A 57408-nucleotide genomic window follows, 5' to 3' on the forward strand; every position below is an offset into this window, starting at 1 on the left:
GTCTTCAACCCCGGCGTCAACGCGTCCACAGGCATCAGCCGGGCCGAAACCAGCCTGCGGGACGTCAACGGCGACGGCCTGGCCGACCACGTCAGGCCCTCCGTCCGCCGGGGACGGAGGGCCGGCTCGTCTCCTTCACACCACGGGACTACGGACGGAGCCCGTGCTCGCGCGTGGCGTCCTCGTCGACCGGCCGGTCGAGGCGGGCGTCGTAGCGGGCCAGCGGCTTGGCGGCGTCGACGGCGGGCGCGTCGACCCCGGCCCAGGCGAGCACCCGGGCGGTCGCGTTGGCCTTCTCGTCGGCCACGAGGCCGTCGATGTTGGCCCCGTGGTTCATGCCCGGCGCGACGTACACGTAGCTGTCACGCGCGCTCTTGCCCGGGCGGAACTTCTCCGAGCCCCACGGGTCGTTGCCGCCGTAGACGAAGAGCATCTGGTGGGCGTTCTTGCGCACCCAGTCGTCGACGTCCCGCATGACCTGGGGCTTGAACTTCATGGGGATCTCCTTCGGCACGAAGGAGCTCGCGGGCTGGTAGCCGTAGCGGCTCAGCCCGGCCAGGTGCGGCTGCTTGATGCTGGGAGAGCCCAGCTCGGTGGCCGCCTGGTAGTAGTACGGGGTGTAGTACTCCAGGTCCTGGTCGGTGTACGCGGACCAGCCCGAGTAGGCGTCGATCGTGTTGTACACGTCGTCGTCGCTCGCGGTGGCGGCGACCGGGATCTGGTCGCAGACGTCCTGGCCGTAGTACTGCCAGAAGCCCCACACGAAGTCGAGGACGACGGCCTCGTACGCCTTGTCGAGCGAGCCGAGCGTGTTGAAGGTGGCGCCCTGCTCCTTCGCCCAGGCCGCGTACTTCTTCTCCAGCGGCTTACGGCGCAGCAGCGCCTCGCGCTGCATGTTGTTCAGCCGGTCGCGGCAGTCCTTCGTGCCGACGGTCTCGAAGAACCGGTCGTACGCCGAATCCTCCTTATCTACCACGTCGTTGGGCGCCACGTACGCGACGACGCCGTCCATGTCCTTCGGGTAGAAGCGCTCGTAGTAGGTGGCCGTCATGCCGCCCTTGGAGGCGCCGGTGGACAGCCACTTCTTCCCGTAGACCGACTTCAGCGCGGTGAAGATGCGGTGCTGGTCGCTGGCGGCCTGCCAGATGTCCAGCTTCGACCAGTCGGCCGGCTCGGGGCGGGACGGCGAGAAGAACCGGTACTCCATGGAGATCTGGTTGCCGTCGATGATGCGGGTGGGCTCGGTGCGGCTCGGCGTGGTGCTCAGCCCGTAGCCGCTGGTACGGAAGACGGTGGGGCGGTCGGTGTCCTTGTGGAGGACCGAGATCCGCTGCTGGAAGGTGCCCGCCCACGGGCGCTTGTGGTCGATCGGCTGCTCGTAGTTGAGGACGAAGTAGCGGTACCCCGCGTACGGCTTCTCCTCGATCAGGCTCATCCCCGGAATCGCCAGGAGGCGGTCCTTGATGTCCGTGCCGACGGCGGCCGCACTCTGCTCCGTGCCCGCGGCCTCCGCGTCGGCGGCGGTCGCGACCGTGGCCGTCGGGCCGACGGTGCCTATGACCACCGACAACGACACGAGCCATCTCAGCGACTTGCGCATTCACCCTCCCCTGGGTTCACAACGGTGTCGTGAACCTAGCGGGCGCGGTGTCCGAACCGCCAGACCTGATCATCACTTACCTGTGCTTCAGCAGAGGATCCAGCCCGTGGCGGTGGACCGGCCGTCGAGGGAGGCGGTGGCGCGCACGCAGCGGTGGAGGGCGTGCACGGTGACCGGTCCGGCCTGCCGGGTGAAGCGGCCCGCGTCGACGACGGCCCGCCCGCCGCGCGGCTGCAGGGACACCGACATGGGGCGCGCGGCGCCGGCGCGCTTGGCCACGGCGAGGACGCAGGCGTACGAGCGGGTGCGGTAGAGCCGCAGCGAGCCGGTGGCGAAGCCGATGGTGCGGGTGGGGCGGCCCTGACAGACGGAGGCGGCGTCGGCGGCCCCGGCGCCCGGGCCGGCGAGGACGAGGGACCCAGCGGCGAGCAGCAGAGCGAGCGGATACGCGGCGAGCCGCCGCCCGTTCCGCCGTACGACCCCGGTCCCGGCCCCTGTCTCGGTCTCGGACGCGGGTCCGGACGCGGTCGTGGACGCGGGTCCGGACGCGGTCGTGGACGCGGCCCCGGTCTCGGCCCTGGACTTGGCACCTGCCCCGGCACCTGCGCGCACGTGCCTGCCCCTCTCCCTTGTGACCCTGCGACCCTGCGACCCCGTGACCCGGTGAGTCCCCTGCGCATCCCCTGTGTGGCTCGTACACCCATACGACGCCGAAGGGCGGCGTTCGGTTGCCCTCGCTCCGAACGCCGCCCCGGCCGGTCCCTTGCTCTCCGCGGGCCTCAGCGGGCCTCGGTCGCCATGACCTCGTCCTTCTCGTGCCCGTCACCGTGCCCGTCCTCGCCGATGAAGGTGCGCCACAGCGTCGCGTACCGGCCGTCCAAGGCCAGGAGTTCGTCGTGCGTGCCGTCCTCGGCGACCCGGCCGTGGTCCATGACGACCACCCGGTCGGCGCGGGCGGCCGTGGTGAGCCGGTGGGCGACGATGAGGGTGGTGCGGGGTCCGGTGCCGGGCGTCTCGCCGTCGGCCGTGCGGCGTCCGGCGAGCCGGTCGGTCGCGGCGTTGACCTGCGCCTCGGTGGCCAGGTCGAGCGCGGCCGTCGCCTCGTCGAGGAGCAGCACGTCGGGGTCGACCAGTTCGGCGCGGGCCAGGGCGATCAGCTGGCGCTGGCCCGCGGACAGGTTCCGGCCGCGCTCGGCGACCTCGTGGAGGTAGCCGCCGTCGAGCCCGGCGATCATGTCGTGGGCGCCGACCGCGCGGGCCGCGGCCTCCACCTCGGCGTCGCTCGCGTCGGGACGTCCGTACGCGATGGCGTCGCGGACCGTCCCGGGGAACAGGTACGACTCCTGCGGCACCACGCCGAGCCGGTGGCGGTACTGGGTCATGTCGAGCTCGCGCAGGTCGGTGCCGTCGGCGGTGACCCGGCCGGAGGTCGGGTCGTAGAACCGGGCGACCAGCTTGACCAGCGTCGACTTGCCGGCGCCGGTCTCGCCGACGAAGGCGACGGTCTGCCCGGCCGGTATCCGCAGGTCGATCCCGGTGAGCGCCGACTCGTCCTTCGTGCCGCCGGCGTCGCCCCCGTACGAGAAGGACACGTCCTCGAAGGCGAGGTCGCCGCGCAGCGCCCGCACCTCGCGGGGCCGGTCCGCGGCCGCGGTGGAGGTGGGCTCCTGGAGGAGTTCCTGGATCCGCTTGAGGGAGACGGCGGCCTGCTGGTAGCCGTCGAAGACCTGCGAGAGCTGCTGCACGGGCGCGAAGAACAGGTCGATGTAGAGCAGGTAGGCGACCAGCGCGCCGGTGGTGAGGGTGCCCGCCTCGATGCGGTGCGCGCCGACGATGAGGACGGCGGCGGTGGCCACGGAGGACAGCAGGGTGACGAACGGGAAGTAGACCGAGATCAGCCACTGGCCGCGGATCCGGGCCGCCCGGTACTCGACGCTGCGCGCCGTGAACCGCTCGGCGCCCCTGCGCTCGCGCCGGAACGCCTGCACGATCCGCAGGCCCGACACCGACTCCTGGAGGTCGGCGTTGACGGAGCTGATCCGCTCACGGGCCAGCTCGTACGCCTTCACGCTGGCGCGGCGGAAGAAGTACGTGGCGACGGCGAGGACCGGCAGGGTCACGAAGACGACGAGGGCGAGCTGGAGGTCGAGCACGAGCAGCGCGACCATGATGCCGAAGAAGGTGATGACGGAGACGAAGGCCGTGACCAGACCGGTCTGGAGGAAGGTCGACAGGGCGTCGACGTCCGTGGTCATCCGGGTCATGATCCGGCCGGTGAGCTCGCGCTCGTAGTAGTCCAGGCCGAGCCGCTGGAGCTGGGCGAAGATCTTCAGCCGCAGGGTGTAGAGGATCCGCTCGCCGGTGCGGCCGGTCACCCGGGTCTCGGTGGTCTGCACGACCCACTGGACGAGCACGGTGAGCAGCGCGAGCAGCGAGGCGGTCCAGACGGCGCCGATCATCATCTTGTCGACGCCCTGGTCGATGCCGTGCCGGATCAGGATCGGCAGGAGCAGGGACGCGCCGGCGTCGACGGCGACCAGGCCGAGGCTGAGGAGCAGCGGCCGGCCGTAGCCGCGCAGCAGGCGGCGCAGTCCGTACGACTCCTCGGGGGCGACGGCCCGGGCCTCGTCGACGTCCGGGGTGTCGGTGGCGGGCGGCAGGGCGGCGACGGCGGCGAGGAGTTCCGGGGTGGCGCCGGGGGTCTTCGCCTCGGCGTCGGCGGCCTCGTCGCGGACCCACAGGGTGGGGGTGATGCCGCGTTCGGCGTCGAACTCGGCGTCCAGTTCGGCGCGCAGCGCGCGGTCCTCCGGCGTACCGGCGCCCGCCTCGTCGCCGTCGTCCGCTGCGGTGGGCGGGAGGGTGTGGCCGGGCGAGACGCCGCCGAGCTCGTCGGGGTCGGTGAGCAGCCGGCGGTAGAGCGCGGAGCGCTCCTCCAGCTCCTCGTGGGTGCCGATATCGGCGAGCCGGCCGCCGTCGAGGACGGCGATGCGGTCGGCGAGGCCGAGGGTGGAGCGGCGGTGGGCGATGAGCAGGGTCGTACGGCCCTCCATCACCGACTTCAGGGCCTCGTGGATCTCGTGCTCCACGCGCGCGTCCACGGCGGACGTGGCGTCGTCGAGGACGAGCAGCCGCGGGTCGGTGAGGATGGCGCGGGCGAGCGCGACGCGCTGCCGCTGGCCGCCGGAGAGGGTGAGCCCGTGCTCGCCGACCGTGGTGTCGTACCCGTCGGGCAGTTCGGCGATGAAACGGTCCGCCTGGGCGGCGCGGGCGGCGGCCTCGATCTGCTCCCGGGTGGCGTCGGGGACGCCGTACGCGATGTTGGCGCCGACCGTGTCGGAGAACAGGAAGCTGTCCTCCGGGACCATGCCGACGGCGGCGCGCAGCGAGTCGAGGGTGAGGTCGCGGACGTCGTGCCCGCCGACCCGGACGGTGCCGCGCGTCACGTCGTAGAAGCGCGGCAGGAGGAGGGAGACGGTGGACTTGCCGGAGCCGGAGGCGCCGACGACGGCGACGGTCTCGCCGGGGCGTATCTCCAGCGAGAAGCGGTCCAGGACGGGGACGCCCTTGCCCTCCTGGCCCTCCTTCTCGTACGCGAAGGACACGTCGTCGAACTCGACGGTCGCGGGCGCGTCCGCCGGCAGCTCCGTGGTGCCGTCGGTCATGGTCGGCTCGGTGTCGATCAGCTCCAGGACCCGCTCGACGCCGGCCCGGGCCTGCTGGCCGACGGTGAGGACCATGGCTAGCATGCGGACCGGGCCGACGAGGGACGCCAGATAGGAGGAGAAGGCGACGAAGGTGCCGAGGGTGATCTGGCCGCGGTACGCGAGCCAGCCGCCGAGCGCGAGGACGCCGACCTGGCCGAGGGCGGGCACGGCCTGGAGGGCGGGGGTGTAGCGGGAGTTCAGCCGTATCGTGCGCAGCCGGCCCGCGAACAGCTTCCGGCCGGCCTCGCGGATCTTGCCGGTCTCCTGCTCCTCCTGCCCGAAGCCCTTCACCACGCGGACGCCGGTCACGGCGCCGTCGACGACGGTCGCGACCGACGCCGCCTGCGCCTGCGCGTACCAGGTCGCGGGGTGCAGCCGGGAGCGGCTGCGGCGGGCGATCCACCACAGGGCGGGCGCCACGGCGAGGGCGATGAGGGTGAGCGGGAGGGACAGCGCGGCCATCACGCCGAGCGAGATGAGGAAGAGCAGGATGTTCCCGATGGTCATCGGGAGCATGAACAGCAGGCCCTGGATCAGCTGGAGGTCGCTGGTGGCGCGCCCGATGACCTGCCCGGTGGACAGCTCGTCCTGGCGGCGCCCGTCGAGCCGCGTGATCGTCGCGTACATCTCGGTCCGCAGGTCGTGCTGGACGTCGAGGGCGAGACGGCCACCGTAGTAGCGGCGGATGTAGGTGAGGACGTAGACGACGACGGCGGAGACGACGAGGAGGCCGGTCCACAGGGCGAGGGAGCCGGTCTTGGCGCCGATCACGTCGTCGATGATCACCTTGGTGACGAGCGGGACGAGCGCGAGCACGGCCATACCGGCCAGCGACGACCCGAGCGCGAGCACCACGTCGGTCTTGTACCGCCAGGCGTACCCCCACAGCCTGCGCGCCCAGCCCTGTTGCCGGGGACGGTCCCCCGCCCGCTCCTGTGTCCGTTCCTGCCCCACGACGGCCACGCGGCGCCTCCCATCCTTGCTGGTCTACCGCAAGGCCAACACGTCCCGGTCTGCTTTTCATCCCATCGCAACAATTCACGGTGGAAGACCGGTCGAAGGTCCTAGGCCGGTGGCGGGTGCACGCTGTCTCTGTCACCGCCGCCCCAGTCTCCTGCCACGGCCGGAGAGACCCGATCGGGGCGGGGAGGGCTGCCCGGCCGTGGGTAGGACCCCGGTGCGGTCGCCGGCCGGCGGTCGTACGGCGGGACGGGAGAGGGAGCCGATGGCGCGGATCGAGGACGGGAAGGCGTACGGGTACGGAAAGCTGCACGCGGCGTTCCGGATGATGGAGGCGCTGGCCGTGGGGAAGGGCGAGCTCGCGGAGCCCTCACCACGCAAGGCGACCATCAACCAGCCGCGACGCGAGGTGGTCGCACTTCTGCGCGACACGAGCGAGTACATCCTTCTCGCCCGGGAGAAGGGCGGCGACCGCGCCAAGGCCGCCGCGCAGCTGTACGCCGAGATCGCCGAGCTGATCGCCCCGGAGCCCATGTACGCCAAGAATCCGACCGCCGACGAGAAGGCCGCGTTCGAGCAGGGGTACGAGGATCAGATGGCCCGCTATCGCGACCGCTGGGGCGGCCTCGCCTCCGTGTGATCCGCACGGTGAGGCTCAGCGGGGCCGGGGCTCCTTCCTCAGCGACGAGAAGCGCGCCCATCGGGCTTCTCTGGGAAGCCGGGGCTGGGGCGGGGGCAAGGTTTGGTCAGCGATCGGGGAGACGGGCCTGTCATATGCATGGCCGGGACGCCGCCGCCCTCCCCTGCGGGGCGGCGGCTCCCGAAATCCGGCGCCCGTCAGGCGCGGGCGTCGCGGGCGGCCGCGATCTGGCGGGACATGATCGTGGTCAGTTCGTACGCGGTGTGCGAGGCGGCCACGGCCGTGATCTCGGCGTGGTCGTACGCCGGGGCGACCTCCACCACGTCCGCGGAGACCAGGTTGCAGGAGGACAGGCCGCGCAGGATCTCCAGGAGCTCGCGCGAGGTCATGCCGCCCGCCTCCGGGGTGCCGGTGCCGGGGGCGTGGGCCGGGTCGAGGCAGTCGATGTCGATGGAGATGTAGAGCGGGCGGTCGCCGATGCGCTGCCGCAGCTGGTCGGCGACCTCGTCGGCGCCGCGCCGGTAGACGTCGGCGGAGGTGACGATGCCGAAGCCCATCTTCTCGTCGTCCGTGAGGTCCTGCTTGCCGTACAGCGGGCCACGGGTGCCGACGTGCGAGAGCGCCGAGGTGTCGAGGATGCCCTCCTCGACGGCCCGCCGGAACGGGGTGCCGTGCGTGTACTCGGCGCCGAAGTAGGTGTCCCAGGTGTCGAGGTGCGCGTCGAAGTGGAGCAGGGCGACCGGGCCGTGCTTCTTGGCGACGGAGCGCAGCAGCGGCAGGGCGATGGTGTGGTCGCCGCCCAGGGTCATCATGCGGGCGCCGGTGCCGAGCAGGTCGTCGGCGGCGGCCTCGATGGTCTCCACGGCCTCGTGGATGTCGAACGGGTTCGCCGCGATGTCGCCGGCGTCGGCGACCTGCGCGAGGGCGAACGGGGAGGCGTCCTGCGCCGGGTTGTACGGGCGGAGCAGGCGGGACGCCTCGCGGATCGCGTTGCCGCCAAAGCGGGCGCCGGGGCGGTAGGAGACGCCGGTGTCGAAGGGGACGCCGACCACGGCGACGTCGGCGCGGCCGACCTCGTCGAGCCGCGGCAGCCGGGCGAACGTCGCGGGACCGGCGTACCGCGGGACGCGGGACGAGTCGATCGGGCCGCGCGGGGCGTTCTGGTCGCTGCTGCTCATATCCGGTCCTCCTGAGGCCTGGGCACGTCGCGGGATGGCATGACAGTAAGGCGCCGGAGAGCGGCACAGAAGTGTACGTTTCCTCCATTCCCCCACTCTCGGATGTACGAAGGATCCACCTCCGCCATGCGCACCGCTCCGGACGTCCCACCGCTCCCACCGGTCCCGCCGGTCCCACCGCTCCCGCCCACCCCGCCGGTCCCGCTGTCGGCGCTGCTCGGCCGCGCGGAACTGGGGCTGCGGCTGCTCGCGGGGCCGCCGGACGCGGCGGACGCGCCGCTGCACTGGGTGCACGCCTCCGAGATGGCCGACCCGTACCCGTATCTGCTGGGCGGCGAGCTGCTGCTGACGGCCGGCGTGCTGTTCCCCACCGACCCTGAGCACTACGTGGCGCGGGTGCGGGAGGCCGGGGCGGCGGCGCTCGGGTTCGGGGTGACGCCGGTGTACGACACGGTGCCGGCGGAGCTCGTCGAGGCGTGCGGGCGGCTCGGGCTGCCGCTGATCGAGGTGCCGCCGCGGACGCCGTTCACCGCGGTGGCGCGGGCGCTGTGGCGACTGATGGCCGAGGCGCGGCTGCGCGAGCTGCGGCGGGTGAGCGAGGCCCAGCGGTCCCTGGCGGCGGCGGCCGCCCGGCCGGCCCCGGTGCCGGCGGTGCTCGGCGCGCTGGCGGCGCGGCTCGGCGGGCGGGCGGTGCTGTTCGGGGCGGACGGTACGGAGTCGGCGGCGGCCGGCCGCGCGGTCCCGCCGGGGGCGGCGCGGGCGCTCGCGGAGCTGGCGGGCGTGGTGGGGACCCGGCCGGGCGCACCCGCGTCGGCGAGCGACGACACGGGTGGCGAAGACGCCGGGGCCGGGCTGCGGCTCGCCGCGTACGCGCTGGGCGGCGGCGAGGGGCTGACCCTCGGGGTGGCGACGGAGGGCGGGGCGCCGGGGGACCGGACCCTCGCGGGCCTCGCCGTCGTCCTGCTCTCCCTGCTGACCGCCCCGCACCGGGCCGCCGACGCCGCCGCCCGGGACACGGCCCTGGTCCGTCTCCTCCTCGGCGCCACCCCGGCCGACGCGGCCCGCGCCCTCGGCCCGGGCCCCTGGAACGTCGTCCACGCGCGCGGGGGCGACGGCACCCCGTTCGCGGCGGCGACCCTGGCGGCGGCGCTCGGCACCCCGCTGGCCGACCCGGCCGGCCCCGACGCCGTACGCCTCCTGCTCCCCGCCTCCTCGCCGGTCACCGTCCAGCCCGGCTGGACCCTCGGCGTCAGCGCCCCCGCCGAGGCGGACGGCCTGGCCGCCGCCGACGCGCAGGCGGCCCGGGCGCTGCGGCGCGCGCTGGCCCGGCGGGCGCCGCTGGACCGGCACCGCGCGGGCGGGCTCGCCGCGCTCGTGGACCGGGACGAGGCGGCGGCGTACGCGCGCGACCTCCTCGCCCCGCTCTCCCCCGCCCTCACCGAGACCCTGCGCGTCTGGCTCTCCCTGCACGGCAACTGGGACCGGACGGCGACGGCCCTGGGCATCCACCGCAACACGGTCCGCCAGCGCGTCACCCGTATCGCCGCCCTGCTCGACGGGCGCGACCTGGACGACCCGGATGTCCGGATGGAGCTGTGGTTCGCCCTGGGCACGGACGCCTGACGGGGTCCGCCGCCCCGGGTACCCCCAACGGGGCCGGAGTGCTCGGTATCACTCTGGACAGGTTCGACAACCCATCGGTAACTTGGGGTGAGCAAGCGCTTAGGCACGTTGTGCTGCCTGGCGCCCGGTGACCAGGACAGGACCACAAGGAGGCGGCTCGTGCGCCGTACCGTATTCAACGAGGACCACGAGGCGTTCCGGGAGACCCTGCGCGCCTTCATCGAGGCCGAGGTCGTCCCCGTCTACGACGAGTGGTTCGCCGCCGGCCAGGCGCCCCGCGACTTCTACTACAAGCTCGGTGAGCTGGGCCTCTTCGGCATCAACGTGCCCGAGGAGTTCGGCGGCGCGGGCATGGACACGCACAAGTTCGAGGCCGTCCTCTACGAGGAGACCTCGCGCGCGGGCGTCCAGTTCGGCGGCTCCGGCGTGCACGTGCTGCTCGCCCTCCCGTACCTCAAGATGCTCGCCACCGACGAGCAGAAGAAGCGTTTCCTTCCGAAGTTCGTCACCGGCGAGGAGATGTGGGCCCTCGCGATGACCGAGCCGGGCACCGGCTCCGACGTCGCGGGCATGAAGACCACCGCCAAGCTCTCCGAGGACGGCACCCACTACGTCCTCAACGGCTCCAAGACCTTCATCACCGGCGGCGTGCACGCCGACCGCGTGATCGTCTGCGCCCGTACCTCGGCCCCGTCCGCCGACGACCGCCGCTTCGGCATCTCGCTCTTCGCCGTCGACACCAAGGCCGAGGGCTACTCGATCGGCCGCAAGCTCGACAAGCTGGGCCTGCGCACCTCCGACACCGCCGAGCTGGCGTTCGTCGACGTCAAGGTCCCGGTCGAGGACCTGCTGGGCGAGGAGGGCAAGGGCTTCTACTACCTCGGCCACAACCTGGCCTCCGAGCGCTGGGGCATCGCCTTCGGCGCGTACGCGCAGGCCAAGGCCGCCGTCCGGTTCGCGCAGCAGTACGTGACCGACCGCACCGTCTTCGGCAAGGCCGTCGCGACCTTCCAGAACACCAAGTTCGAGCTGGCCGCCTGCCAGGCCGAGGTCGACGCCGCCGAGGCCGTCGCCGACCGCGCCCTGGAGGCCCTGGACGCGGGCGAGCTGACCCCGGCCGAGGCCGCGAGCGCCAAGCTGTTCTGCACCGAGGTCGCGCACCGCGTCATCGACCGCTGCCTCCAGCTGCACGGCGGCTACGGCTACATGAACGAGTACCCGATCGCGCGCCTGTACGCGGACAACCGCGTCAACCGCATCTACGGCGGCACCAGCGAGATCATGAAGTCGATCATCGCCAAGTCGATGGGCCTGTAGGCAGTCCACGTGCCCCACACGCATCAGGCACCCGGCACCCCGGACGCCTTGGACGACCTGCTCGATCTGCTCGACCTGGAGCGGATCGAGCGGGACATCTTCCGCGGCGAGTCCCGGTCCGCGCTCGTCCCCCGCGTCTTCGGCGGCCAGGTGGCCGCCCAGGCGCTGGTGGCGGCGGGCCGGACCGTGCCCGCGGACCGGCTCGCGCACTCCCTGCACGCGTACTTCCTGCGTCCCGGGGACGCCAGCGCGCCGATCGTCTACAACGTCGACCGGATCCGCGACGGCCGCTCCTTCACCACCCGCCGGGTGGTCGCGGTCCAGCACGGCCAGCCGATCTTCCATCTCTCCGCGTCGTTCCAGACGTACGAGGAAGGGCTGGACCACCAGGCGGACATGCCGGCCGCGCCCGACCCGGAGTCGCTGCCGACGGCCGCCGAGATGCTGCCCCGGCACCTGCCGCGGGAGGTCGCCGACCGGCTGGTCGAGGCCCGCGCGGCGGTGGACCTGCGCTACGCCGACGTCCCCCCGTGGGGGTCGGTCGGTCAGCCGCGCGAGCCGCGGTCGCAGGTGTGGTTCCGTACTCACGGCAAGCTCGCCGACGACCCCCTGCTGCACGTCGTCCTCGCCACCTACGTGTCCGACATGACGCTGCTCGACTCGGTGCTGCTCGCGCACGGCCGGGGCGGCTGGGCCGTCGGGGACGTCGTCGGGGCGTCGCTGGACCACGCCATGTGGTTCCACCGGCCGTTCCGGGCGGACGAGTGGCTGCTGTACGACCAGGAGTCGCCGACCGCCGCCGGCGGCCGCGGCCTCGGGCAGGCCCGGATCTACACCCAGGACGGGCGGCTCGCGATCTCCGTCATCCAGGAGGGTGTCGTTCGCGTCCCGCGCTGACGACCGCCCGTACCGTCCGCTGTCATGACGGACGGTACGCACAGTCCTGAGAGCGGCGGCGAGAGCACCTTCACGGTCCTCGTGGCCGCGGCGGCGAATCTGGGGATCGCCGCCGCCAAGGCCGTCGCGGGCATCACCGGCGGATCGAGCGCCATGCTCTCGGAGGCGGCCCACTCGGTCGCCGACACCGTCACCGAGGGCATGCTGCTCGCCGCGCTGCGCCGCAGTGACAAACCGGCCGACGAGGACCATCCGGTCGGCTACGCGGGCGAGCGCTACGTCTGGGCGCTGCTCGCCGCCGTCGCCACCTTCGTCGGCGGCGCGGTGTTCTCCCTCTACGACGGGATCCACACCCTCACCCACGGCGAGGAACCGGGCGATCCGCTCGTCTCGTACCTCGTGCTCGCCGTCGCCTTCGCCCTGGAGGGCTACTCGCTGCGCACCGGCGTCCGCCACGTCCGCGCCGAGGCGGGCCGCACGGGCACGCCCTTCGCCCGCTATCTGCGCTTCATGCCGGACACCACCGTCAAGGCCGTCGTCATGGAGGACTCGGCCGCCCTCGTCGGCCTGCTGCTCGCGGCCGGCGGCCTGCTCGGCGGGCAGCTCACCGGTTCCGGCGTGTGGGACGGGACCGCCTCGATCCTCATCGGCCTGCTGCTCGTGTACGTGGCGTGGGTCCTCGGCCGCTCCAACGCCCGCCTGCTGGTCGGCCGCCCGCTGCCGCGCGCGCTGCGCGCGGCGGTACGCGAGGAACTGCTGTCCGTCCCCCACGTGGTCGCGGTCCTGGACCTGACGACGCTGATCCAGGGGCCGCGGGAGTTCATGGTCGCGGCGAAGATCGACTTCCGGGACCTGGCGTCGGCGGCCGAGGTCGAGTGGGCCTGCGAACAGTCGGAGGCCCGGCTGCGCGCCCGGATCCCGGAGATCCGCCGGGTCTACCTGGACCCGACCCCGGGCGTCAGCGCATGAGCCCGGCCGCGTCCAGCAGGTAGGCCGTCATCGGCTCGTACGAACGCGGGTCGAGGACGTGGTCGTCGAGCGGCACCGTGACCTGCATGGTCCCCTCGGCCTCGGCCAGGAACAGCGCCGGGTCGTTGCAGTCCGCGTAACCGACCGCGTCCACCCCCCGCTGCGCCGCGCGCCCCGCCCAGCCGTGGTCGGCGACCACCAGATCGGGCACGGGCTCGCCCAGCGACTCCAGGCCGTCGAGGATCGCGTTCATCGGCTCCGGCGAATGGGTGTGCCACAGGCTGGCGCCCCGCTCGAAGACGGCGACGTCGGCGAACTGCACCACGTACCCCTCGTCGGCGGTCAGCCCGCCCGGGATCCGCACGATCTCGCACCCCCGCGCCCGCAACGCGCCCGCGACCCGGCTGTGCGCGTCGAGCAGCGCCCCGGGATGCCCGGTCGCGAACAGCACCCGCTCCCGCCCGGCGGCGGCCTTCGCGAGCCGCGCCGCCATCCGGTCGAGCGCGGCGACGGTCAGCTCGGGATCGATGGTGTCCCGCCCGGCCCGGTGCGCCGGATCGTCGACGACCCCGCACCGCTCGGCCATCACCGCGAGCACGTCCTGCTCGTCACTCCACCGGCCCTCGAACTCCAGGCCGAACCAGTAGTGCCGGTCGCCGTTGGCGAGCGCGCGGTAGTGGCCGAGGTTGTTGTCACGGGGCGTGGCGACATCGCCGGCGATACGGGTGCGGACAAGGTGCTCGACGAGGGCGGCGCGGCTGAGTATCGGCATGCCCCCCATTCTGCCGCGCCTCCACCCCAACCCCCTACGGGTACGCCCCTGGTGAGCCCCGCTTCCGCCACTCGAACAGCCCAACGTCCACCCGAACCCGCGCCCCCCTACCCCAGCGCCGACAACGCCCCGTGCGCCAGCCCGCTCAGCAGCGCCTCCATCTCCGCCCTCCCCAGCGGCCCCCCGAGCCGCGGCGTCGAGTTCAGCAGCCCGAACACCGCGTGCACCGCCGCCCGCGCCTCCGACTCCCCCGCCGCCGGATACAGCTCGCGCACGACCGCCACCCACAGCTCGACGTACTGCCGCTGGAGCTGCCGTACCCGCTTGCGGTCCTCGTGCTTCAGCCGGTCGAGTTCGCGGTCGTGGAGGGTGATGAGGGGCCGGTCGTCGAGGGCGAAGTCGATGTGGCCGTCGATGAGGGAGCCGAGCAGGGCGTGCGGGTCGCCGGCGCAGGCGGCGGCGCGGAGCCGGCCGCCGTCGAGGAGGCGTTCGCTGATGCCGACGAGCAGTTCGGCGAGCATCGCGTCCTTGCCGGGGAAGTGGCGGTAGAGCCCGGGGCCGCTGATGCCGACCGCGGCTCCTATCTCGTCGACGCCCACGCCGTGGAAGCCGCGCTCGGCGAAGAGACGGGCGGCTTCGCGGAGGATCTGCTCGCGCCGCGTCGGCGCGTCGGTCCGCGTGGGGGTCGTGGACGGAGCGGTCGCGGAGGGCGCGGTCGCGGACGGCGGAGGCGAGGACTGCGAGGCCGGGGGCTGCGCGGGCGGGGGCGGCGGGGTCATGAAATCGATTCTAGACAACCCGGTTAGCGGTCGTTAACCTGGCGGGTAGATGACGTTAACGCTCATTAACCGAGCAGAGGAGCTCGTGGAATGCAGCAGGCACCTGTGCTGACGAGCGCGGCCGACCCCGCGTCCGCGGCCTGGCAGGCCAACGAGGCGGCGCACCAGGAATTGGTCGCCACCCTCCGCGCCAAACTGGCCGCGGCCGCGCTCGGCGGCGGCGAGAAGTCCCGCGCCCGGCACACCGCGCGGGGCAAGCTGCTGCCGCGCGACCGCGTGGACACGCTCCTCGACCCGGGCTCGCCCTTCCTGGAGCTGGCCCCGCTCGCGGCGAACGGCATGTACGGCGACCAGGCCCCGGCGGCCGGGGTGATCGCCGGCATCGGCCGGGTCAGCGGGCGCGAGTGCGTGATCGTCGCCAACGACGCGACGGTCAAGGGCGGCACGTACTACCCGATGACGGTGAAGAAGCACCTGCGGGCGCAGGAAGTGGCGCTGGAGAACCGTCTCCCCTGCCTCTACCTGGTCGACTCGGGCGGCGCCTTCCTGCCGATGCAGGACGAGGTCTTCCCGGACCGCGAGCACTTCGGCCGGATCTTCTTCAACCAGGCCCGGATGTCCAGCGCCGGCATCCCGCAGATCGCGGCCGTGATGGGCTCGTGCACGGCGGGCGGCGCGTACGTCCCGGCGATGAGCGACGAAGCCGTGATCGTCCGCGACCAGGGCACGATCTTCCTCGGCGGACCGCCGCTGGTGAAGGCCGCGACCGGCGAGGTCGTGACGGCCGAGGAGCTGGGCGGCGGCGAGGTCCACTCGCGGATCTCCGGCGTCACCGACCACCTGGCCGAGGACGACGCCCACGCGCTGCGCATCGTCCGCAACATCGTCGCCACGCTCCCCGAGCGCGGCCCGCTGCCGTGGAAGGTCGAGCCGGCCGAGGAGCCGAAGGCCGACCCCTACGGGCTGTACGGGGCGGTGCCGGTCGACTCGCGTACGCCGTACGACGTGCGCGAGGTGATCGCCCGGGTCGTGGACGGCTCGCGTTTCCAGGAGTTCAAGTCCGAGTACGGGCAGACGCTGGTCACGGGCTTCGCCCGGATCCACGGCCACCCGGTCGGCATCGTCGCCAACAACGGCATCCTGTTCGCCGAGTCCGCCCAGAAGGGCGCGCACTTCATCGAGCTGTGCGACCAGCGCGGCATCCCGCTGGTGTTCCTGCAGAACATCACCGGCTTCATGGTCGGCAAGGCGTACGAGCACGGCGGCATCGCGAAGCACGGCGCGAAGATGGTGACGGCCGTCGCCACCACGCGCGTGCCGAAGCTGACGGTGGTCGTCGGCGGTTCGTACGGCGCGGGCAACTACTCGATGTGCGGCCGGGCGTACTCGCCGCGCTTCCTGTGGATGTGGCCGAACGCCAAGATCTCGGTGATGGGCGGCGAGCAGGCCGCGTCCGTCCTCGCGACGGTCAAGCGCGACCAGCTCGGGGACGCGTGGAGCGCCGAGGAGGAAGAGGCGTTCAAGGCGCCGATCCGCGAGCAGTACGAGACGCAGGGCAACGCCTACTACGCGTCGGCCCGGCTGTGGGACGACGGGGTCATCGACCCCCTGGAGACCCGGCAGGTGCTGGGTCTGGCCCTGACCGCGTGCGCCAACGCGCCACTGGGCGACCCCCAGTTCGGCGTCTTCCGGATGTAAGGGGCACCGACACCATGCAGAAGACGACGCAAGCGCAGGCCCCAGGGCACGCGACGCAAGCGACCACACGGGAGAAGACGCCGGCCATGTTCGACACCGTCCTCGTCGCCAACCGGGGCGAGATCGCCGTCCGCGTCATCCGTACGCTGCGCGCGATGGGCGTGCGGTCGGTGGCCGTGTACAGCGACGCGGACGCCGACGCCCGGCACGTACGGGAGGCGGACACGGCGGTACGGATCGGTCCGGCCCCGGCCTCGGAGTCGTACCTCTCCGTCCCCGCCCTGCTCGACGCGGCCCGCCGCACCGGCGCGCAGGCCGTCCACCCGGGCTACGGCTTCCTCGCCGAGAACGCCGGTTTCGCGCGGGCGTGCGCGGAGGCGGGCCTGGTCTTCATCGGGCCGTCGGCCGACGCGATCGCGCTGATGGGCGACAAGATCCGGGCGAAGGACACGGTGAAGACGGCCGGTGTGCCGGTCGTCCCCGGCGCCGCCGACCCGGAGATCGTCGAGGCCGCCCGCGAACTGGGCGCCCCGGTCCTGCTGAAGCCCAGCGCGGGCGGCGGCGGCAAGGGCATGCGCCTGGTGCGCGACCTGGCCGTCCTGGAGGAGGAGATCGCGGCGGCGCGGCGCGAGGCGCGGTCCTCGTTCGGCGACGACACGCTGCTCGTGGAGCGGTGGATCGACCGGCCCCGGCACATCGAGATCCAGGTCCTCGCGGACGCGCACGGCAACGTGGTGCACCTGGGCGAGCGCGAGTGCTCGCTGCAGCGCCGCCACCAGAAGATCATCGAGGAGGCGCCGAGCGTCCTGCTGACCCCGGAGATCCGGGCGGCGATGGGCGCGGCGGCGGTGGAGGCCGCGCGGTCCTGCGGCTATGTGGGCGCGGGCACGGTCGAGTTCATCGTGCCGGGCGTCGACCCCGCCTCGTACTACTTCATGGAGATGAACACCCGTCTCCAGGTCGAGCACCCGGTCACGGAGCTCATCACCGGCCTGGACCTGGTGGAGTGGCAGCTGCGGGTGGCGGCCGGCGAGCCGCTGGGCTTCGGGCAGGACGACGTACGCCTGGACGGCTGGGCGATCGAGGCGCGCATCTGCGCCGAGGACCCGTCGCGCGGTTTCCTGCCGTCCGGCGGTACGGTCCTCGCGCTCGACGAGCCGCACGGCGAGGGCGTCCGGACGGACTCCGGTCTCGCCGAGGGCACCGAGGTCTCGTCGCTGTACGACCCGATGCTGTCGAAGGTCATCGTGCACGGTCCGGACCGGGCGACGGCGCTGCGCAAGCTGCGTGCCGCGCTCGCCGGGACGGTCACCCTCGGCGTCCCGACGAACGCCGGCTTCCTGCGGCGGCTGCTCGCCCACCCGGACGTGGTCGCGGGCGATCTGGACACGGGTCTGGTCGAGCGCGAGGCGGAGGGGCTGGTTCCGGACGGCGTTCCGGAGGAGGTGTACGCGGCGGCCGCCGCCGTACGGGTCGCGGAGCTGGCACCGGCGCCCGCCGCCGACGGCTGGACGGACCCGTTCGCGGTGCCGAGCGGCTGGCGGCTCGGCGGCACCCCGAAGCCGCTCGCGCTGCCGCTGCGGGTGCCGGGCGCGGAGCCCGTCACCGTCGAGGCGCCGCGCACGGCCTCCCGGGTGACGGACCGCTCGGTCACCGTCACCGTGGACGGGATCGCCCACCGCTTCCGCCGGGCCGGCGACTGGCTCGGCCGCGACGGCGACTCCTGGCACGTCATGGACCATGACCCGGTCGCCGCCGCGCTGTCCGGCGCCCGGCACGGCGGCGCCGACACGCTGGCCGCGCCGATGCCCGGCACCGTGACCGTGGTCAAGGTCGCGGTCGGCGACGAGGTGGCCGCCGGTCAGAGCCTGCTGGTGGTGGAGGCGATGAAGATGGAGCACGTCATCTCCGCGCCGCACGCCGGCACCGTCACCGAGCTGGACGTCTCGCCCGGCACGACCGTCGCCATGGACCAGATCCTGGCCGTGGTGACCCCGCTGGAGCAGAAGGAGGACGCCTCATGACCACCGAAGGCCCCGCCGGGCTTCCGATGACCGTCCCCGCGACCGATCTGCCGGAACGGGTCCGGATCCACGAGGTCGGTCCGCGCGACGGTCTGCAGAACGAGAAGACGACCGTCCCGACCGAGGTGAAGGCCGAGTTCATCCGGCGGCTCGCCGCCGCCGGCCTGGGCACGGTCGAGGCGACCAGCTTCGTGCACCCCAAGTGGGTGCCCCAACTCGCCGACGCCGAGCAGCTGTTCCCGCAGGTGAAGGACCTGTCGGCCAAGGCCGTACGCCTGCCCGTGCTGGTCCCGAACGAGCGCGGCCTGGACCGCGCGCTCGCCCTCGGCGCCCACGAGGTCGCCGTCTTCGCGTCCGCCACCGAGTCCTTCGCCAAGGCCAACCTCAACCGGACCGTCGACGAGTCGCTCGCGATGTTCGCGCCGGTCGTGGCCCGCGCCAAGGAGGCCGGGCTGCGGGTCCGCGGGTACGTCTCGATGTGCTTCGGCGACCCCTGGGAAGGCGCCGTGCCGCTGCACCAGGTGGCACGGGTGTGCACCGCGCTGCGCGCGATGGGCTGCGACGAGCTGAGCCTCGGCGACACCATCGGCGTGGCCACCCCCGGCCACGTCCTCGAACTGCTCTCCCTGCTCAACGAGGAGGGCGTCCCGACGCCCGCCCTCGCCGTGCACTTCCACGACACCTACGGACAGGCGCTGGCCAACGCGTACGCGGCCCTGGAGCACGGTGTCACCGTCTTCGACGCGTCCGCCGGCGGCCTCGGCGGCTGCCCGTACGCCAAGTCCGCGACCGGGAACCTCGCCACCGAGGACCTGGTGTGGATGCTCCGCGGTCTCGGCATCGAGACCGGGGTCGACCTGGCCGCCCTCACCGCCACGAGCGTGTGGATGGCCGACCACCTGGGCCGCCCGAGCCCGTCCCGTACCGTTCGCGCGCTCTCCCGCAAGGAGTCCTGAGCATGTCCCTCGACCACCGGCTCTCCGAAGAGCACGAGGAACTCCGCCGTACCGTGGAGGAGTTCGCCCACGACGTCGTCGCCCCGAAGATCGGCGACTACTACGAGCGGCACGAGTTCCCGTACGAGATCGTCGCCGAGATGGGCCGCATGGGCCTGTTCGGCCTGCCGTTCCCCGAGGAGTACGGCGGCATGGGCGGCGACTACCTGGCGCTCGGCATCGCCCTGGAGGAGCTGGCGCGGGTCGACTCGTCCGTCGCCATCACCCTGGAGGCGGGCGTCTCGCTGGGCGCCATGCCCGTGTACCGCTTCGGCACCGAGGAGCAGAAGCGCGCGTGGCTGCCGAAGCTGTGCGCCGGCGAGATGCTGGGCGCGTTCGGCCTGACCGAGCCGGGCGCCGGCTCGGACGCGGGCGGCTCCCGGACGACCGCCGTCCGCGACGGCGACGAGTGGGTCATCAACGGCTCGAAGTGCTTCATCACCAACTCCGGTACGGACATCACCGGCCTGGTGACGGTCACGGCGGTCACCGGCCGCAAGCCCGACGGCCGGCCGCGGATCTCCTCGATCATCGTCCCGTCCGGCACCCCCGGCTTCACGGTCGCCGCCCCGTACTCGAAGGTCGGCTGGAACGCCTCCGACACCCGTGAGCTGTCCTTCTCCGACGTGCGCGTGCCGGTGGAGAACCTGCTGGGCGAGGAGGGCCGCGGCTACGCGCAGTTCCTGCGCATCCTGGACGAGGGCCGGATCGCGATCGCGGCGCTCGCCACGGGTCTCGCGCAGGGCTGTGTCGACGAGTCGGTGAAGTACGCGAAGGAACGGCACTCCTTCGGCCGGCCGATCGCCGAGTACCAGGCCATCCAGTTCAAGATCGCCGACATGGAGATGCGCGCCCATATGGCCCGCGTCGGCTGGCGCGACGCGGCCTCACGGCTGGTCAACGGCGAGCCGTTCAAGAAGGAGGCGGCGATGGCGAAGCTGTACTCGTCGACGATCGCCGTCGACAACGCCCGCGAGGCCACCCAGGTCCACGGCGGCTACGGCTTCATGAACGAGTACCCGGTGGCCCGCATGTGGCGCGACTCCAAGATCCTGGAGATCGGCGAGGGCACGAGCGAGGTGCAGCGGATGCTGATCGCCCGGGAGCTGGGCCTCGGGGCCTGATCCCTCTCACATCCGTACGGGGGCGGGGCGCGCGGCCGAGGCCGGGCGCCCCGCCCCTTTTCACGCGGTCACACCGGGGTCACGGGGAGAGCGGCACGAGCGTCAGGTACGGCACCAGGGGCGCCACGGCGCAGAGCGTCCAGTAGGGCGCGGGCCTGGCCGGCCATCCGGCGGCGGTCATCCTGCGCGACATCCAGGTGTTCAGCAGTCCCCAGACCAGGCCGAAGAGCGTGAGCACCGGGACGAGGATGACGAGCCAGAGCCACATGCCGTCGTTCTCGGTCGGTTCACGCTGGGTCCAACCCAGTTCCGCCAGCGGCCCGTTGGCCATCACGTACCAGACGAGAAAACACGGCACGACACCCGGCACCCCGAGCAGCAGGTTCACTCCCCCGGCCACCGCCAGCCTCTTCATCGTTTCCCCTCCGCCACGCCACGACCCCGGCCGCCGCCTCCCGGCACGGGAGTCCGCAGGCTACTGGGTGGACGTGCCGCCGGCCTCGCTCGCCCCGGGGATGCGGACACCCTGACCCAAGGTCAACCCCAAGGGTGATCCGGCGCACTTCCCCCTTCGCCGCCGCACGGGGTCCGGGAACCCGGATCTTCCCGCCTGGGTAAGGTTAGGCTAACCTCATCCGGACTTACCCAGGCCGTTCCCCGGCACGCACGAAAGCGACTTCGCCATGCCCCGATCCGCCCGAGCCACCTCTCTCACCCGTCGCGGACTGCTCGCCGCGGGCGGCGCCGTCGGGCTCGGCGCCGCGCTCGCCGCCTGCGGGGGCGGCGACGGGAAGGTAGCCGGGAAATCCGCCGCCGCGAGCGGCGGCAAGGGCGGCGCCTGGAGCTTCACGGACGACCGGGGCTCCAAGGTCGCGCTCGCCGCGACCCCGAAGAACATCGTCGCCTTCACCGGCACGGCCGCCGCGCTCAAGGACTTCGGCGTCGAGGTGAAGGGCGTCTTCGGCCCGACCACGGTCAAGGACCCGAAGACCGGCGCGGTGACGCCGGACGTGCAGGCCGGCGACCTCGACATCGCCAAGGTCACCGTCATCGGCAACGTCTGGGGCGAGTTCAGGATCGAGGAGTACCTCAAGCTGAACCCCGATGTCCTCGTCACCGACATGTGGGAGAAGGGCGCCCTCTGGTACGTGCCGGAGGAGCAGAAGGACAAGATCCTCAAGATCGCCCCGACCGTCGCCCTGTGGGCCGCCGGGAAGTCGATGCCCACCGTGCTCCAGCGCCACGCCGACCTCGCCGGCTCGCTCGGCGCCGATGTGGCGAGCGCGCGGATCAAGGCCGACAAGGCCCGCTTCGAGGCCGCGGCGGAACGGGTCCGCAAGGCGGCCAAGGCGAGGAAGGGCATCAAGGTCCTCATCGGCTCCGGCTCGCCGGACACCTTCTACGTCTCCACCCCGGTCCGCCCCACCGACACGCTCTTCTTCCAGGAGCTGGGCGTCGACCTCGTCGTGCCCGACAAGCTGGACCCCTCGGGCTGGTTCGAGCTGCTGAGCTGGGAGAACGTCGACAAGTACCAGGCCGACGTCATCCTGCTCGACAACCGCACCTCCGCCCTCCAGCCCGAGGCACTGAAGGCGAAGCCGACCTGGGCCGCGCTGCCCGCCGTCAAGGCCGGCCAGGTCTTCCCGCGCGTGACCGAGCCCGTCTACTCGTACGCCAAGTGCGCCCCGCTCCTGGAGGACCTGGCGAAGGCCCTGGAGAACGCGAAGAAGGTGGCCTGACCCATGACGGACGCCGAGACCGCCCCGTTCCGCTTCTTCTCCCTCCAGGTCGACCGGACGCGGCGGCTCGGCCCGTCGCTGGTCCGCGTCACCTTCACCGGCGAGGAGTCGAAGAGTTTCCGCTCGGGCGGGCGCGACCAGTCGCTCTCCCTCTTCCTGCCGCACCCCGGGCAGGACGCGCCGGTCCTGCCACCGCTCGACACCCCGGATCTGTACGCGGTCCTGGGCGCCTGGCGCGCCCTGCCGCACGACGAGCGGGCGGTGATGCGCTCGTACACCGTCCGCGCCCAGCGCACCGCGCCGGACGGGACGGCGGAGATCGACATCGACTTCGCGATCCACGAGGACGGCGGCCCCGCCTGCCGCTGGGCCGAGGCCGCCCGCCCCGGGGACCGGGTGGTCGTCCTGGGTCCGGCCGTGGCCGAGAACACCGGCGTGCGGTTCCGACTCCCCGCCGACGCCGACTCCGTGGTGATCTGGGGCGACGAGACCGCCCTGCCGGCCGTCGCCGGGATCCTGGAGTGGCTGCCCGCCGGGCTGCCCGCCCGAGTGTTCCTCGAAGTGCCGTACCCGGACGACAGGCTGGAGCTCGAGACGGCGGCCGATGCCGCCGTCACCTGGCTGGTACGCGCCGAGGGAGCGCCGTCCGCCGTGGCGGCGGTCGCCGCCGAAGAGTTGCCGGGCTCCGCTCCGTACGTCTGGATCGCGGGCGAATCCGGCTCGGTGAAGGCACTGCGCCGCCACTTCGTCGGCGAACGCGGACTCGACCGCCGCCGGGTCACCTTCGTCGGCTACTGGCGCCGCGGCCTGTCGGAGGACGCCCTGCGCGAAGTCCCCGACGAGGCCTAGCACTTTCGGACCGCACCCCCCTTCCACACCCCCGCACAGCCCCTCGATTCCTTTCGGGTCGGGGGGCTTTCGCGTGCTCGAAGTTAAGTTAGGCTAACCTAACTTTCACTGACCGAGTCCGCTCCCGGAAGGGCCTTCCCCCATGCGTTCCCATCTGCTCAACGCCACCACGGCGGCGGCCTACCGACACTCCGTCACCGAAGGAGCCGAGCGGGTGGCACGCCGACTCGCCACCGCCCAGGGGCCGTTCAGCGGCATCACGCCCGCCGCGCTCGCGCCCGCCGTCGACGCCGTCGACCTCGACCGGCCGCTCGGCGACCTCACCGCCGCCCTCGACGAGCTGGAGGACGTCTACCTGCGCGACGCGGTCTACTTCCACCACCCCCGCTACCTGGCGCACCTCAACTGTCCGGTCGTGCTGCCCGCCGTCGCCGCCGAGGCCGTCCTGTCCGCCGTCAACTCCTCCCTCGACACCTGGGACCAGAGCGCCGGCGGCACCCTGATCGAGCGCCGCCTGATCGACTGGACGGCCGGCCGGATCGGCTTCGGGCCGGGCGCCGACGGGGTGTTCACCAGCGGCGGCAGCCAGTCCAACCTCCAGGCCCTGCTGCTCGCCCGCGAGGAGGCCGGCGCCGTGGCCCCGTCCCGGCTGCGGATCTTCGCCTCGGCCTGCGGGCACTTCAGCGTCCAGAAGTCGGCCACCCTGCTCGGCCTCGGCCCGGACGCCGTCGTCTCCGTCCCCGTCGACCGCGAGCGGCGCATGCAGTCGGTGGTGCTCGCCGCCGAACTGGCCGCCTGCCGCGCCGAGGGCCTGATCCCCATGGCGATCGTCGCCACCGCCGGCACCACCGACTTCGGCTCCATCGACCCGCTGCCCGAGATCGCCGCGCTGGCCGCCGAGTACGGCGCCTGGATGCACGTCGACGCCGCGTACGGCTGCGGGCTGCTCGTCTCGCCGACCCGCCGGCACCTCCTCGACGGCATCGAGCGCGCCGACTCGGTGACCGTCGACTTCCACAAGTCCTTCTTCCAGCCGGTGAGTTCGTCCGCCGTGCTGGTGCGCGACGGGGCCACGCTGCGGCACGCCACCTACCACGCGGACTACCTCAACCCGCGCCGCCCGGCCACCGCCGAGCATCTCCCCAACCAGGTCGACAAGTCCCTCCAGACCACCCGCCGCTTCGACGCCCTCAAACTGTGGATGACCCTGCGCGTCATGGGCGCCGAGGGCGTCGGCACGCTCTTCGACGAGGTCTGCGCGCTGGCCCGGGAGGGGCACACGCTGCTCGCCGCCGACCCGCGCTTCGAGGTCGTCACCGAGCCGAGCCTGTCCACCCTCGTCTTCCGCTTCCTGCCGGAGTCGGACGCGCCCGACGAGGCCGTCGACCGCGCCAACCTCCACGCCCGCCAGGCCCTGTTCGCCTCCGGCGAGGCCGTCGTCGCCGGCACCAAGGTCGACGGCCGCCCGTACCTGAAGTTCACCCTGCTCAACCCCGAGACCACCACGGCCGACCTCGCCGCCGTCCTCGATCTGATCGCCGGCCACGCCGCGCAGTACCTGGGAGAGAACCTTGTCCACGCCTGAGACGACCGCCCCCTACGACTTCATCGGCATCGGCCTCGGCCCCTTCAACCTGGGTCTCGCCTGCCTCACCGAGCCGATCGACGCCCTCGACGGCCTCTTCCTGGAGTCCAAGCCGGACTTCGAGTGGCACTCCGGCATGTTCCTGGACGGCGCCCACCTCCAGACGCCGTTCCTGTCGGACCTCGTCACCCTCGCCGACCCGACCTCCCCGTACTCCTTCCTCAACTACCTGAAGGAGAAGGGCCGGATCTACTCGTTCTACATCCGCGAGAACTTCTACCCGCTGCGCACCGAGTACAACGACTACTGCCGCTGGGCCGCCGCGCGGCTCTCCTCGGTCCGCTTCAACACCACTGTCACCACCGTCACGTTCGACGAGTCCGCCGAGCTGTACGTGGTGACCACCGACTCCGGCACGACGTACCGCGCCCGCCGCCTCGTCCTCGGCACCGGCACCTCGCCGCACGTCCCCGAGCCCTGCCGAGACCTCGGCGGCGACGTCACGCACACCTCGCGCTACCTGCGGAACCGCGACGCCCTGCTGAAGAAGAAGTCGATCACCCTGGTCGGCAGCGGCCAGAGCGCCGCCGAGATCTACCACGACCTGCTCGGCGGCATCCACGAGCACGGTTACCGGCTGAACTGGGTGACCCGCTCGCCCCGCTTCTTCCCCCTCGAATACACCAAGCTCACCCTGGAGATGACCTCCCCCGAGTACGTGGACTACTTCCACGCGCTCCCCGAGGACACCCGCTACCGGCTGGAGCGGGAGCAGAAGGGCCTGTTCAAGGGCATCGACGGGGCGCTGGTCGACGCCATCTTCGACCTGCTCTACCAGCGGAACGCCGACGGCCCCGTCCCCACCCGGCTGCTCACCAACTCCGCGCTTACCTCAGCCCGTTACGACGCCGAAGCGGGCACGTACGCCCTCGGCTTCCGCCAGGAGGAGCAGGAGAAGGACTTCACCCTGGACAGCGAGGGCCTGATCCTCGCCACCGGGTACGCGTACGAGACCCCCGCCTTCCTCGCGCCGATCGCCGACCGGCTGCGCCGGGACACGCGCGGACGCTTCGACCTCGCCCGCAACTACGCGATCGACGTCACCGGCCACGGCGTCTACCTCCAGAACGCCGGCACCCACACCCACTCGGTGACCTCACCCGACCTGGGCATGGGCCCGTACCGCAACGCCACCCTCATCGCCGACATGCTCGGCGCCCCGTACTACCCGGTCGAGAAGACCATCGCGTTCCAGGAGTTCGGCATTTGACTTCGCCCCCTCGCCTATGGGCGGGGGGTTCCAGCGGTCGCCCGCTGGGGTTCCTGCTTCACCGACGACAGCCCCGTCCGGGAGGACTCCCGTTGAGGTCTTACACCGTCTCCACAGGCAGACGCCGCCAGCCCGGCGGCCAGGATGTTGCGTGCCGCGTTCACGTCGCGGTCGTGCACCACGCCGCAGTCGCATGTCCACTCACGGACGTTCAGAGGCATCTTCGACGCGATCGTGCCGCAGGCTCCGCACAGCTTCGAGCTGGGGAACCAGCGGTCGATCACGACAAGTTCACGCCCATACCAGGCGCACTTGTACTCCAGCATGGAGCGCAGCTCCGTCCACGACGCGTCGGAGATGGCGCGCGCGAGCGTGCCGTTCTTCAGCAGATTGCGGACGGTGAGGTCCTCGATCACGACCGTTTGGTTCTCACGGACGAGTCGAGTCGACAGTTTGTGCAGGAAGTCGCGGCGCCGGTCGGCGATCCGCGCATGAACCTTGGCGACCTTGCGTCGGGCCTTCTCCCGATTCGCCGAGCCCTTCGCCTTCCGCGACATCTCCCGCTGCGCCTTGGCAAGGCGTACGCGGTCACACCGCTCATGCCTGGGGTTGGCGATCTTCTCCCCGGTCGACAGGGTCACCAGGGATGTAATGCCCGCGTCGATGCCGACAGCCGCACCGGTGGCCGGAGCCGGGACGATGGAGTCCTCGCACAGCAGGGACACGAACCAGCGGCCCGCGCTGTCACGGGAGACGGTCGCCGTCGTCGGCACCACGCCCTCGGGCAGGGGACGCGACCAGCGGATATCCAACGGCGCGGACATCTTCGCCAGCGTCAGCCGCCCATCACGCCACGTGAACGCGCTGCGGGTGTACTCGGCCGACGCCCCCGACTTCTTCCGGCTCTTGAAGCGCGGGTACTTCGCACGCCTGGCGAAGAAGTTACCGAACGCCGTCTGGAGATGACGCAATGCCTGCTGGAGGGGGACGGAGGACACCTCCGCCAGGAATGCGAGCTCCTCGGTCTTCTTCCACTGTGTCAGTGCGGCAGATGACTGCACATAGGAAATCCGGCGCTGCTCGCCGAACCAGGCCCGCGTGCGCTCCTCCAACGCCTTGTTGTACACCAAGCGCACGCAGCCGAACGTGCGCGACAGCTCAGCCGCCTGCCCGTCCGTGGGGTAAAAGCGGTACCTGAAAGCCCGCTTAACCAACTGCGCCATACCTCACACACTATCAAATTCCATGTGAGCTACGGGTGTCGAACGCCGACCGCGCACCCCACCCGCCCCTGACCTGCTCCGCAGGACAGCACTCCCCCGGCCGGAAGACCGGGGTATCCACGAAGGAGTCATGATGACCGCCCCCGACGCCATACGCGTCCGTCCCCTCGACCCCGCCCGGGACGCCGCGCTCGTCCACGGCTGGGTCACCCACCCCAAGGCCGTCTTCTGGATGATGGGGGACGCGTCGGTCCAGGACGTCGAGGACGCCTACGCGGAGATCGCCGCGCACCCGCACCACGACGCCTTCCTCGGCTACGTGGACGGCGAACCCGCCTTCCTCATGGAGCGCTACGACCCCGCACAGGTCGAACTCACCGGCCTGTACCCGCCGTTGCCCGGTGACGTCGGCATGCACTTCCTCGTCGCACCCTCCGACACGCCCGTGCACGGCTTCACCCGCCGGGTCATCACCGGCGTGATGCGCGCGCTGTTCGCCGACCCGGCCACCGCCCGGGTGGTCGTCGAGCCCGATGTCGGCAACACCGCCGTGCACGCCCTCAACGCGGCCGTCGGGTTCGTGCCCGAGCGGGAGATCGACAAGCCGGAGAAGCGGGCGCTGCTCAGCTTCTGCACCCGCGCCGCCTTCGAGGCCGCGACCGGGAGCACCACCGTCGCCGCGGCCACGAACATCCCCGGGACGACGGAGGCCGCCCCGGCCCTCCGCACGCACGCCGCCCTGCCGGCCGCCGACGCCGTCGCGCACCTCACCCCCGCCCGCTGGGCCGATGCCACCCGGGCGCTGATCCGCAAGGCGCTCGCCGAGTTCGCCCACGAGCGGCTGCTGACCCCGCGCGCACGGCCCGACGGGGGCTACGAGATCGCGAGCGACGACGACCGCACGACGTACCGCTTCACCGCCGACCGCTACGCCCTCGACCACTGGCAGGTCCACCCCGAGTCGATCACCCGTCATCGCGAGGGCCGCGAACTCCCCCTGGACGCCCTGGCGTTCGTCACCGAGCTGCGCGGCGCGCTCGGCCTGTCCGACGCGGTCCTGCCGGTGTACCTGGAGGAGATCTCCGCCACCCTCGCCGGTACGGCCTTCAAGGCGACCAAGCCGCCGGTCGCCGCCGCCGAGCTGGCCCGGTCCGGCTTCCAGGACATCGAGACCGGGATGACCGAGGGCCACCCCTGCTTCGTCGCCAACAACGGGCGGCTCGGCTTCGGCATCGACGAGTACCGCGCGTACGCCCCCGAGGCCGCCGCGCCCGTCCACCTCGTCTGGCTGGCCGCGCACCGCGACCGGACCACCTTCACCGCCGGGGACGGCCTCGACTACGAGAGCTTCGTCCGCGCCGAGCTGGGAGACCCGGCCGTCGACGGCTTCGCCGCCACGCTCGCCGCCCGCGGCCTGGACCTCGCCGACTACCTGCTCGTGCCGGTGCACCCCTGGCAGTGGTGGAACAAGCTGAGCGTCACGTTCGCCGCCGAGGTCGCGCAGGAACGCCTGGTGTACCTGGGCGAGGGCGCCGACGCGTATCTGGCCCAGCAGTCCATCCGTACCTTCTTCAACTCTTCCGACCCGGCGAAGCACTATGTGAAGACGGCCCTGTCCGTCCTCAACATGGGCTTCATGCGCGGCCTCTCGGCCGCCTACATGGCGGCCACTCCCGCCATCAACGACTGGCTGGCCGGGCTGATCGCGGCCGACCCGGTGTTCACCGCGGCCCGGTTCTCGATCATCCGCGAGCGGGCGGCCGTCGGCTACCGGCATCTGGAGTACGAGGCGGCCACCGACCGCTACTCCCCCTACCGCAAGATGCTCGCCGCGCTGTGGCGCGAGTCGCCGGTGGCCTCCCTCGGCGCGGGCGAGCGGCTCGCCACCATGGCCTCGCTGCTGCACACCGACGGGGCGGGCGCGTCCTTCGCGGGCGCGCTGATCAAGGACTCGGGGCTCGCCCCGGCCGACTGGCTGCGCCGCTACCTCGACGCCTATCTGCTGCCGGTGCTGCACAGCTTCTACGCGTACGACCTGGCGTACATGCCGCACGGCGAGAACGTGATCCTGGTCCTGGACGAGCGCGGCACGGTGGTCCGGGCGGTCTTCAAGGACATCGCCGAGGAGATCGTGGTCATGGACCCGGACGCGGCGCTGCCGCCGGCGGTGGAGCGGATCCGCGCCGACGTCCCCGAGGACATGCGCCTCCTCTCCGTCTTCACCGACGTCTTCGACTGCTTCTTCCGCTTCCTGGGCGCCGGCCTGGCGGCCGAGGGCGCACTCGCCGAGGACGACTTCTGGCGGACGGTCGCCGCGTGCGTCCGGGAGTACCAGGCGTCCCGCCCCGAACTGTCCGACCGCTTCGAGCGGTACGACATGTTCGCGCCCGCCTTCGCGCTGTCCGCCCTCAACCGGCTCCAGCTGCGCGACAACCGCCAGATGGTGGACCTGGCGGACCCGTCGGGAGCGCTGCAGCTGGTCGGCGAGCTGGAGAACCCGATCGCGCGGTTCGCCTGACCCCATAAGAAGAATCGACAAGACCCGGGCGCGGGTCCCGGCGGAGTACGGTCCTCCGCCGGGACCCGCGCCCGTCCGCGTCCGCGCGCGTGATCCGCCACGGTCGACGCCCCGCGTCCGCTTGCTCACCCTCCGTATCCCTGGCGCCCCTCCGACGATCAAGGTTTAGACCAATCGGCCGGTTCAGGGGTGTGATCATGGCCGCACTTGCCCGATATCGGGCAAGATTCTTGCATCGCTCCTCCGTCACGCCGCAAGATTCACGGGTGCTCGAACGCCGACCGTCGCACGACGACCTCATCGACCATCTGGTCCGCAGCACCGCGCTCCGCCGCGGTGAGGCCGCCCGGGTGGTGCTCGACGTGCTGGCGTACTTCGACGAGTCGACGGAGGAGTTCGTACGGCGCCGCCATCGCGAGCTCCAGGCCGGCGGTTCCGTGAACGCGCAGATCTTCGAACGGATCGCTTCCGAACTGCCGCACCGCGCCGTGGCGCCACCGGAGCTCTCCCTCCGGCAGCTGCGCCGCATCGTCTACGGCTAAGACCGGCTGGGAAGCGGCCGAGCACCACCACCACACTTTGGAGGGTCAACACTCGTATGTGCGGAATCGTCGGTTACATCGGCAAGCGTGACGTCGCCCCCCTGCTGCTCGAAGGACTGCAGCGCCTGGAGTACCGGGGTTACGACTCCGCCGGCATCGTCGTCACCAGCCCCAAGGCCGCCGGCCTGAAGATGGTCAAGGCCAAGGGCCGGGTCCGCGACCTGGAGGCCCGGGTCCCCAAGCGCTTCGCGGGCACCACCGGCATCGCGCACACCCGCTGGGCCACCCACGGCGCCCCGAGCGACGTCAACGCCCACCCGCACCTCGACCCCGAGAACAAGGTCGCCGTCGTCCACAACGGCATCGTCGACAACGCGGCCGAGCTGCGCGTCCGCCTGGAGGCCGAGGGCGTCGTCTTCGCGTCCGAGACCGACACCGAGGTCATCACCCACCTCATCGCCCGCTCCCAGGCCGACACCCTGGAGGAGAAGGTCCGCGAGGCGCTGGCCCGCATCGAGGGCACGTACGGCATCGCCGTCATGCACGCCGACTTCAACGACCGCATCGTGGTGGCCCGCAACGGCTCCCCGGTCGTCCTCGGCATCGGCGAGAAGGAGATGTTCGTCGCCTCCGACGTCGCCGCCCTGGTCGCCCACACCCGCCAGGTCGTCACCCTCGACGACGGCGAGATGGCCACCCTCAAGGCCGACGACTTCCGCACGTACACCACGACCGGCGCGTCCACCCAGGCCACGCCCGAGACCGTGGAGTGGGAGGCCGCCTCGTACGACATGGGCGGCCACGACACGTACATGCACAAGGAGATCTCCGAGCAGCCCGACGCGGTCGACCGCGTGCTGCGCGGCCGGATCGACGACCGCTTCTCCACCGTGCACCTCGGCGGCCTGAACCTGGACGCCCGCGAGGCCCGCTCCATCCGCCGCATCAAGATCCTCGGCTGCGGCACCTCGTACCACGCCGGTCTCATCGGCGCCGGTCTCATCGAGGGCATGGCCCGCATCCCGGCCGACGCCGAGCCGGCCTCCGAGTTCCGCTACCGCAACCCGGTCGTCGACCCCGACACCCTCTACATCGCGGTCTCCCAGTCCGGCGAGACGTACGACGTGCTCGCCGCCGTCCAGGAGCTGAAGCGCAAGGGCGCCCGGGTCCTCGGCGTCGTCAACGTGGTCGGCTCCGCGATCGCCCGCGAGGCGGACGGCGGCATGTACGTGCACGCCGGCCCCGAGGTCTGCGTCGTCTCCACCAAGTGCTTCACCAACACCGTCGTCGCCTTCGCGCTCCTCGCGCTGCACCTCGGCCGGATCCGCGACCTGTCCGTCACCGACGGCAAGCGGATCATCGAGGGCCTGCGCCGGCTGCCCGGCCAGATCGAGGAGATCCTCAAGAGCGAGGACGAGATCAAGCAGCTGGCCAAGCAGTACGCGGACGCGCAGTCGATGATGTTCATCGGCCGTGTCCGGGGCTACCCGGTCGCCCTGGAGGCTTCCCTCAAGCTGAAGGAGATCTCCTACATCCACGCCGAGGCCTACCCGGCCTCCGAGCTGAAGCACGGCCCGCTGGCCCTCATCGAGCCGGCCCTGCCGACGGTCGCGATCGTCCCCGACGACGACCTGCTGGAGAAGAACCGCGCCGCCCTGGAGGAGATCAAGGCCCGCAGCGGCCCGATCCTCGCCGTCGCGCACCAGCCGCAGGAGAAGGCCGACCACACCATCGTCGTGCCGAAGAACGAGGACGAGCTGGACCCCATCCTCATGGGCATCCCGCTGCAGCTCCTCGCCTACCACACGGCGCTCGCCATGGGCCGCGACATCGACAAGCCGCGGAACCTGGCCAAGTCCGTCACGGTCGAGTAGCGGGGCCGTCCGGGCCTGTCCCCCGGACCCCCGCCCGCGGGCCTGTCCCCCGCGGTCGGCCGGACACGGCGGAGCCCCCGCGCATCCCAGGTGCGCGGGGGCTCCGCGCTTTGCCTTCACGGCAGCCGCGAGGCTTACGGGGTGTCAGGTCCCCATCCGGGAGGGCGTGTTGGGCCGGACGGGGGCACGCCCGGCCGCACCCGAGGGCCATACGGGCTCACGGGGCGGCACCGGTCGGTCGGCGGCTGTTCCGGGCGGTCCTGGTGCTGATGGACGCTCACAGGCACTCGTGGCACTACGGGATGACGATGACGGGACGCTGGGCGCGGCGCGCCAGGCGGCCGGCGACCGAGCCGAAGATGCGCCCGACGATGCCGTGCGTGGATCCGACGACGATGGCGTCCGCCGCGTACTCCCGCCCGACCTCCTCGAGTTCGTGGCAGATGTCCCCGCCCCGCTCGACGAGGATCCAGGGCACCTCGGACAGGTGCTCGGCACAGGCGAGTTCGAGGCCGAGCACCTCGGTCCGGTGGTCCGGCACGTCCACGAACACGGGTGGTTCGCAGCCGGCCCACACGGTGGTGGGGAGTCGGTTGGCCACGTGCACGATGATCAGGCCGGAACCCGATCTACGGGCCATGCCGATGGCGTACGCGAGGGCGCGTTCACTGGATGTCGAGCCGTCGAAACCCACGACGACTCCGTGCCGGAAGGCCGGATCGCAGGCATGACGGGGCTGTTCCACCGCGAGGGGGTCGACCGTGGAATCGGCGACGCGCTTGCGGTCCGCGGGTTCGGGGAATTCGTGACCGGCCATCGGTGTCTCGGCGAAGAGAGTCCTCTGAGGAGGAACGGAAAGGACGGGGAGCGGAACAACGGTTGGCGGCGGAGCTGTGTCCGGGAATCATCTTCCCAAGCCCATACCCCCAAGGGTACGGCGGCACTCCTCTCGTGCCCAGGTACGCCACCGGGAGCGTTCGTACGGTTCCAGGGAGCATGCACGAGGCCCTTGCCCTAGCGCAATGCCGGAAAGTCCCTCTCCGTATCCGTTCGGCCCCCGATCGGCCCTCGCACGCGGCCGGTGCGGGCCGCGCGCGAGGTGAACGGAGTCTTCCGTTCCCCATTTGCCCAGGTCAGCGCCTTCTCCTCCGCGCGCGGCCGCCTCCCCGCCGTCACCCCTCGGCCGTCAGCTCGACGTCCACCCGGCTCCGCACGCGTCAGCCGGGACGGTGACGTCCGTCCGCGCGCCGTCCGGGCTCCCCGGCGTGCGCCGCCCGGCCCGAGTGGTGCGCGGGGCGCTCGCCGGCGCGCGCCAAGGAGGTCGGGTCCCAGCCGATTCCCGCCCGCGCCAGGCCCGCCCCGAGCGCCCCGTCGCGCCTCCACGAGCCCGCGCCCGGACCTCTTTCCTCTCGCTCTTCCACCGCCGTCGTCCGGCGCCACAGCCGCCACTCGCCGGTAACCTCGCACCGCCACACGCCTACGGCACGGTAACCACCCGGGGAGTTGACAGGCTCGTACAGCCGACCCCGTACGTTTTCGGCCAACTTCCAAAGATCGGCCATTCCGTGGCCGAAGAGCGGTCAACCCGCATTCCCCCAGGCGTGACCGCCCCCGGGCGCGCCATACGATCGAACGCTTCGCGCCAAGTTGTCATGTCGACAATGTGCCGGAAGGAGAAGTTGTCACGACGGCGCCACGGGACACAGTAGATTCGATCATGGGTACCGAAGACTGGGGTCTCGCGCAAAACCAAGGGGAAACGTGGCAATCCGACACGACCAGGGAGACGCCAACACCGAGGGGGGCTTAGCGTCATGAGCCAGGACTCCGCCGCACCGGAGGCGGCGGTACGGAAGCTGTCCGGGCGCCGCCGTCGCGAAGTCGTCGCGGTACTGCTGTTCAGCGGTGGCCCTATCTTCGAGAGCTCCATTCCGCTCTCCGTGTTCGGCATCGACCGCCAGGACGCGGGAGTTCCGCGCTACCGGCTGCTCGTCTGCGCCGGCGAAGAGGGTCCCCTGCGGACCACGGGCGGACTCGAACTCTCCGCGCCCTACGGCCTGGAGGCGATCAGCCGCGCCGGCACCGTCGTCGTGCCGGCCTGGCGCTCGATCACCTCGCCGCCGCCGCCGGAGGCGCTCGACGCGCTCCGCCGGGCGCACGAGGAGGGAGCACGCATCGTCGGTCTGTGCACCGGCGCGTTCGTGCTCGCCGCCGCCGGGCTGCTCGACGGCCGCCCGGCCACCACGCACTGGATGTACGCGCCGACGCTCGCCAAGCGCTACCCGTCGGTCCACGTGGACCCGCGGGAGCTGTTCGTCGACGACGGGGACGTACTGACCTCGGCCGGCACCGCGGCCGGAATCGACCTGTGTCTGCACATCGTGCGGACCGACCACGGCACGGAGGCCGCGGGCGCCCTGGCGCGCCGGCTGGTCGTCCCGCCGCGGCGCAGTGGCGGTCAGGAGCGCTACCTCGACAGGTCTTTACCTGAGGAGATCGGCGCCGACCCGCTCGCCGAGGTCGTCGCCTGGGCACTGGAGCACCTCCACGAGCAGTTCGACGTGGAGACGCTGGCGGCGCGCGCGTACATGTCACGGCGGACGTTCGACCGCCGTTTCCGCTCGCTGACCGGTTCGGCCCCGCTCCAGTGGCTGATCACCCAGCGGGTGCTCCAGGCCCAGCGGCTCCTGGAGACCTCCGACTACTCGGTCGACGAGGTCGCCGGACGCTGCGGGTTCCGCTCGCCGGTGGCCCTGCGCGGGCACTTCCGGCGCCAGCTGGGCTCGTCGCCGGCCGCGTACCGGGCCGCGTACCGGGCCCGGCGTCCGCAGGGTGACGGCGGTACGGCGCTGCTCGACGCCGCCATCCCGGTGCAGGCCCAGGTACCGGCCCAGGCGCAGGGGGGGATGCAGCTCCAGGCGGGTCCGCCGCCGATGCTGCGCCGCCCCGGCGGGCCGCTGGAGCCGGGCAAGCCCGTACCGGACCCGTTCGGGCCCGGCCGCCCGGCCCTGCCGGGCCAGCGCAGCGCCCCGTAGAAAGGGGCGCGCGGGCGGAGCCGACGGCCGGAATGGCCGGATCCGCTGTGTTCGACCGACCGAAGGGCTTCCCGGGATCGTCTCCCGGGAGGCCCTTCGGCCGTCTCGCGGTCATAAGGTAGGACGCATGAACGATCGCATGGTGTGGATCGACTGCGAGATGACCGGGCTCTCGCTGACGGACGACGCACTCATCGAGGTGGCCGCACTGGTCACCGACTCGGAACTGAACGTGCTCGGCGAAGGTGTGGACGTCGTGATCCGCCCGCCGGACGCGGCCCTGGAGACCATGCCGGAGATCGTGCGCGAGATGCACACGAAGTCCGGCCTGCTCGACGCGCTCGCCGGCGGCACCACGCTCGCCGACGCGGAGGCCCAGGTCCTCGCGTACATCCGCGAGCACGTCAAGGAGGCCGGGAAGGCCCCGCTGTGCGGAAACTCGGTCTCCACGGACCGCGGCTTCCTCGCACGGGACATGCCCGCCCTGGAGGGGCACCTCCACTACCGGATCGTCGATGTCTCCTCGATCAAGGAACTGGCCCGCCGCTGGTACCCGAGGGCGTACTTCAACAGTCCGGAGAAGAACGGCAACCACCGGGCCCTCGCCGACATCCGCGACTCCATCGCGGAACTGCGCTACTACCGCGAGGCGGTCTTCGTCCCGCAGCCCGGCCCCGACTCGGAGACCGCGAAGAAGATCGCGGCCCGCCACGTCATCCCGGCCGAATAGCCGCCAAGGGGCGTCCCCGCATCCCGGGGACGCCCCTGCTCGCACCCCCGCCCGAGCCCTCCGGAACCCTGCCGGACCCCCGTCAAACCTCCGCCGGAACCCCGCTCGGAAAACGTGTGCGCGAGCACCCCCAAAAACCCTGTAGACTTCTTCTCGGCCGGTCAGGGAAGCCCTCGGGCAACAGACCGGACATGGTGGGTGTAGCTCAGCTGGTAGAGCACCTGGTTGTGGTCCAGGATGCCGCGGGTTCGAGTCCCGTCACTCACCCTGAAGGCCGAGGGCCGGTTCGCGAAAGCGGACCGGCCCTCGGTCGTTTTCCACTCCTCCGGCCGATCGGCCGACATCTCACCCAGATCCACTGCCGCATGAAACATGTGACGCGCACCACACTGCCGGGTTCGAACCCCCGGAGGGCCTGTGTCCCGAGACCGACGCTGCCCCACCTGCCGTATCACCGCCTCCGCCACCGCCAGCGGCCCCACTGCCATCGTCGCCGACGTGAACGGCCAGGACGTCTACGCCTGCGCCACCCACCGGGCCGACCACGCCGGTCCGGCCGACGACCCGCTCGTGCCCCTCGCCCAGCTCCAGGACATGGCCCGACACCGGCCCGTACGGCAATGAATCCCGGACCGCCCCGGTCGGACTCCGCCCCGGCCGGGGCTCCTGCCCGCTCATGTCGCCCGTGTGAGTGATCGGGCAGGTTCACCACCACGGGGACGGGACTGTGCGTCAACCTGATGCCATGCGGCCTCAGCGTTTCTCCGACCTCATGCTCGACCTCGCCAAGAACGAGCCCACCGCCAGCCGCGTGCAGACCCTCACCAAGGCCGGAGACACCGAGCACCCGTTCGGTCTGACCATCACCTTGGCGAGCGGCGAGAGCCGGTGGCAGTTCACCGGTCAGCTCCCTGGCGAGGCGTGGCTCGTGGCTGTCCTCGCCACCGCGGAGTGCCCCGAGATCAAGACGATCGAGCGATGGTCCACCCGCGCCACGACAGGCGGCCGGAAGGGCCTCACCGCCACCTTCCACAACGGCGTCCGGATCTTCGCCCGTCAGTCGCAGACCCCGCGCGCGGCGCGGGACTTGACTCTCACACCTGTGTGAGGCTTTAGCGTCCGCTGCATGACAACCGACGCGCTCACTCTTCCTCAGCTCGACGTCCACGTGCAGGGCAGCGGCCCCGCGCTTCTGCTCGCCCACGGCGCCGGGGGCGGCATCCAGGGCAACTTCGGTCTCGTCCTCGACGACCTCGCCCGGGACCACACGCTGGTCGGCCCACACTATCCGGTGGCGGGCGGCTCCCCCCCCTCGCCACCGGCCCCCTGGACCTGGACGAGCTCGCCGACCAGTTGGTGGCCTCGGCCGTCGCGGCGGGCCAGGAGTCGTTCGCCGTGCTCGGGGAGTCGCTGGGCAGTGCCGTGGCCGTCCGGATCGCCGCCCGGCATCCCGAGCGGGTCCGGGCGCTCGTCCTCACCGCCGGCTTCCCGGTCGCGGACCCCGTCCTGGCGCACGCCGAACGGCTCATCAAGACGCTGGCGGACGCGGGCCGGTGGGACGACGCGGCGCGCTTCGCCCTCCTCTCGTGCATGTCCGCGACGGACCTGGGCGCCATCGATCCGGCCGGCCTGGAGGCGGCGGTCGCCCAGACCGGGGACGCGATGCCGCCGGGCACGCTCGACCACTTCGACCTGGTGTCCCGCGTGGACGTGCGGGCCGACCTGGAGGGGATCTCCGCGCCCACCCTGGTCGTGGCACCCACCGGCGACCGGCTGGTGCTGCCGGAGAGCGCGTACCGCCTCGCGGCGGGCATCCCCGGCGCCCGGCTGGTCGAACTGCCAGGCGCGGCCCACATCCTGAACGAGGCCGACCGCGCGACGTGGCTGGGCCACGTCCGGGCGTTCCTCGACACTCTCCCCTTGGCGCGGGTGCGACCGCCGGGGACCGCGCTCTGCCATGCTCACCGCCGACGCCCTCGGCACGAGGGACCGGGAGGGACCAGGAGGGACGGGACGCGTGATCACGACGGACGACGGGGTGCGGCTGTGGACGCGGCGGACCGGGACGGGCGCGGAGCCGCTGATGCTGTGTCATGGCGGGCCGGGGATCTGGGACACCTTCGGGGACGTCGCGGCGGGGCTCGGCGACCGGTACACGGTGCACCGGTGGGACCAGCGGGGCTGCGGGCGTTCACAGGGGATGGACGGGGGTCCGGAGGCGTACACCCTGGATCGCGCGGTCGCCGATCTGGAGGCCGTACGACGGGGATTCGGGCTGGAGCGGATGACACTGCTCGGGCACTCCTGGGGCGCGTATCTCGCCCTGCGGTACGCGCTCGACCACCCCGGGCGGGTCACCCGGTTGGTGTACGTCTCCGGGGTCGGCGTCGGCCCGGAGGAGGGGTGGCGTCCGGCATATGCCGAGAACTTCCTGCGGGCCCTCGGGCCGCGCCGCCGCCGCTGGGAGGAACTCGTCGCGCTCCCCGAGCCGTCGGCCGCACGGGAGCGGGAGCAGTGCGTGCTGCGCTGGGCGACCGACTTCGCGGATCCGGACCGGGCGCTGCAGCAGGCGGCGCGGATGGCCACCCCGTGGTGCGGAGGCGTCCACACCGCCGCGAACCGGCTGCTCGGCGCCGCGATGCGGGCCGAGGACCCGGCGGCGCTGCTCGACCGGTGCGCGCGGCTCGACGTGGACACGGTCGTCGTGGACGGCGCCCTCGACCTGCGCCCGCGGTCGGCGGTCGACTCGCTGGTCGCGGCGCTGCCCCGGGTGCGGCGGGTGACCCTGCCGCACGCCGGTCATATGCCGTGGGTGGAGGACTGGGCGGGCTTCCGGGAGGCCGTCACCGGGTGACGCCGGTCGGGCATATGCCAGACCGGCACGCGACGACTCCGCGGCTCACTGGAAGACCGACGGCGGCGGTACGGGCGAGGGCTTGGCGCTCGCGTCGGTGACCGGGACCGCGCCGCCCGTGAAGTCGGCGAGGGACCGCCCGTGTTCGACCCGGCCCGGGTGCGGGTCGGTCGCCACCCGCCGGGTCAGTTCGGCCACCGGCAGCGCGCGGTCCGCGGCGAGCAGCACGGCGTTGCCGAAGCGCCGGCCGCGCAGCACGGTCGGGTCGGCGGCGAGCGCGAGTTCCGGGAAGACGGCGGCGGCGGTCGCGACCTGGCCGCGCAGATGGGCCAGCGGCGGGCCGTCGGCGAGGTTGGCCGCGTACCAGCCGTCGGGCCGCAGCACCCGCCGTACCTCGCCCAGGAACTCCGTACTGGTCAGATGCGCGGGAGTACGGGCGCCGCTGAAAACGTCCGCGATGATCAGGTCCGCCCAGCCGTCGGGCAGCTTCGCGAGCCCGGCGCGGGCGTCGCCGGCCCGCACCCGGATCCGGGCGCCGGGGTCGAGCGGCAGCGCGCGGCGGACAAGCCGGACGAGCGGTTCGTCCACTTCGACGATCTGCTGGGTGGAGCGGGGGCGGGTGGCCGCCACGTACCGGGCGAGGGTGAACGCGCCGCCGCCGAGGTGCACGGCCTGGATCGGCCGGTTCGGCGGGGCGACGAGGTCGGCGATGTGGCCGAGGCGCCGCTGGTACTCGAAGGAGAGGTACCCGGGGTCGTCGAGGTCGACGTGCGACTGCGGGGCGCCGTCGATGAGGAGCGTCCACGCGTGCGGGCGGTCCCGGTCGGGGACGATCTCGGCGAGCCCCCCGTCGACGGTCTCCGCGACCGCCTCGGCTCCCGCCGACCGCTCCCGGTCCCTCCCCCGGTCCCGGACGCCGTCGCGGTCCCGCCCCCGTTCCTTCTGCTTGTTCCTGGCCACGCCCCCATTATCGGCGCGGCCGGCCGGGCCCCGCCGCGCGGGCCCATCCCGCCCCGGGAGGACCGGCTACCGGCGGCCGTCCGCCGCCTCGATGAGCCGGGCCGCCTGCCCCAGGGCCTCGCGCAGCATCACCGGATCGGTGACGTGCCCGCCGTCGCCGGGCGGCAGCAGCCAGTCCGCCGGGCGCGTGGTGGCGCCGTCCGGGCCGGGCAGTTCGGGCGGCTCCGGCAGGCGCAGCCCGCGCCCGTCGGTCCGCGTACAGGCGCTGCCCGGCATGTCCCAGCCCGCCGCCGTGCCGGGCGGCACGAGGAAGCCGAGGGTGTCGCACGCGCCGTCGTGCAGCACCGACCCGACGGCCGGCGCGCCGCCCCGGCGCAGGATGTCCACCGCTTCCAGGCCCTGCCGGGCGGGCACGGTCACGAGATCGCAGGGTTCGTCCGGCGCCGCCGGGGACGCGCCGGCGTCCTGTGCGGGCGCGTGTCCCTCGGTCGACCGCGAGGGCGACGGCGCCGATGCCCACACGGCCGGCGGCGGGGCCGCCGACGCCCGCGAGGCCAGCGACAGCGACGGCACCGGCGGCAGGGCCGCGGTGTGGTTGACGGCTCCGATGGCTCCGGTGGCTCCGGCCTCCATCATGGGACCCTCCTCGTTGGCGAAGAGGAGACGCGTTCGGTCTCTCCGTCCGGTTCAACGCCACACCGCGTCAACGGCAACGGCGGCACGCCGCGCCAAAGGATGGCAGTTCATGGCAGATCACCGGCGAGATATCCGGTTTGTTGGCAAACTCCGCGTAGGCGACCGGTCACAGCGGGTACGTTTTTCCCGCCGGAACACCGGCAGCACCAGGAGAGGGCTCGGCCATGGCGTTGTCACGGGCAGTTCCCAATCTCGCTTTCCGCGGGCTCCGCGGGGGGCGTTCGCCGGCCGAGTTCGCGGCGCTCGTCCGCCGGTCGGCGCGCGAGATCGGCGAGCGGGTCGCCTGCGACGCCCGCTACATCGGGCGCGTGGAGGCGGGTGAGATCCGCTGCCCGAACTACGCGTACGAGCGGGTGTTCCTGCACATGTTCCCCGGGCTGACCCTCGCGGACCTGGGCTTCTCGGCGCGGGAGGCCGTACGAGGCCGCAGGCCGGCCACGGCGCCGTCCCCCCTCGCCCTCACCACCCGGAACGATGAGGAGAGCGACGTGCTGCGTCGCGCATTCATGACCGGCGGCACCGCCACCCTGGCAGCCGTCTCGATGGGACTGGACGACGGCCCGGCCGTCGCGATCCCCGCGCCCCGTGGCGCCCACCGCGTCGGCGACGCCGAGGTCCGTGCCGTCGAGGACGCCGTACGGAAGATCCGGCTGCTCGACGACCGGCACGGCTCCGAACGCTTCTACCAGCGGGCCACCCAGCCGCTGCGGGCCGCGTTCGCCCTGCTCGACGCGGGCGGCACGGCCCGCCGCGAGACCACCGGCCGGCTGCACAACAGCGCCGGCGAGCTGGCGATCTCGGTCGGCTGGCTGGCCCACGACTCGGGCCGGCTGGACGACGCCCGCTCGCACTACGCCGAGGCCCTGGCCACCGCCCGGCTGGCCGGGGACGCGGCCCTGGAGGCGCACGCCTTCTGCAACACCTCGTTCCTGGCCCGGGATTCGAAGCGGTACCACGAGGCGGTACGGGCCGCCGAGGCCGGACTGCGGGCCGCGCGGGCGCTCGGCTCGTCCCGGCTGCTCGCGCTGCTCAGCCTGCGGCTGGCCGGCGCGTGGGCCGGCCTCGGCGACCGGGCCACCTGCATGAAGGCCCTGGGCCGCGCGCACACCTTCTTCGGGCGGGGCGGCTCCGAACAGGACCCGGAATGGATGTCCTTCTTCGGTGAACCGGAGATGGAGGCCCTGGAGGCGCAGAGCTGGTCGCTGCTCGGCGACTGGTCGCGCGCCGCCCACCACGCCCAGCGGGCCACCCACCGGCAGGACCCGCACTTCGCGCGCAACCTCGCCCTCTACCGGGCCCACCTCGCGGTCGACCTCGCGCACGCGGGACGGCCCGACGAGGCCGCGGCGGAGGCACGGCGGGTCGAAGGGGCGCTGGACGGCGTCGAGTCGGCCCGGATCCGGCGGATGCTGACGGAGACGCGGAAGATCCTCGCGGCGCACTGAGCGCACCGCCCCCGGTGCGGGTACGGGGTGGGGTGACGGGACCTGGTTCCGGGTCCCGCCGCCCCGCCCCGTACCCCCGACGCTCCGTCACCCCGGGGGAAGCCCGTGCCGGACGGGTCGGGCCGGGTCAGGCCGGGACAGGCCGGGTCAGGCCGGGTCAGGCCGGAACAGTCTCCGCGCGTGCGCTGAGCAGGAGGTTCACCGGCTCCCCGGCGTACGAGGGAACGCCCTTCATGGGCTCCCACACCACCGGGCCGAAGCCGGTCTCCCCGAGGGCCGCCTCGATGGTCTCGCAGCTCCAGTAGCGGGCCGGGAGGGTGGTGGGCGGGGTGGTGGGGATGGTGAGGGGGGACGGGTCGCCGTCGCGGGGGTCGTCCGGGCGGTTGACGACGAGACCGTTCATCTGCGCGGTGCCGGACGGCAGCCGGGGGTTGCCGACGTAGGCGAGGAAACGCCCGCCGTCGGCGAGGTTGGACCGGACCCGCCGGAGCATCCGGGCGAGCGTCTCCCGGCTGTCCGCGTAGTGCAGGACCGCGACCGCCACGGCGACGTCGAACGCGCCGAGGACGGGCATGTCGGCGGCGTCGTGGACCTCGTACCGCACCCCGAGCGGGTCCGCCTCCTCCAGCCGCCGCGCCGTGTCGATCATGCCTGGGGACAGGTCCACCCCCAGGACCCGGGCCGCGCCCTGCTGTCGCAGCAGCCGGGCGTAGGCGCCGGAGCCGCAGCCGATGTCGAGGACGGAAGCCCCCTCGACCGGCCCCAGGGCGTGCAGCAGGGAGGGGACTTCGATCAGACCGCGGTAGGTGCTGAACACCCGTTCCACATCGGTGTAGTCGGACGAGATCTCGTCGTACTGCGCGGTGAGGGTCACCGTGTTCCTCCCGGGAAGTGGGGGTGCCGCCGGCTGTGAACCGGCGGAGGGTGCGGGGGCGGGCGGCCGGACCACGAGGAAGCCCTGGCGGGGATCGCGGTCGAGACTGCCGAGGCCCTGGAACAACTCCCGTACCACCGGCATCGACTTGTGGTAGCAGGCGACCGAGGAGGGTACGTCGAGGATGCCGGGCGTGTTCAGCAGGAAGGGCAGTTCGGCGCGGAGGTAGGCGAGGCCCGCGCTCCACTGCGCCGCGGACGCCGACCCGGGCGGGCCCGGCGTCTGGGACATCAGCAGGTCGTGGACCTGTTCCTCGGCGGCGCGCGAGAGGAGCCCGCTCCGGGCGAGGTCCGGTTCGGCGCGCCGCAGCACCTCCTGGTAGCCGGGCAGGGTCTCGTACTCCGACAGCGGCCGGACCCGGAAGCGCGGGTGCTCGCTGGCGGCGACCCGCTCCAGCGCGCGCCGGAGTCTGCGCCGGACGTCCTTGAGCATGCCCTTGGTGCGGCGCCGCGCTTCGTCCGGGGTGAGTCCGCACGCCACGAGCATGGTGTCGATGTGCGTGTCGACGTACATCACGTCGATCAGGGAGAAGTGCCGCTCCGCCCAGACGAGCAGGGCGCCCAGCCGCTCCTGGTTGAAGTAGCTGTTGCCCGTGCTGACCCCGATCAGCACATGGTCGCCCCGCTCGAAGACTCTGCGGCACATGGCCGTGACGGGCAGCACGTCGAACTGGTTCATGACGCCGCTTCCCTCAGGTCACACGGGCACGACGGACGGGGGCTCCTGCGGGATCAGGTCGGAATCCCTCAGCTGCAGAGTGAGCCGCAGGCACACCTCGTCGAGGAAGCCGGTGACGTCCCGCTGGATCATCGGCCCGCACATGAAGTCCTCCAACTGACTGTGCAGTGCGAGGAGTTCGCTGTTGTCGAGGCCGCGGTCCTTCAGCAGGACCAGGACCCGGCGGGCGGCGTCGATGCACCGGAAGGTGCCGTACACCTGCGGTTCGTCGAGCAGCCCGCGTCCGCAGCTGAGCAGATACGCGGCCAGGAGGATCAGTTCCTCATCGACCGGTCGGGGAGGGGTTTCCCCAGAAATCATGACCGACCACCTCGCTTCGGTCTCGACGCGGCGGAGAGACGAGGTCCCTCTTCGGATATCCGACGGGCACCAGCAGGAGCGGTTCGAGATGTTCCGGCAGCCGGAGCAGCGCCTGGACGGAGGTCCGGCGGAAGCTGGCCGCGGGACATCCGCCCAACCCCATGGAGTGCGCGGCGAGCAGCAGGTTCTGCACGGCCATGGCCACGCACAGCAGCCCCTCGTCCCAGAACTCGCCGTCGTCCTTCACGGCGCGCGAGCGGTCGAAGCACGCGACGACCACGAGCGGGGACGGTTCGATGAGCCCGGGGGAAAAGGCCCTGAGCACCCGGAGGGTGCGCGGATCACGCACGGCCACGAACGCCCATGCCTGTTTGTTGCCGCCGGTGGGGGCGGCCAGCATGGCGTCGAGCAGAGCGTCCAGCCGGTCGTCGTCCACCGGTTCGCCGGTGAACTGCCGCACCACGCTGCGCGTGCGGATCACCTGCAGGGTGGCTGACGAGGACGCCAGTGACGTGGACAAGTCCATCCTCTCCGAGCCTCAGGAAACGCTCACGAGTGAGAGATGCGAAACGCGGCCGGAAGCGGCGATCGTCCCGATTCGGGACGATAGCAGGAGACTTGCCCGTGACTCCGGACTGAAACACCAACTGCCGTACTACCGCGCCTGTTCGAGGTGTCCGGTGTCGTTCCAGCGCTCGATCGCCGGATCCCCGTACGCCCAGCCGAGGACCGACAGGCTCGTCGGGTCGAGGCGCAGCCGGGCCGCGAAGGAGACGTCCTCACCCAGCCAGCGGGCGGCGATCGAGCGGAGGATGTGGCCGTGCGCGAAGACCAGCACGTCGCGGCCGGCCTCGCGGGCCCACTGGACGACGTGATCGGCGCGGTCCGAGATCTCCGCCAGCGTCTCGCCGTCGGGGACGCCGTCGCGCCAGATGAACCAGCCCGGCTGGATCTCCTGGATCTGCGCCGGGGTCATCCCCTCGTACGCGCCGTAGTCCCACTCCATCAGCGCGTCCCACGGCTCGGCCCGGTCGCCGAAGCCGGCGAGTTCGCAGGTCTCGTGGGCGCGGGCGAGCGGGCTGGTGCGCACCTCGACGCCGTCGAGTCCGTCCCACGGCGTACGGTGCAGCCGCGCGCCCAGCAGTCGGGCGCCGCGCCGGCCCTCGTCGAGCAGCGGGATGTCGGTCCTGCCGGTGTGCCGGCCGAGCAGCGACCACTCGGTCTGACCGTGCCGGGCGAGCAGGATGCGCGGTGCCGATGCCGGTGCCATGCGGGCTCTCCAGATGTTCAGGTACAGGTGCCGTCCCATCATCACTCACCCTGATCACCCGGCCCGTTCCGGCCATCCGGCGTCGTCCGCGCGAATTCATGGTGATGTCCGGGCAACCGACCGCCCCCGGCCCGCGTCCTCCTTCGATCAAGGACGAGTGGGGGGACACGTCATATGCGTCGGCCACGCTGGTGGGTGGAGCTCATACTGATCGCCGCGGTCTACGCGGCGTACTCCGGCGGACGGCTGCTCGCCCGCGGCGACGCGAGCACCGCCGTCGCCCACGGACTCTCCCTCCTGCGCGTCGAGGACACCTTCGGCCTCGCCCTCGAACGCCCGCTCAACCGGCTCTTCACCGCCACCCCCGCGCTCGGTGTCCCCGCCGACTTCGTCTACGCGTCGCTCCACTATCTGGTCACGCCCGCCGTGCTCGTCTGGCTGTTCCGCCGCCGCCCGGCCCGCTACCGCGCCGCGCGCGCCTGGCTGATGACCTCCACACTGCTCGGCCTGGTCGGCTTCGTCCTGATGCCGACCTGCCCGCCCCGGCTGCTCGACGCGGCGCACGGGTTCACCGACACGATGGCGCAGTTCAGCGCGTACGGCTGGTGGGGCGGCGAGGCGAGCGCGCCGCGTGGGCTCGGCGGGCTGACCAACCAGTACGCGGCGATGCCCAGCCTGCACGTGGGGTGGGCGCTGTGGTGCGGGGTGATGCTGTGGCGGTACGGGCGGACGCCGCTGCTCCGGACGCTGGGCGTGGCGTATCCGCTGCTCACCACGGTGGTGGTGATGGGCACGGCCAACCACTATCTGCTGGACGCGGTCGCGGGGGCGGCGGCGATGGGGGCGGGGCTGCTGCTCACCCCGTACGTGCTCCGCTTCCTGGACCGGCTCCCGGGCCGCGCCGGGGCCGGTTCCGGCGTCCCGGTCGCGGCCGGCGCGGCGGCGGTGGCCGGCGGGCGCGGCGATGGGGTGATCGGGGGCGATTCCCCGCGAAATTCCCCGGTTGTCAGTGGCGGATGGGAGACTTCCGCGGGTGAGCGCATCCCTGGACAGCGGTCCGCACCGGCCGCCGCAGACGACACTCCGGCATCGGCTCGCTGAGCTGCGCGGACCGGCCACCGTGCCGCGTCCGCTCGACGCGCGGGCGCTGGCCGCCCTGGCCGCGAACCCGGGCTGCCGGCGGCGGGCGATCCTCGACGGGGCGGGGGTCGACAAGACCGCGCTCGCGGCGAAGCTGGGCGCGCCCTCGGGCTTCGGCCAGTCGCAGTTCGCGATCGCCCGGGGCAACGCGTTCGAGAAGAAGGTCAAGGCGGACGGCGGCCGGGAGCTGCTGGCGCTGCTCGGCATCGAGGAGCCGGGCACGGTGGACCTGCCGGAGCTGACGGCGGCCGGGCCGCAGGGCCGGGCGGCCCGGACGGCGCTCGCGCTGCGGGAGGCGACGGCGGCGGGTCGCTGGGCGCTGTTCGACCATCCGATGCTGGCCCTGGAGGTGGCCGGTTCGCCGGTCTACCTGGAGCCGGACGCGGTCGTGGTGCACCCCGACGGCCGGTGGACGGTCGTGGAGATCAAGTCGTTCCCGATGATCGACGGTTCGGCCGACGCGGCGAAGGTGGGCGCGGCGGCCCGCCAGGCGGCGGTGTACGTACTGGCCCTGGAGCGGACCGCGGCCGTCACGGACGGCGCGGAGGTGGCGCACCGGGTCCTGCTGGTCTGTCCGAAGGACTTCTCCAACCTGCCGACGGCGTCGGCGGTGGACGTGCGCAAGCAGGTGGCGGTCACCCGGCGCCAGCTGGCCCGGCTGACCCGGATCGAGGACATCGCGGCGGCGCTGCCGCCGGAGGTCAGCTTCGACGTGGCGGAGTGCTCGCCGGAGCAGCTGGCGTCGGCGGTGGAACGCGTCCCGCACGCGTACGCGCCGGAATGCCTGTCCGCGTGCGAACTGGCCTTCCACTGCCGGGAGCGGGCGCGGGCGGCGGACGTCGTGGCGGCGCTGGGGCGTTCGGTACGGGGCGAGCTGGGCGGTCTGACGACGATCGGCGCGGTCCTGGCGGCGGCGCGCGGCGAGGAGGGCGACCCGGACGATCCGGCGGTGGACGCGCTGCGGCGGGCGCGGGCGCTGCGGACGGAAGCCCTGGCCTATGCCGGAACGAGCACCGGCACGGGTGCGGGGACGCGCGCGGGGGTGGCGACGTGTCGCTGATCTCCACCCTGGCCCGGATGGAGGCCGTCGAGGCGGGCCGGGCCCAGCCGCTGGCCACGGTCCGGCACCGGCATCTGTCGGAGCGCCCGCTCGTCTTCGTCCCGCTGACCACGTCCGGCGAGGCGGGCGCGCCGCTCGGCGCGCTGGTGGGCACCGACCCGGAGGAGCCGCGGCTGCTGGTCGTCCCGCAGCCGCGCGACCGGGATCTGCGGTTCGCGTTCCTCGCCGAACTGGCCGACGCGATCCTGCCGTACGTCGACTCCTTCGCCGAGGACGTGGAGACGGCGGAGCGGTCCGAGACCGACCCGGAGACCGGGAAGAAGGTCAAGGTCGAGGTCGCGCTGTGCGCGGACGCGCCGCAGCTGGTGGTGCCGAGCCGGGCGGGTGTGGAGTACGTACGGCTGCTCGGGCGGTCGACCCGGTTCCGGCGGACGGCCGAACAGGATCCGGAGACACCGTTCCCGGCGCCGCCCCGGGTGCCGCTGCTCGGCCGCTGGCTGACGCACTTCGGCGAGCGGGCGCGGGTGCCGGGGTCCTCGCTGCTGGTGGCGGCGACGGATCTGCTGAACCGGCACTGGGCGACCGGCCAGTCCTCCCTGGAGGACCAGCACCTGGGCGCGCTGCTCGCCTGGATCGACCCGCCGGAGGGCGAGCGCGGTGCCGAGGCGGCGCTGCGGGCCGAGCTGGGGCGGGACGCGCGGGGGCAGCTGGAGTGCCCGCCGGCCGGTCCGGCGACGGACCCGGCGTTCGACAACCGGCTGCTCGCCCCCGCGATCGAGGCCTACGACAAGGCGCGGCAGGCGCTCGGCGCGGCCGAGGACGGCGAGGCGGCGGAGGACGGGCTCGCCGCGCTGCACCGGGCCGAGCGGGAGATCCGGCGGCTGGTCGCCGGGCAGTTGAGGCCGACCTGGTACGGGGTGTGGCAGGCGCTCGGCCTGCTGCGGGAGCTGCCGGAGGGCGCGCGGGTGGCCGACCGCTGGACCCGGGACCGCTGGTCGTTCACCGGTCAGCGGGACCGGATCGCGGCGGGCGAGCCGCCGCAGCCGCGCCGCGACGACGCGGTGACGGCGGCGCAGAAGCTGGCGGCGCGCGAGCAGGCGCAGGGACAGTTGGAGGCGCAGGAGGCGCTGGACGACCCGCTGGTCCTTGCGGGGCGGCGGCTGGCGGGCGAGGCGTTCGTCGGGGAGGTGGCGGAGGTGACGATGGCCTGGTCGGAGTCGAAGCGCCCGGCACCGCGCCCGCTCCTGACGGTCCGTACGGACGACCGGCCGCATCTCGGGGAGGGCGTGAAGGTGTACCGGACGCTGGACGGCCGGCCGCAGTCCGCGGAGTTCGTGGGCCGGGAGGAGGACGGGGCGCTCGTGCTGCGGCTGCTCGACAAGATGGGCCGGTCGAAGGACCCGGCCGAGGGGACGGTGCCGGAGAAGGGCGAGCGGATCGCCTGGACGCTGTTCGAGCACGACCAGCGGCCGGGCGCGAAGCTGCCGGACCCGGAGGAGACCCCGTGGACGCACGGCGGCCCGCCGCGCTCCGACGCCGCCGAACTGCCCGACGCCGTGACCCCCGAGGACATCCTGTGACCCGCGACTCCACGCCCTCCGGATCCCTGACCTTCGGTTCTCTGACCTTCACGTCCCCGGCCTCCGGCGCTGCGGTCTTCGACCCGTCCGCCGAGGCGGCGCGGGCGACGGCCGCCATCCTGGAGAGCACCCTGCACGGGACCGCCCGCGGGGTGGTCGTCGACTCTCCGCCCGGCGCCGGCAAGTCGACGCTCGTGGTCCGCGCGGCCCTCGAACTGGCCGCCGCCGGCCGCCCGTTGATGGTCATCGCGCAGACCAACGCGCAGGTGGACGACCTGGTGCTGCGGCTCGCCGAGAAGGAGCCGGACCTCCCGGTGGGCCGGCTGCACTCGAACGACACGGACCCGTACGACAAGGCGCTCGACGCGCTGGAACAGGTACGGAAGTCGGCGAAGCCGGCCGATCTCGCGGGGCTGCCGGTGGTGATCTCGACGGCCGCGAAGTGGGCGCACGTGAAGAACGTGGAGCCGTGGGAGCACGCGATCGTCGACGAGGCGTACCAGATGCGCTCGGACGCGCTGCTCGCCGTGGCGGGGCTGTTCCAGCGGGCGCTGTTCGTGGGCGACCCGGGGCAGCTGGACCCGTTCTCGGTGGTGGGCGCGGAACAGTGGGCGGGACTGTCGTACGACCCGTCGGCGTCGGCCGTCTCCACACTGCTCGCGCACAACCCCGAACTGCCGCAGCACCGGCTGCCGGTGTCGTGGCGGCTGCCCGCGTCGGCGGCGCCGCTGGTGTCGGACGCCTTCTACCCGTACACCCGCTTCCGCAGCGGCACGGACCACGGCGACCGGCGGCTGTCCTTCGGCGTGGCCTCGGACGGCTCGGGCCCGGACCGGGTCCTGGACGAGGCGGCCGAGTCCGGCTGGGGCCTGCTCGAACTGCCCGCCCGGCACACCCCGCGCACCGACCCCGAGGCGGTCCTGGCGGTGGCCCTGGTGGTCCGGCGCATGCTCGACCGGGGCGGCGTGACCGTCGGCGAGCGGTCCCCCGACCCGGCGCCGCTCACCGCGGAGCGGATCGCCGTCGGCACCGCCCACCGCGACCAGGCGGCGGCGATCCGCGCGGCCCTGGCCGAACTCGGCGTGACGGGCGTGACGGTGGACACCGCCAACCGCCTCCAGGGCCGCGAGTACGACGTGACGGTCGTCCTCCACCCACTCTCCGGCCGCCCCGACGCCACCGCCTTCCACCTGGAGACCGGCCGGCTGTGCGTCCTCGCCTCCCGGCACCGCCACGCGTGTGTGGTGGTGTGCCGCGCGGGCGTCGCGGAACTCCTCGACGAGCATCCCTCGACGGAGCCGGTCCAGCTCGGCGTGACGATGAAGTTCCCGGACGGCTGGGAGGCCAACCACGCCGTCCTGTCGCACCTGACGGAACACCGGGTGAGCTGGACCCCGTAAGCCCGGTCGGCCCGTCGCGCTCCCGCCCGGGGCCTGTGAGCCTCGGGCCGGGCGCGGGAGAATGGACGGCGGCCCGGGTGTCCGGGCCGTCCGCGTGAGAAGGAGAGCGAGTATGGCGGAACCCGCGGAGCAGAGTGGGAGCGCGCGGCGGCGGGTCAGGCCCGCGCCGCTGATCTTCGAGCCCGCCGAGGCGACCGCCGATCCCGAGCACTTCTTCGGTCTGGAGGCGATGGACGACCCGCGCGAGCTGCTGGCGCGGGCGACCGAGCTGACCCTGGCGTTCCGGGCGGCGGCGGACCGGGCGGTCGAGTACCAGGCGGTCGCGGCGGCCCAGCTCGCGGACCCGGGCCGGTTCGACCGGCTGACGGACGCGGACATCGCCGCGCGGGCCGACTGGACCGAGGACTACGCCCGCAAGATGATCGAGTTCGGCCGGGGCCTGACGCGCGCGAACAGCCGCGACCGGGAGGAGTGAACCCCGGGGAGCGCGGTACGGGGTGTGCTCTCCGAGGGCTGCCGAGTGAGCCCCCGGCCTGGCCGCCCGGCATATGCCGGGGCGCACGATACTCCTCGCCTCGGCACCCTGTCCGGGTTTTCCGCAACTCCCTGAAGCCGGGGGATCACGCCCGGTAGACCTTCCCGTATGACGACGTGGCTGCTCGACGAGACGACCCTCCAGGACTTCGGCCGCTACCAGGCCGCCCGGGTCACCGACGACGGTGCCGCGTGGCTCGCCTCGGCCACGGCCCGCCCGCACGCCGCACTCGCGCACTGGTTCCGGCGGCCCGCCACGCCCGCGGTGCTGCCCTGCGGCACGGTGTTCGACGTGGTGAACGTGGAGCCCACCTTCGGGCGCCGGGTGCTGGACACCCTGTGGGCCGAGGGCCCCGGCTGCGGGCCGGTCGCCACGCACCGGGGCCGGATGCTGCTGTTCGCCGCCCCCGGCACCGCCCAGCGCCTCCCGTCGCTGCTCGGCTGGGAGGAGTGGAGCGAGACCGTGCCGCGGCCGCTGTGCCACGGCCCCGGGGACGCGGTGACGATCCCGCCGCTGACCCCGCCGACGCCGTTCCGGCCACGGATCACCGCTGTCGGCGACGCCGTCCCGTACGAGCCGCGTGACAGCGCCCAGCCGCGCTGGCTCGTCGCCCCCGACGCCCGGCGCCCCTGGCTGCCCGGCCCCGAGGTCCTGCTGTGGGCCTGCGTCCGGGCGGCACGCGCCGCGCGGGCCGCGTAGCGGCCCCGACCCGCTCCCACGTGCGGGGATCGATTTCTCGTCCGGCGGATCGGGGTGCTAATGTCTACGACGTCAGCAGGCGCCGCTAGCTCAGTTGGTTAGAGCAGCTGACTCTTAATCAGCGGGTCCGGGGTTCGAGTCCCTGGCGGCGCACCGACCGGAAGGCCCCTCGCGAAAGCGAGGGGCCTTCTGTTTGTTCCCGTACGGAATGCCGGGACGCCGGTGCCCGGGGCGGGCGTCAGCGGTCGGCGTGAGCCTCCGGCCGCGGCCCGGTGACCCGTACCGTCCACACCCCCGACGCGGACCGGTCGGCCACCTCCACCCGTACCCCCGTGTCCGGCACGGTGTACGACTCCCCCTCCCGCAGCGGCGCGTCCGCGAGCGGCGGATAGACCGAGCGCTCCTGGCACGCCGAGGTCCCGGGGTGGGTGTCGACGACCTGCACCGGGCCGTCGCCGGAGGCCGCCTCGTTGCGGACCCGGTAGAGCAGGACGCCTTCGGCGCAGGTGTCGCGGTCGTTGCCGGTCGCCGAGCGGGCCTCGATCGCGAGCACGCTGTCGCCGGAGGTGCGGACCACCGCGAGCCGGGTGCCGAGGGTGCCGCCGGCCACCGGGGCGGCGGCGACCGGCTCCAGGCCGATGGCCCGGGTGCCGGGGCCGCGGACGCAGACGACCTGGGCGCGGTCCAGCCAGCCCAGCTTCCACTTGTGCCAGGCGAAGAGGTCCGGGGCGAGGCCGAACTGGCTGCCCATGACGTCCCAGTCCCCCACGTACGTGTCCCAGTCGCCCTTGCCGTCGGTGGGCCGGTGGTAGAGGTCGGGCAGGTCGAAGACGTGGCCGGTCTCGTGGGCGAGCACGTTGTGGTCCGGCGGGTGCCGCTCGAAGACCGTGACGACCCGCTTGATGTCCGTGCCGTCGGCCTCCAGCGGCTGTTCCAGGTTGACGACCTTGGTCGCGTCGGAGTCCACACCGGGCGCGTCGGGGTCGGCGACCAGGTAGACGAGGTCGTAGCGGGAGAAGTCCACCGTGTCGTCGGCCGCCTTGATCGCGTCGCGCAGATAGGCCGCGCGGTGCTCGCTGCTCCAGTCGCGCTGTATGGCGTACGCCACGGAGGGCCGCGGCATCCGGGTCCAGCCGCGCTGCGGGTGGACGCGCAGCCGGAAACGGCCGTAGGAGGCCCGTTCGAAGAACTCCGAGGTGACGGGGAAGTGGTCGGCGGCCAGCTCGAAGGGGGCCGTCATCGGGACGGAGTCCGGGAAGGACAGGAAGATCATGACCGCGTCGAGGGCGCGGGTGGGGCGGGGGTAGGCGGAGTTCCAGCTGTCGAGGCCGAGGGAGTGGTGGGCGGCGGTACGGGGCAGGGCGCACGGTCCCGCCGCCCCGGCCGCGACGGCGGGGCCCGCGAACAGCCCGGCCGCGGCGAGGGCCCCGAGGGACGTGGCGACGGCCGCTCCGGACCTCAGGCGGCGGGCACGGTGCACTCCCCCGGGTGGCTGCTGACCCCTCACGTGGACCTCCCGCTCCGGAATGCGCGACACCTCACCCACCTTGTGGGTGTTCATCGCCTTTCGCCCTCTTCTGCTGCCCCGGTCGAGTGAGAAGGGGTGCATCAGGTGGACGCGACGCGGGCATAAAGAGGCTTACGGAACGTCACATTCGGTCAGCTCTTCGTCGACTTGGGTCGGACTCACTCCAGAACGGTCGCGCACCCGGCCACGGACACCCCTCTCACGACCCTCAAGGGCCCGGTCACGGGCCCGGGAGCTGGAACGGCGCCCGCGCCAGCCTCTATGATCGGCAGACTTTCCAGGTCGACTCCTTGGCCGGCCTTTCCGACCACATCTGTACGGCCCGAACGCACTACGGGAGCGAGCGGTGAGCGGAACCCCCGAAGAACCGGTCCATTCCCGGCCACCGGCCCGCTCGCCCGCCGAGCCGCCGCTCACGGAACGTGACGGAACGGCCCCGGAAGGCGGGGCCGCCGACGGCCCCACACCCGCGGCCGGAGCCGCATCGGAGCCCTGGCCGGATTCACTGCCGGAGTCCGCGCCCGACTCCTCGCCGGACTCCTCGCGGGACTCCCGGCCGGACGTCGAGCTCCGGGACTACCACGCCGCCTTCCGGGCCGCCCGGCTCGCCATGGCGATGGTCGACCGGGACGGCATCGTCGTCGCCGCCAACGACTCGTTCGGCGACCTCCTCGGCACCGAGCCCGCCGCCCTGCGCGAACAGGCCGCCGCCGACCTCGTCGACCTCGCCGCCGACGGCCAGGCGGGACGCGCGTACCGCGAGGTCCTGCGCGGCCGGCGGGCCCGCTTCCGCTGCACCCGCCGGCTGAAGCAGCCCAACGGGCGCTCGCTGTGGACGGAGGTGACGGTCGCCCCCGTACCGAACAGCCGGCGCGTCCTGCTGTCGGTCGCGGACATCAGCGACCAGCGCGACCTGCAAGCCCGGCTGCGGCACCTCCAGATGCACGACCCGGTGACCCGGCTGCCCAACCGCGCCCTGTTCTTCGAACGGCTGACCGCCGCACTGGAGAGCGCCGGCGCCGGGCCGGACCCGGAGGGCACCGGGGACGAGGGCGGGGCGTACCGCTCGTACCGCCAGGGCGGCACGGGCCGGATCGGGATCTGCTACCTCGACATCGACGGGTTCAAGGCCGTCAACGACACCCTCGGGCACCGGATCGGCGACCGGCTGCTCGCCGCCGTCGCCGGCCGGCTCACCGCCTGCGCGGACAGCTACGGCTACACCCGCGACGGCGGCCATCTGGTGGCCCGGCTCGGCGGCGACGAGTTCGCGATCCTGGTCGAGGACTCCACCGGCACCGACCAGCTGGCCGATCTCGCCCGGTCCGTACTGGCCGCCCTCCAGGAACCCTTCGACCTGTCCGGGCAGCGGCTGTCGGTCTCCGCCTCCATCGGTGTGGTGGAGCGGCCGGCCCACGGCTCCTCCGCCACCTGCCTCATGCAGGCCGCCGACACCACGCTGTACTGGGCCAAGGCCGACGGCAAGGCGCGCTGGGCGCTCTTCGACCCCGAACGCAACGCCCACCGGATGACCCGGCAGGCCCTCAGCTCCACGCTGCGGCCGGCCGTCGAGCAGGGCGAGTTCGCGCTCGAGTACCAGCCGCTGGTCGACCTCGCCGACGGCTCGGTGCGCGGTGTGGAGGCGCTGGTGCGCTGGAACCATCCGCAGTTCGGCCCGCTGACGCCGAATCGGTTCATCTCGATCGCCGAGGAGGACGGCTCGATCGTCGAACTGGGGCGCTGGGTGCTGCGCACCGCCTGCCGTCAGGCCCGGCGGTGGCAGCGGGAGCATCCGGACGAGCGGCCCCTGTTCGTCAGCGTCAACGTCGCCGTGCGTCAGGTCTGGGACTCCGACCTGGTGGCGGACGTCGCCGGGATCCTCGCCGAGACGGGGCTCGCCCCGCAGCTGCTCCAGCTGGAACTGACCGAGTCCGCCGTCATGGGCTCGGCGGGCCGGCCGCTGCAGGTCCTCCAGGCGCTCAGCAACATGGGCGTGCGGATCGCGATCGACGACTTCGGCACCGGCTACTCGAACCTCGCCTATCTGAGCCGGCTGCCGGTCTCCGTCCTCAAGCTGGACGGCTCGTTCGTGCGCGGCTTCCAGGACGCCGAACCCGCCAACCCGGCCGACGAGGTGATCGTCGAGGCTCTGGTGCAGCTCGCCCACCGGCTGGGCCTGACGGTCACCGCCGAGTGCGTGGAGAGCGCGGGCCAGGCCACCCGGCTGCGCCGGATCGGCTGCGACACCGGGCAGGGCTGGCTCTACTCGCGGGCGGTGGCCCCGGAACGTATCGCCGAGCTGATCGGGGTCACCTCCCTGCCGGTCCAGCCGATGCCCGCGTAGGACACCGTGAACAGGAGACTGCCCCCGCCCGGGGGGACATCCCGGGCGGGGGCAGTCGTCTGCGGGGTTCACGGAACCTCGGTCAGCAGGCGCCGAGGTCCTGCCAGACGCCCCAGTCGCCGGTCGTGCCCGGCTCCTCGTTCTGGGTCCACCACTTGGCCTTCCAGTTGTGGCCCTTGTGGGAGACGGACTGGCCCGCGTTGTAGACCGTGCCGGCCGTGTACGCCGGGGCGGCGCAGCCCGTGGGCGGGGTGGTCGGCGGCGTGGTGGGCGGGGTCGTCGGAGGAGTGGTCGGCGGAGTGGTGGGAGGCGTCGTCGGCGGAGTGGTCGGCTGGGTCGTCGGGGAGGAACCGACCGCGTCCACGATCTGGTTGAACAGCGTCGCCTTGGCGTCCAGGCCGAGCAGCGAGTACATCATCGCGCCGGCGAGTCCGCGCTGGTGGGCGTAGTCGGCGCGGGCCTTGATGGTGCGCTGGTCCAGGCCGGTGAAGAACTCACCGTCCTTGTAGAAGTAGGCGGACTTGGCCTGGTCGTCCCAGAAGGTGGTGGCCGGGTTGTCGACGATGCCGCCCAGCTCCTTGTAGTACGCGATGCCGGCCGCCTGGCTCAGCGGACGGGCGCCGGAGCCGCCGGTCGCGGGCTGGGCGAGACCGTTCGCGGTGCCCGCCGGGACGCCCTTCCAGCCGCGGTAGTAGAACTCGTAGCCGAGCGTCAGCTTGTTCGCCGGGAAACCGCCGGCGATGCCGTAGGCGGGCTTGCCGTCGATCCAGGAGTCGATGGCGTTGTCGATCGAGTACTTCTCGGTGCCCGGCTTCACGACGTCGGTCGGGTCGTCGCTGCCGGAGTGGAGCGGCGACTGGTGGTACGTCGGCCCGTCGCCGTCCCAGGCGCCGTGCATGTCGTACGTCATGATGTTCGCGTAGTCGAGGTACGCGCCGATCTTGTCCGTCTCGATGTTCTTGATCTTGTCCTGGCCGGCCGGCAGGGCGGCGGTCAGCAGGTACTTCTTGCCGCCGTGCGCGGCACCGTACTCGTCGAGCTGCTTGCGGAACTCGGCGAGGAGCAGGGTGAAGTTCTGCTTGTCCTCGGCGGCGTAGTGGTTGCCGAGGTGGCCGTCGGCCGAACCGGGGTACTCCCAGTCGATGTCGATGCCGTCGAAGACGCCGGCGGCGGTGCCGGGGCCGCCGAAGCCGCCGTCGACCGGCAGGTCGCCCTGGATGTACTGCTTGACGCAGGAGGAGACGAGCTTCTTGCGGCTCGCGTCGGTCTTGGCCGCGTCCGAGAAGTACTTGGAGTAGGTCCAGCCGCCGAGCGAGATGTTGATCTTCAGCTGGGGGTACTTCGCCTTCAGTTCCTTGAACTGGTTGAAGACGCCCACGATCGGCTGGTTCCAGGTGTCGGCCACGCCGTCGACGCTGTCCGCCGCCGAGAAGGACTTCTGGTAGTCGGCGTACGAGTCGCCCGCGCCGTCACCGGCGTTGGGGTTGTTGTCGTCACCGGCCGCCTTGTTGGCCTCGAAGCAGGTGAGGTCGGTGGGGTGGATGTTGCCGAACGAGTAGTTGATGACGTCCAGTTTGGCGGCGATGCCGCGCTCGTCGAGCTGCTTGGGATAGAAGGCGTTCCCGTACACGCTCCACTGGTCGTAGTACGCGATCTTGACGCCGCCATTGGACGCCGCGGCGGCGCCGTCGGCGGCCTGCGCGGAGCCGAGGCCCGCCGTGGCGGCGAGCGCGCCGGCGACGAGGGTCGAGCCGAGCAGGGCGGCGAGCAGGGGGCGGCGGACGGGGCGGGGAACGGCTCGGGGGGTGCGCGGTTCACGGGGGTGCACGGGCATGCCTCCGGAAGTGGGGGTGTCAGCGGGGAAGTCGGAGCAGTGATATCCGTCGCATGAACAGCGCGTCAATGGTCTGAACCAGATTGAGGACTAGACCAATTCGCGCGGGAAACCCCTTGTCAGAGACGCGCACGGCAAAGCGGAACCGCCCGCCACCATGGGTGACGAGCGGTTTGAGACGGAGTCGCCCCTCCCCGGATCCATCGGCTCGGGGAGGAACCAACGCGCGGGAAATTCCCTCCGCTTCGCGCGCTTACGCGGTCACCGCCCCCTCCTCCGGGGCACCCGCCGCGGCCTGCTCCGGCAGTCCGTACGCGTCGGCGATCAGCTCGTAGCTCCGCAGCCGCGCGTCCCCGCCGTGCGCGTTGGCGGTGATCATCAACTCGTCGGCGCCCGTCCGCTTCTGGAGCTCGTCCAGGCCCGCGCGCACCTCGTCCGGCGTGCCG

Annotated in this window: 46 protein-coding genes, 2 tRNA genes and 2 pseudogenes (1 of these 50 only partly in view); 32 read left to right on the top strand and 18 right to left on the bottom strand. The window is 72.6% G+C overall.

Features of this window, described 5'->3' with window-relative positions; translation table 11 throughout:
• Nucleotides 1–148: 148 nt before the first annotated feature.
• From ABZ693_RS26050 to ABZ693_RS26060, 3 genes are all read right to left on the bottom strand, one after another.
• Nucleotides 149–1600, bottom strand: coding sequence for an alpha/beta hydrolase family protein (locus ABZ693_RS26050; RefSeq protein ID WP_359881791.1), 1452 nt, complete (start codon nt 1598–1600; stop codon nt 149–151).
• Nucleotides 1601–1687: 87 nt separating this feature from the next.
• On the bottom strand, nt 1688–2035 hold the full coding sequence (locus ABZ693_RS26055) for a hypothetical protein (RefSeq protein WP_359881904.1): 348 nt from the start codon (nt 2033–2035) through the stop codon (nt 1688–1690).
• 344 nt (nt 2036–2379) lie between these two features.
• Nucleotides 2380–6267 carry an ABC transporter ATP-binding protein gene (locus ABZ693_RS26060; RefSeq protein WP_359881794.1) on the bottom strand — a complete coding sequence of 1296 codons (3888 nt, stop codon included), beginning with the start codon at nt 6265–6267 and terminating at the stop codon, nt 2380–2382.
• Nucleotides 6268–6529: 262 nt separating this feature from the next.
• Between ABZ693_RS26060 and ABZ693_RS26065 the strand changes: the two genes are divergently transcribed.
• On the top strand, nt 6530–6904 hold the full coding sequence (locus ABZ693_RS26065) for a hypothetical protein (protein ID WP_359881796.1): 375 nt from the start codon (nt 6530–6532) through the stop codon (nt 6902–6904).
• 197 nt (nt 6905–7101) lie between these two features.
• Here the strand turns inward: ABZ693_RS26065 and speB are convergent, their stop codons facing one another.
• Entirely contained in the window at nt 7102–8082 is a 981-nt protein-coding gene (gene speB, locus ABZ693_RS26070; RefSeq protein WP_359881799.1) for an agmatinase, read from the bottom strand.
• Nucleotides 8083–8208: 126 nt separating this feature from the next.
• On the opposite strand from speB, the gene ABZ693_RS26075 reads away from it, so the two are divergent.
• From ABZ693_RS26075 to ABZ693_RS26090, 4 genes are all read left to right on the top strand, one after another.
• Nucleotides 8209–9705, top strand: coding sequence for a PucR family transcriptional regulator (locus ABZ693_RS26075; protein WP_359881802.1), 1497 nt, complete (start codon nt 8209–8211; stop codon nt 9703–9705).
• A gap of 159 nt (nt 9706–9864) precedes the next feature.
• Entirely contained in the window at nt 9865–11022 is a 1158-nt protein-coding gene (locus ABZ693_RS26080) for an acyl-CoA dehydrogenase family protein (RefSeq protein WP_359881805.1), read from the top strand.
• A gap of 9 nt (nt 11023–11031) precedes the next feature.
• On the top strand, nt 11032–11919 hold the full coding sequence (locus ABZ693_RS26085; protein ID WP_359881807.1) for an acyl-CoA thioesterase: 888 nt from the start codon (nt 11032–11034) through the stop codon (nt 11917–11919).
• Nucleotides 11920–11943: 24 nt separating this feature from the next.
• On the top strand, nt 11944–12888 hold the full coding sequence (locus ABZ693_RS26090; protein WP_359881810.1) for a cation diffusion facilitator family transporter: 945 nt from the start codon (nt 11944–11946) through the stop codon (nt 12886–12888).
• Here ABZ693_RS26090 and ABZ693_RS26095 read toward each other — a convergent pair.
• Together ABZ693_RS26095 and ABZ693_RS26100 are read right to left on the bottom strand one after the other, a co-directional pair.
• Nucleotides 12878–13660, bottom strand: a complete 783-nt coding sequence (locus ABZ693_RS26095) for a phosphatase (protein WP_359881813.1) — start codon at nt 13658–13660, stop codon at nt 12878–12880. The genes ABZ693_RS26090 and ABZ693_RS26095 overlap by 11 nt on opposite strands.
• A 107-nt stretch (nt 13661–13767) precedes the next feature.
• Nucleotides 13768–14439, bottom strand: coding sequence for an SACE_7040 family transcriptional regulator (locus tag ABZ693_RS26100; RefSeq protein WP_359881815.1), 672 nt, complete (start codon nt 14437–14439; stop codon nt 13768–13770).
• Nucleotides 14440–14529: 90 nt separating this feature from the next.
• On the opposite strand from ABZ693_RS26100, the gene ABZ693_RS26105 reads away from it, so the two are divergent.
• The 4 genes from ABZ693_RS26105 (at nt 14530) to ABZ693_RS26120 (ending at nt 20280) form a co-directional block, all read left to right on the top strand.
• Nucleotides 14530–16137 (top strand): carboxyl transferase domain-containing protein, encoded by a 1608-nt coding sequence (locus ABZ693_RS26105; protein ID WP_359881818.1) that lies wholly within the window; start codon nt 14530–14532, stop codon nt 16135–16137.
• 86 nt (nt 16138–16223) lie between these two features.
• Nucleotides 16224–18161 (top strand): ATP-binding protein, encoded by a 1938-nt coding sequence (locus tag ABZ693_RS26110; protein ID WP_359881821.1) that lies wholly within the window; start codon nt 16224–16226, stop codon nt 18159–18161.
• The gene (locus ABZ693_RS26115; protein WP_359881823.1) at nt 18158–19117 is read left to right on the top strand and encodes a hydroxymethylglutaryl-CoA lyase; all 960 of its coding nucleotides are present in this window, start codon (nt 18158–18160) and stop codon (nt 19115–19117) included. Before ABZ693_RS26110 ends, ABZ693_RS26115 begins: the two co-directional genes overlap by 4 nt.
• Nucleotides 19118–19119: 2 nt before the next feature.
• Nucleotides 19120–20280, top strand: coding sequence for an acyl-CoA dehydrogenase family protein (locus ABZ693_RS26120; protein ID WP_359881826.1), 1161 nt, complete (start codon nt 19120–19122; stop codon nt 20278–20280).
• Nucleotides 20281–20359: 79 nt separating this feature from the next.
• Here the strand turns inward: ABZ693_RS26120 and ABZ693_RS26125 are convergent, their stop codons facing one another.
• Nucleotides 20360–20695 (bottom strand): hypothetical protein, encoded by a 336-nt coding sequence (locus ABZ693_RS26125; RefSeq protein WP_359881829.1) that lies wholly within the window; start codon nt 20693–20695, stop codon nt 20360–20362.
• Between the two features lie 268 nt (nt 20696–20963).
• Here ABZ693_RS26125 and ABZ693_RS26130 point away from each other — a divergent pair, with 268 nt between their 5' ends.
• From ABZ693_RS26130 to ABZ693_RS26145, 4 genes are all read left to right on the top strand, one after another.
• Nucleotides 20964–22019, top strand: coding sequence for an ABC transporter substrate-binding protein (locus tag ABZ693_RS26130; RefSeq protein WP_359881832.1), 1056 nt, complete (start codon nt 20964–20966; stop codon nt 22017–22019).
• Between the two features lie 3 nt (nt 22020–22022).
• Nucleotides 22023–22868, top strand: coding sequence for a siderophore-interacting protein (locus tag ABZ693_RS26135; RefSeq protein WP_359881835.1), 846 nt, complete (start codon nt 22023–22025; stop codon nt 22866–22868).
• 142 nt (nt 22869–23010) lie between these two features.
• Nucleotides 23011–24453: a pyridoxal phosphate-dependent decarboxylase family protein gene (locus ABZ693_RS26140; RefSeq protein WP_359881838.1), complete on the top strand. Its 1443-nt coding sequence runs from the start codon at nt 23011–23013 to the stop codon at nt 24451–24453.
• Nucleotides 24440–25723 carry a lysine N(6)-hydroxylase/L-ornithine N(5)-oxygenase family protein gene (locus ABZ693_RS26145; protein ID WP_359881840.1) on the top strand — a complete coding sequence of 428 codons (1284 nt, stop codon included), beginning with the start codon at nt 24440–24442 and terminating at the stop codon, nt 25721–25723. The genes ABZ693_RS26140 and ABZ693_RS26145 overlap by 14 nt, the downstream gene beginning before the upstream one ends.
• Nucleotides 25724–25737: 14 nt before the next feature.
• On the opposite strand, the gene ABZ693_RS26150 is transcribed toward ABZ693_RS26145, so the two are convergent.
• Entirely contained in the window at nt 25738–26946 is a 1209-nt protein-coding gene (locus tag ABZ693_RS26150; RefSeq protein ID WP_359881842.1) for an RNA-guided endonuclease InsQ/TnpB family protein, read from the bottom strand.
• Between the two features lie 130 nt (nt 26947–27076).
• Here ABZ693_RS26150 and ABZ693_RS26155 point away from each other — a divergent pair, with 130 nt between their 5' ends.
• The 3 genes from ABZ693_RS26155 (at nt 27077) to glmS (ending at nt 31880) form a co-directional block, all read left to right on the top strand.
• On the top strand, nt 27077–29464 hold the full coding sequence (locus ABZ693_RS26155; RefSeq protein WP_359881845.1) for a GNAT family N-acetyltransferase: 2388 nt from the start codon (nt 27077–27079) through the stop codon (nt 29462–29464).
• A gap of 266 nt (nt 29465–29730) precedes the next feature.
• Nucleotides 29731–30006 (top strand): hypothetical protein, encoded by a 276-nt coding sequence (locus tag ABZ693_RS26160; protein ID WP_359881847.1) that lies wholly within the window; start codon nt 29731–29733, stop codon nt 30004–30006.
• A gap of 56 nt (nt 30007–30062) precedes the next feature.
• Nucleotides 30063–31880, top strand: coding sequence for a glutamine--fructose-6-phosphate transaminase (isomerizing) (gene glmS, locus ABZ693_RS26165; protein WP_359881850.1), 1818 nt, complete (start codon nt 30063–30065; stop codon nt 31878–31880).
• Between the two features lie 295 nt (nt 31881–32175).
• On the opposite strand, the gene ABZ693_RS26170 is transcribed toward glmS, so the two are convergent.
• Nucleotides 32176–32697 (bottom strand): universal stress protein, encoded by a 522-nt coding sequence (locus ABZ693_RS26170; protein ID WP_359881853.1) that lies wholly within the window; start codon nt 32695–32697, stop codon nt 32176–32178.
• 997 nt (nt 32698–33694) lie between these two features.
• Between ABZ693_RS26170 and ABZ693_RS26175 the strand changes: the two genes are divergently transcribed.
• The 7 genes and pseudogenes from ABZ693_RS26175 (at nt 33695) to ABZ693_RS26205 (ending at nt 38499) form a co-directional block, all read left to right on the top strand.
• A complete protein-coding gene (locus ABZ693_RS26175) occupies nt 33695–34915 on the top strand; it encodes a helix-turn-helix domain-containing protein (protein ID WP_359881856.1) in 1221 nt (406 codons plus the stop codon).
• Nucleotides 34916–35042: 127 nt separating this feature from the next.
• Complete coding sequence (orn, locus tag ABZ693_RS26180; protein ID WP_359881859.1) at nt 35043–35645, top strand: oligoribonuclease; 603 nt, start codon at nt 35043–35045, stop codon at nt 35643–35645.
• Nucleotides 35646–35839: 194 nt separating this feature from the next.
• A tRNA-His gene (locus ABZ693_RS26185) sits at nt 35840–35912 on the top strand.
• A gap of 150 nt (nt 35913–36062) precedes the next feature.
• Complete coding sequence (locus ABZ693_RS26190) at nt 36063–36269, top strand: hypothetical protein (RefSeq protein ID WP_359881862.1); 207 nt, start codon at nt 36063–36065, stop codon at nt 36267–36269.
• A 121-nt stretch (nt 36270–36390) separates the two neighbouring features.
• The gene (locus ABZ693_RS26195) at nt 36391–36753 is read left to right on the top strand and encodes a hypothetical protein (RefSeq protein WP_359881864.1); all 363 of its coding nucleotides are present in this window, start codon (nt 36391–36393) and stop codon (nt 36751–36753) included.
• Between the two features lie 248 nt (nt 36754–37001).
• A pseudogene (locus tag ABZ693_RS26200) lies at nt 37002–37448 on the top strand (alpha/beta fold hydrolase); the annotation flags it as partial.
• A gap of 214 nt (nt 37449–37662) precedes the next feature.
• The gene (locus ABZ693_RS26205; RefSeq protein WP_359881865.1) at nt 37663–38499 is read left to right on the top strand and encodes an alpha/beta fold hydrolase; all 837 of its coding nucleotides are present in this window, start codon (nt 37663–37665) and stop codon (nt 38497–38499) included.
• 45 nt (nt 38500–38544) lie between these two features.
• Here the strand turns inward: ABZ693_RS26205 and ABZ693_RS26210 are convergent, their stop codons facing one another.
• Both ABZ693_RS26210 and ABZ693_RS26215 read right to left on the bottom strand, forming a co-directional pair.
• Nucleotides 38545–39459: a spermidine synthase gene (locus ABZ693_RS26210; RefSeq protein ID WP_359881867.1), complete on the bottom strand. Its 915-nt coding sequence runs from the start codon at nt 39457–39459 to the stop codon at nt 38545–38547.
• A gap of 66 nt (nt 39460–39525) precedes the next feature.
• The gene (locus ABZ693_RS26215; protein WP_435842545.1) at nt 39526–39981 is read right to left on the bottom strand and encodes a hypothetical protein; all 456 of its coding nucleotides are present in this window, start codon (nt 39979–39981) and stop codon (nt 39526–39528) included.
• Between the two features lie 338 nt (nt 39982–40319).
• Here ABZ693_RS26215 and ABZ693_RS26220 point away from each other — a divergent pair, with 338 nt between their 5' ends.
• On the top strand, nt 40320–41600 hold the full coding sequence (locus ABZ693_RS26220; protein WP_359881869.1) for an NsdA family TPR-like regulatory protein: 1281 nt from the start codon (nt 40320–40322) through the stop codon (nt 41598–41600).
• A 157-nt stretch (nt 41601–41757) separates the two neighbouring features.
• Here the strand turns inward: ABZ693_RS26220 and ABZ693_RS26225 are convergent, their stop codons facing one another.
• The 4 genes from ABZ693_RS26225 to ABZ693_RS26240 all read right to left on the bottom strand — a co-directional run bounded on the left by ABZ693_RS26225 (nt 41758) and on the right by ABZ693_RS26240 (nt 44842).
• On the bottom strand, nt 41758–43212 hold the full coding sequence (locus ABZ693_RS26225) for a tRNA-dependent cyclodipeptide synthase (RefSeq protein WP_359881871.1): 1455 nt from the start codon (nt 43210–43212) through the stop codon (nt 41758–41760).
• Between the two features lie 18 nt (nt 43213–43230).
• A complete protein-coding gene (locus tag ABZ693_RS26230; protein WP_359881874.1) occupies nt 43231–43572 on the bottom strand; it encodes a DUF6092 family protein in 342 nt (113 codons plus the stop codon).
• The gene (locus tag ABZ693_RS26235; protein WP_359881877.1) at nt 43535–44092 is read right to left on the bottom strand and encodes a nitroreductase family protein; all 558 of its coding nucleotides are present in this window, start codon (nt 44090–44092) and stop codon (nt 43535–43537) included. The genes ABZ693_RS26230 and ABZ693_RS26235 overlap by 38 nt, the downstream gene beginning before the upstream one ends.
• Before the next feature lie 135 nt (nt 44093–44227).
• Entirely contained in the window at nt 44228–44842 is a 615-nt protein-coding gene (locus ABZ693_RS26240) for a histidine phosphatase family protein (RefSeq protein WP_359881878.1), read from the bottom strand.
• Nucleotides 44843–45016: 174 nt separating this feature from the next.
• Between ABZ693_RS26240 and ABZ693_RS26245 the strand changes: the two genes are divergently transcribed.
• The 7 genes from ABZ693_RS26245 to ABZ693_RS26275 all read left to right on the top strand — a co-directional run bounded on the left by ABZ693_RS26245 (nt 45017) and on the right by ABZ693_RS26275 (nt 51409).
• Complete coding sequence (locus ABZ693_RS26245) at nt 45017–45943, top strand: phosphatase PAP2 family protein (protein ID WP_359881881.1); 927 nt, start codon at nt 45017–45019, stop codon at nt 45941–45943.
• Nucleotides 45876–47042 carry a hypothetical protein gene (locus ABZ693_RS26250; RefSeq protein ID WP_359881884.1) on the top strand — a complete coding sequence of 389 codons (1167 nt, stop codon included), beginning with the start codon at nt 45876–45878 and terminating at the stop codon, nt 47040–47042. Before ABZ693_RS26245 ends, ABZ693_RS26250 begins: the two co-directional genes overlap by 68 nt.
• Complete coding sequence (locus ABZ693_RS26255; protein ID WP_359881885.1) at nt 47033–48622, top strand: hypothetical protein; 1590 nt, start codon at nt 47033–47035, stop codon at nt 48620–48622. The genes ABZ693_RS26250 and ABZ693_RS26255 overlap by 10 nt, the downstream gene beginning before the upstream one ends.
• Nucleotides 48623–48663: 41 nt before the next feature.
• Nucleotides 48664–50022 (top strand): AAA domain-containing protein, encoded by a 1359-nt coding sequence (locus ABZ693_RS26260; RefSeq protein WP_359881908.1) that lies wholly within the window; start codon nt 48664–48666, stop codon nt 50020–50022.
• A gap of 112 nt (nt 50023–50134) precedes the next feature.
• Entirely contained in the window at nt 50135–50497 is a 363-nt protein-coding gene (locus ABZ693_RS26265) for a DUF8844 domain-containing protein (RefSeq protein WP_359881888.1), read from the top strand.
• A gap of 168 nt (nt 50498–50665) precedes the next feature.
• Nucleotides 50666–51256 carry a hypothetical protein gene (locus ABZ693_RS26270; protein WP_435842543.1) on the top strand — a complete coding sequence of 197 codons (591 nt, stop codon included), beginning with the start codon at nt 50666–50668 and terminating at the stop codon, nt 51254–51256.
• A 79-nt stretch (nt 51257–51335) separates the two neighbouring features.
• Nucleotides 51336–51409 (top strand) — tRNA-Lys (locus ABZ693_RS26275).
• A gap of 85 nt (nt 51410–51494) precedes the next feature.
• Here the strand turns inward: ABZ693_RS26275 and ABZ693_RS26280 are convergent.
• Nucleotides 51495–52817 (bottom strand): M6 family metalloprotease domain-containing protein, encoded by a 1323-nt coding sequence (locus ABZ693_RS26280; RefSeq protein WP_435842544.1) that lies wholly within the window; start codon nt 52815–52817, stop codon nt 51495–51497.
• 577 nt (nt 52818–53394) lie between these two features.
• Between ABZ693_RS26280 and ABZ693_RS26285 the strand changes: the two genes are divergently transcribed.
• Nucleotides 53395–55128 carry a putative bifunctional diguanylate cyclase/phosphodiesterase gene (locus ABZ693_RS26285; RefSeq protein ID WP_435842546.1) on the top strand — a complete coding sequence of 578 codons (1734 nt, stop codon included), beginning with the start codon at nt 53395–53397 and terminating at the stop codon, nt 55126–55128.
• 82 nt (nt 55129–55210) lie between these two features.
• On the opposite strand, the gene ABZ693_RS26290 is transcribed toward ABZ693_RS26285, so the two are convergent.
• Both ABZ693_RS26290 and ABZ693_RS26295 read right to left on the bottom strand, forming a co-directional pair.
• Nucleotides 55211–56962: a glycosyl hydrolase family 18 protein gene (locus ABZ693_RS26290; RefSeq protein ID WP_359881891.1), complete on the bottom strand. Its 1752-nt coding sequence runs from the start codon at nt 56960–56962 to the stop codon at nt 55211–55213.
• Between the two features lie 253 nt (nt 56963–57215).
• Nucleotides 57216–57408: pseudogene (locus ABZ693_RS26295) on the bottom strand (LLM class flavin-dependent oxidoreductase) (it continues 931 nt past the right edge of the window).

The sequence above is a fragment of the Streptomyces laurentii genome (assembly GCF_040635425.1).
Lineage (GTDB): Bacteria > Actinomycetota > Actinomycetes > Streptomycetales > Streptomycetaceae > Streptomyces > Streptomyces laurentii.

What these genes read in the sequence shown, in the direction of transcription:
- ABZ693_RS26240 (WP_359881878.1), bottom strand. Translation starts at nt 44,842, where the DNA reads ATGGCACCGGCATCGGCACCGCGCATCCTGCTCGCCCGGCACGGTCAG.
- ABZ693_RS26090 (WP_359881810.1), top strand. Translation starts at nt 11,944, where the DNA reads ATGACGGACGGTACGCACAGTCCTGAGAGCGGCGGCGAGAGCACCTTC.
- speB (WP_359881799.1), bottom strand. Translation starts at nt 8,082, where the DNA reads ATGAGCAGCAGCGACCAGAACGCCCCGCGCGGCCCGATCGACTCGTCC.
- ABZ693_RS26285 (WP_435842546.1), top strand. Translation starts at nt 53,395, where the DNA reads ATGGCGATGGTCGACCGGGACGGCATCGTCGTCGCCGCCAACGACTCG.
- glmS (WP_359881850.1), top strand. Translation starts at nt 30,063, where the DNA reads ATGTGCGGAATCGTCGGTTACATCGGCAAGCGTGACGTCGCCCCCCTG.
- ABZ693_RS26075 (WP_359881802.1), top strand. Translation starts at nt 8,209, where the DNA reads ATGCGCACCGCTCCGGACGTCCCACCGCTCCCACCGGTCCCGCCGGTC.
- ABZ693_RS26095 (WP_359881813.1), bottom strand. Translation starts at nt 13,660, where the DNA reads ATGCCGATACTCAGCCGCGCCGCCCTCGTCGAGCACCTTGTCCGCACC.
- ABZ693_RS26290 (WP_359881891.1), bottom strand. Translation starts at nt 56,962, where the DNA reads ATGCCCGTGCACCCCCGTGAACCGCGCACCCCCCGAGCCGTTCCCCGC.
- ABZ693_RS26175 (WP_359881856.1), top strand. Translation starts at nt 33,695, where the DNA reads ATGAGCCAGGACTCCGCCGCACCGGAGGCGGCGGTACGGAAGCTGTCC.
- ABZ693_RS26140 (WP_359881838.1), top strand. Translation starts at nt 23,011, where the DNA reads ATGCGTTCCCATCTGCTCAACGCCACCACGGCGGCGGCCTACCGACAC.
- ABZ693_RS26115 (WP_359881823.1), top strand. Translation starts at nt 18,158, where the DNA reads ATGACCACCGAAGGCCCCGCCGGGCTTCCGATGACCGTCCCCGCGACC.
- ABZ693_RS26170 (WP_359881853.1), bottom strand. Translation starts at nt 32,697, where the DNA reads ATGGCCGGTCACGAATTCCCCGAACCCGCGGACCGCAAGCGCGTCGCC.
- orn (WP_359881859.1), top strand. Translation starts at nt 35,043, where the DNA reads ATGAACGATCGCATGGTGTGGATCGACTGCGAGATGACCGGGCTCTCG.
- ABZ693_RS26155 (WP_359881845.1), top strand. Translation starts at nt 27,077, where the DNA reads ATGATGACCGCCCCCGACGCCATACGCGTCCGTCCCCTCGACCCCGCC.
- ABZ693_RS26135 (WP_359881835.1), top strand. Translation starts at nt 22,023, where the DNA reads ATGACGGACGCCGAGACCGCCCCGTTCCGCTTCTTCTCCCTCCAGGTC.
- ABZ693_RS26130 (WP_359881832.1), top strand. Translation starts at nt 20,964, where the DNA reads ATGCCCCGATCCGCCCGAGCCACCTCTCTCACCCGTCGCGGACTGCTC.
- ABZ693_RS26105 (WP_359881818.1), top strand. Translation starts at nt 14,530, where the DNA reads ATGCAGCAGGCACCTGTGCTGACGAGCGCGGCCGACCCCGCGTCCGCG.
- ABZ693_RS26110 (WP_359881821.1), top strand. Translation starts at nt 16,224, where the DNA reads ATGTTCGACACCGTCCTCGTCGCCAACCGGGGCGAGATCGCCGTCCGC.
- ABZ693_RS26125 (WP_359881829.1), bottom strand. Translation starts at nt 20,695, where the DNA reads ATGAAGAGGCTGGCGGTGGCCGGGGGAGTGAACCTGCTGCTCGGGGTG.
- ABZ693_RS26065 (WP_359881796.1), top strand. Translation starts at nt 6,530, where the DNA reads ATGGCGCGGATCGAGGACGGGAAGGCGTACGGGTACGGAAAGCTGCAC.
- ABZ693_RS26100 (WP_359881815.1), bottom strand. Translation starts at nt 14,439, where the DNA reads ATGACCCCGCCGCCCCCGCCCGCGCAGCCCCCGGCCTCGCAGTCCTCG.
- ABZ693_RS26245 (WP_359881881.1), top strand. Translation starts at nt 45,017, where the DNA reads ATGCGTCGGCCACGCTGGTGGGTGGAGCTCATACTGATCGCCGCGGTC.
- ABZ693_RS26265 (WP_359881888.1), top strand. Translation starts at nt 50,135, where the DNA reads ATGGCGGAACCCGCGGAGCAGAGTGGGAGCGCGCGGCGGCGGGTCAGG.
- ABZ693_RS26230 (WP_359881874.1), bottom strand. Translation starts at nt 43,572, where the DNA reads ATGATTTCTGGGGAAACCCCTCCCCGACCGGTCGATGAGGAACTGATC.
- ABZ693_RS26225 (WP_359881871.1), bottom strand. Translation starts at nt 43,212, where the DNA reads ATGAACCAGTTCGACGTGCTGCCCGTCACGGCCATGTGCCGCAGAGTC.
- ABZ693_RS26120 (WP_359881826.1), top strand. Translation starts at nt 19,120, where the DNA reads ATGTCCCTCGACCACCGGCTCTCCGAAGAGCACGAGGAACTCCGCCGT.
- ABZ693_RS26220 (WP_359881869.1), top strand. Translation starts at nt 40,320, where the DNA reads ATGGCGTTGTCACGGGCAGTTCCCAATCTCGCTTTCCGCGGGCTCCGC.
- ABZ693_RS26270 (WP_435842543.1), top strand. Translation starts at nt 50,666, where the DNA reads ATGACGACGTGGCTGCTCGACGAGACGACCCTCCAGGACTTCGGCCGC.
- ABZ693_RS26195 (WP_359881864.1), top strand. Translation starts at nt 36,391, where the DNA reads ATGCGGCCTCAGCGTTTCTCCGACCTCATGCTCGACCTCGCCAAGAAC.
- ABZ693_RS26280 (WP_435842544.1), bottom strand. Translation starts at nt 52,817, where the DNA reads ATGAACACCCACAAGGTGGGTGAGGTGTCGCGCATTCCGGAGCGGGAG.
- ABZ693_RS26050 (WP_359881791.1), bottom strand. Translation starts at nt 1,600, where the DNA reads ATGCGCAAGTCGCTGAGATGGCTCGTGTCGTTGTCGGTGGTCATAGGC.
- ABZ693_RS26150 (WP_359881842.1), bottom strand. Translation starts at nt 26,946, where the DNA reads ATGGCGCAGTTGGTTAAGCGGGCTTTCAGGTACCGCTTTTACCCCACG.